This window comes from uncultured Piscinibacter sp. (assembly GCF_937952055.1).
Lineage (GTDB): Bacteria > Pseudomonadota > Gammaproteobacteria > Burkholderiales > Burkholderiaceae_C > Piscinibacter.
This window is the reverse complement of the sequence record NZ_CALFYO010000010.1, coordinates 1-54,651: the sequence shown is the minus strand read 5'-3', so window position 1 is coordinate 54,651 and position 54,651 is coordinate 1. Positions and strand designations below refer to the sequence as shown.

Genomic DNA, 54,651 nt, shown 5'->3' with positions numbered 1-54,651 from the left:
TGACGCGGTAGAAGCCACCGACCACGTAGCGGTCGATCATGTAGACCACCGGCTCGGCCACGGCGTCGTTGACGCGCTCGTAGGTCGGCACGCCCTCCTGCAGGATCACTTCGCTGACCTCCTGGCCGTCCTTGATGACGCTCATCTTGTTGCGCGTCTTGCGGTTCAGCTCGGCCAGTTCCTTCGGGTCGCGCACGGTCATGATGCCCATGCCGTAGGTGCCTGCGTCGGCCTTGACGATGATGAACGGCTTCTCGTTGATGCCGTACTCCTTGTACTTTCGGCGGATCTTGCCGAGCAGCGCCTCGGCGTTGCTCATCAGGCAGTCGGCGCCGGAGCCGTCGCTGAAATTGACCTCGCCACAACGCGCGAACATCGGGTTGATCAGCCACGGGTCCATGCCCAGCAGCTTGGCGAACTTCTTCGCCACTTCCTCGTAGGCCTGGAAGTGGTTGGTCTTGCGCCGCACGGCCCAGCCGGCGTGCAGCGGGGGCAACAGGTACTGCTCGTGGAGGTTCTCCAGGACCTTGGGAATGCCGGACGAGAGATCGTTGTTGAGCAGGATCGTGCAGGGATCGAAATCCTTCAGACCGAGGCGGCCGCGCGTGCGCAGCAGCGGCTCGAGCTTCAGGCTGCTGCCGTCGGGCAGCGCGACCTCGGTGGGCGCGGTGATGGTTTCGTCGAGCGTCCCCAGCCGCACGTTCAGGCCGGCCTGGGTGAAGATCTGCATCAGCCGCTGCACGTTGGTCAGGTAGAACGTGTTGCGCGTGTGCTTCTCGGGGATCAGCAGCAGGTTCTTCGCCTCGGGGCAGATCTTCTCGATCGCCGCCATCGCCGCCTGCACCGCCAGAGGCAGCATCTCTTCGGTGAGGTTGTTGAAGCCGCCGGGGAAGAGGTTGGTGTCCACCGGCGCCAGCTTGAAGCCGGCGTTGCGCACGTCCACCGAGGTGTAGAAGGGTGGGGTGTGCTCCATCCACTCGAGGCGGAACCAGCGCTCGATGGCCGGCAGCGATTCGAGAATGCGCTGCTCCAGTTCGTTGATCGGGCCGGTCAGGGCAGTGATGAGGTGAGGAACCATGGCAGGGCCCGGGGGAGCGCTTCGGAAGCGGAATTCTAGGCATTTGAGGTCGAGGCCGTCGCGACGCAAGCCCGGCTCCGGCCACGAAAAAAGGGCCACCTCGCGGTGGCCCTTGCATGCTGCCGGAGGCAGCGGGAGAGGCGGCGGATCAGTTGTGATACGCGGTCTCGCCGTGCGAGGTGATGTCCAGACCCTCGCGCTCCTCGTCTTCCGGCACGCGCAGGCCGATCACCAGGTCGACGACCTTGTAGGCGATGAAGGCCACCACCGCCGACCAGACGATCGTGATGAGCACGCCCTCGGCCTGCACGAGCACCTGGCTGCCGATCGAGAAGTCCTCCTTGCCGGTGCCGCCCAGCGACGGCGCGGTGAACACGCCGGTGAGCAGCGCGCCGAGGATGCCGCCGACGCCGTGCACGCCGAACACGTCGAGCGAGTCGTCCGCGCCGAGCATGCGCTTGAGGCCGTTCACGCCCCACAGGCAGACCAGGCCGGCCAGGAAGCCGATGACGATGGCGCCCATCGGGCCGACCGAGCCGCAGGCCGGCGTGATCGCCACCAGACCGGCCACCGCGCCGGAGGCCGCACCCAGCATCGACGCCTTGCCCTTGCTCAGGCTCTCACCGATGCTCCACGCCAGCACGGCGGCCGCGGTGGCCACCAGCGTGTTGATGAAGGCGAGTGCCGCGCCGGCCGTGGCTTCGAGGTTGGAGCCGGCATTGAAGCCGAACCAGCCGACCCACAGCATCGAGGCACCGACCATGGTCAGCGTCAGCGAGTGCGGCGTCATCGACTCCTTGCCGTAGCCGATGCGCTTGCCGAGCATGTACGCACCCACCAGACCAGCAACACCGGCGTTGATGTGGACGACCGTGCCGCCGGCGAAGTCCAGCGCACCCTTGCCGAGCAGGTAGCCGCCGGAACCCCACACCATGTGCGCGATCGGCAGGTAGCAGAAGGTGAACCACAGCACCGAGAACAGCAGCACGGCGCTGAACTTGATGCGCTCCGCGAACGAGCCCACGATCAGCGCGCAGGTGATGCCCGCGAAAGTGGCCTGGAAGGCGATGAACACGTACTCCGGCAGCTTGACGTCGGCGCTGAAGGTGTCCGCCAGCGATTCGAGCGTCACGCCCTTGAGGAACAGCTTGTCCAGGCCGGCGATGATCGATCCCTCGCCGCCGAACGCCAGGCTGTAGCCGTAAACCGCCCACAGCACCGCGATCAGCGAGAAGACGACCAGCACCTGCATCAGCACGGACAGCATGTTCTTGCTGCGCACCAGGCCGCCGTAGAACAGCGCGAGGCCTGGCACCGCCATGAAGATGACCAGCAGCGTCGAGGTCATCATCCAGGCCACGTCACCCTTGTGCACGGCCGCCACCGGCGCGGAGGCGGCTTCGGCCGCCGAAGCCGCCTCGGCCACCGCGGCGACGGACGCCGCCGCCTCGGGCGCCGACGCCGCCTGGGCCCATACGGCCCCGGAGAAGCCCAGGACCGCGAGGCCCAAGGCGAGAGTCGCAAAGAATTTCTTCATGGTTGTCTCTTGGAGTGGGGCATCAGTCAGAGGGCGTCCTTGCCGGTCTCGCCCGTGCGGATGCGGACGACCTGCTCAAGCGACGAGACGAACACCTTGCCGTCGCCGATCTTGCCGGTGCGCGCGGCGCCTTCGATCGCCTCGATGACTCGATCGACGATGGCATCGTCCACGGCCGCCTCGATCTTCACCTTCGGCAGGAAGTCGACGACGTACTCCGCACCGCGGTACAACTCGGTGTGGCCCTTCTGGCGGCCGAAGCCCTTCACCTCGGTCACCGTGATGCCCTGCACGCCGATGGCGCTCAGGGCCTCACGCACTTCGTCCAGCTTGAACGGCTTGACGATCGCGGTCACCATCTTCATGGAATTCCCCTCTTCTCTGAATTGAGTGCGGCGCCGCGTCCCGGCGCCGCGACGATCACATGGCCTTGGACAGGGCCACGACGACACGGCCCTTGTTCAGGTCGCCCCAGACATCCTTCTTGTTCGCGCCGACGTAGGCGCCCGAGACCGACAGGCCATCGCCGAGGTCGTAGGTGGCACCAACCTTGTAGTCGGTGTAGTTCACCAGCCCGCCATCCTTCAGTTCGCTGGCCAGCTTGGTGAAGCCCACGTGGCCGTTCAGCGTCAGGCCCTTGGCGACCTCATAGTTCAGCGACAGGTCGAGGTAGCCGGTGCCGCGGCCCTTCACGCCGCCGAGCAAGTCGCCATAGCCGAAATAGTCCTTCGAGACCACGTGCGAGTACTTCAGCGTGGCGATGCTGTAGCTCACCGCACCGTAGATCTCGGTGGTGTTGGCCACGTCGGCGCCAGTGCCGGGGTAGTAGTAGGTCAGCAGGCCGACGTCGTAGCCGACGCCGCCGGCTTCGCCCTTGTAGCCGCCGTAGAAGTCCATCTCCGTGCCGCCGCCGAAGCCGATGGACGAGTTCCAGTTGCCCAGGTAGAGGCCGCCCATCGTGTAGTCGAAGCCGCCCTGGATGGCGGGCACGACGTCTTTCAGCGGATCGCTCTGATCCTGGCCGCGGTACTTGTACTTGCTGACCACGCTGACATTGGCCGACAGGCCATCGGCGGCGGCAGCGCCGGCAAAGACGGCGAGCGCGGCAAACGCAAGGATCGATTTCTTCATGCTCATGGCTCCGGGTTGGTGAGGTGAATGGGTCTCACCCCTAGGTCTGCAGCTTCTGTGCCAAGACCGCAGCCCCCTCGCATGCCCCATAAGCGCGCTGCGCGCGCACGAAAGGATCCCGAAGCGCACGGATTCAGTGCGCCACCCCACTTGGCCCTACTTTGGTGCGCCGTCACGCCTCCCGGCGTGGCGCGGGTTCAGCGCAACGGCTGGTTGTCGAGCAGCAGCAGGCCAGCCGCCGTGTTCGAGATCGGGATGTGGTAGTTCGAGTGCAGCCTGCTGACCCGGCCGGTCAGCGCGGCGCGGGTGACCAGCCACATCAGCAGTTCGATGCCCTGCGTCCCGGCCTTCTCGACCAGCTCGTGGTTGGTGTAGCGCGTCGCCCACTGCGGGTCACGCACCAGGCTGTCCATGAAGCGCTGGTCGAACTCCTTGTTGATGAAGCCGGCGCGCTCGCCGTCGAGTTGGTGCGACAGGCCGCCGGTACCGATGACCACGACGCGTGCGTCGCTCGCCCACCCCTCCACCGCGCGGCCGATCGCCTCGCCGAGCTTCCAGCAACGCGCCGCGCTGGGCAGCGGAAACTGCACCGTGTTCACGCACACCGGCACGGTGCGAACCGGCCAGGCGCCGAGGCCAGGCCACAACAGCGCCATCGGCAGGGTGAAGGCATGGTCGACGAACATCTCCTGGCAGGTGGTCACGTCGAACTCGTCGCGCACCAGCGATTCGATCAGGTGCCACGACAGGTCGAGGTCACCCTGAAACGGTGGCACCACCGGAATGCCCCAGCCTTCGTCCGCATTGCGGTACTCCGGCGCGGCGCCCACCGCGAAGGTGGGCATCTTGTCGAGGAAGAAGTTCAGCCCGTGGTCGTTGTAGACCACCACCGCCACGTCGGGCTTGACCTCCGCCAGCCACTGGTGCACCGGCGGGAAACCGGCGAACCACGGCTGCCAGTAGGGATCCTGCTGCAGGTTGCGGGCGATGGCGCGGCCGATGGCCGGCACGTGCGAACTCATGATGCCGCCGACGATCCTGGCCATGTCAGCTCCTTCCCGCCTCGACCAGCTTCGCCTTGAAGGCATCCTTGGTCATGCCGGTCTGCTGTGCGCCGAGGTCCTGCACGTCCAGCCCGAAGATGCCGGCGAGCTTGGCCAGGTAGTAGACGTTGCCGCCGGCGGCGATCATCGCCAGCACGTTGCGCGCCCTCACCGCCTCGCGCTGCTCGGGGTTGAGCCGGTAGCGCGCGCAGTAGCCTTCCTCGTCGCGCAGGAAGGCCTCGCGGTTGGCCGCGTCGTTGAACGAGAAGCACATCTTGTTCAGCGCATAGCCCTTGCGGGCCTGGACGCTGTCGAACAGCGTGGTGCCGGGAATGGGGGTGGGCATGGCGGGCTCCTCACCGGGCGTGAGCCGCGATTGAGCCGCTCTTCGCGCCGTGAGGGCTTGACCTGTCTCAATCCTTGACGGAGGGCGCGCGCGGTTCGCCCGGCGCCGCCAGCCAGTCGGCGAGCGCCGCCGTCACCGCCGCAGGTTGCTCCATCGTGCTCATGTGGCCGCATTGCTCGAGGATCACCAGCCGCGACCCGGCAATGCGCTGGTGCATGAACTCGTGGCGCGACGGCGGGCTCCAGCCGTCCTCGCGGCCGCACAGCAGCAGCGTGGGCAGGTCGAGGTGCGCGAGCAACCCGGTGGCGTCGCGCCGCCCGAGCAGGGCCTCGATCTGCGCGGCCAACGCGGCCGGCGAGCCGCGCTCGAACATGTCGAGCACGGCCTCGAACACCGGCGAGGCCCGCCGGCTCGGATGCACCATGTCCTTCGCCCATGCGCGCGCCATCGCGCGCATGCCCTGCGCGCGTGCGATCGCCAGCAGCGCGTGGCGGCCGGCGCGCTCCCGCTCGCCCTCCTCGCCCGGCGGCAACGGGTGGCAGGAGGTGTCGAGCAGTGCGAGGCGTTCGATGCGCTGCGGTGCCTGCATCACCATCTCGAAGGCGACGCGTCCGCCCATCGAATGGCCGGCCACCGCCAGCGGGCCCGGTGGCGCCTCGCTCAGCACCTTCGCCGCCATGGCCGCGAGCGAGTCCAGTTCGCCGTAGTGCGGCACGACGCAATCGAAAGCCGGAGACAGCGCCTCGATCTGTTCGGACCACACGGCGCGGTCGCACATCAGGCCGGGCAGCAGCAGCAGGGTCGGTCGCGTCATTGCAGCAGGCGGCTCAGAACTCCTCGGTGTCCACACCAGCCTGCGCGGCAGCGTCGTAGCGCGCACCGACGACGTTGCGGCGATTGATCAACGCCTCCAGCCGCGCCATCGTCGAGGCGGACAGGCCGATGTCCGCCGCACCGACGTTGTCGCGCAGATGCGCCATCTTCGTCGTGCCGGGAATGGCGACCACGTGCTCGCCGCGCGCCAGCACCCAGGCCAGCGCAAGCTGCGCACTGGTGCAGCCGAGCTCTGCGGCGACCGCCTCGAAGCCGTCGAGCAGCTTCAGGTTCTCCGCATAGGCGGACGGTTCGAAGCGGGGCATGCTGCGGCGCAAGTCCTTGGCGTCGAGCGTGGCCACGTCGCGCAGCGCGCCGCCGAGGTAGCCGCGCGCCAGCGGGCTGAAGGCGACGAAGGCGGCGCCGATCTCCCGGCAGGCGTCGAGCACCGCGATCTCGGGGTTGCGCGTCCACAGCGAGTACTCGGTCTGCAGCGCGGCGATCGGGTGCACGGCGTGCGCGCGCTTGAGCGTCGCGGCCGACACCTCGGACAGGCCGATGGCGCGCACCTTGCCCTCGCGCACCAGGTCGGCCAGCGCGCCGACGCTGTCCTCGATCGGCACCTGCTTGTCCCAGCGGTGCAGGTAGAACAGGTCGATGTGGTCGGTGCGCAGCCGCTTCAGGCTCTGCTCGCAGCTCCACTTCAGCGTCTCGGGCCGGCCGTCGACGACGCGCTTGAAGCCGTTGCCGTCCTTCACACCATGCAGTCCGCACTTGCTCGCCAGCACGAACTTCGCGCGATCCTGCACCAGCGTGCGGCCGACCAATTCCTCGTTGGCGCCGAAGCCGTAGAGCGCGGCAGTGTCGAAGAAGGTCACGCCGAGATCGAGCGCTTCGCGCAGCAGGGCCTGCGCGGCGTCTTCCGGCGGCGGTGCGCCATAGGCATGGCTGAGGTTCATGCAGCCCAGCCCGATGGCCGAGACCTCGAAGGGGCCGATCCGCCGCGTCTTCATGGCTGCCTCGCTCAGCCCTGCGCCAGTTGGCGCTCCAGGTCGTGCAGCACCTCGTAGCAGGGCAGCACCTGGGCCGCGCTCGCGTTCGGCTCGCGGCCTTCCCGGATGGCAGCGAAGAACTCGCGGTCCTGCAACTCGATGCCGTTCATCGACACGTCCACCTTCGACACGTCGATCTTCTCGTCCTTGCCGGTGACCAGGTCGTCGTAGCGCGCGATGTAGGTGCCGCTGTCGCCGATGTAGCGGAAGAAGGTGCCCAGCGGCCCGTCGTTGTTGAACGACAGGCTGAGCGTGCAGATCGCGCCATTCGCGGCCTTGAGCTGGATGGACATGTCCATCGCAATGCCCAGGGTCGGATGGATCGGCCCCTGGATGGCGTTGGCCTTCACGATCGGGCTGCGCGCCTGGTAGGCGAACAGGTCCACCGTGTGCGCGGCGTGGTGCCACAGCAGGTGGTCGGTCCAGCTGCGCGCCTGGCCGAGCGCGTTCATGTTCGTGCGCCGGAAGAAGTAGGTCTGCACGTCCATCTGCTGGATGTTGAACTCGCCGGCGAGGATCCTCTTGCGCACCCACTGGTGGCTGGGGTTGAAGCGCCGCGTGTGGCCGCACATCGCCACCAGAGCGGTCTGCTCCTGCATCCCGACCACCGCATACGCGTCGCGCAGCGAATCCGCCAGCGGGATCTCCGCCTGCACGTGCTTGCCCGCCTTCATGCAGGCGATGGCCTGCGAGGCGTGCATCTGCGTGGGCGTGCACAGGATCACCGCGTCCACGTCCGGCCTCGCCAGGCTCTCGCCAAGGTCGGTGGTGCAGTGGCCGATGCCGTACTTCGCGGCCACCTCCTTCGTCTTGTCGAGGTCGCGGCTGACCAGCGAGGTGACCTGCACGCCGTCGATCAGCTTGATCGCATCGAGGTGCTTGATGCCGAAGGCGCCGGCGCCGGCCAGCGCCACCCGAATCGTCTTGCTCATGAGTTCTCCAGGATGAGATGGCCGACGGCCGTGTTGGAGGCCGGCACATGGAAGAAGCGGTGCGCCACGCGCGGCGGTTTGCCGCTGCCGGCGACGTCGCTCATCGCGCCGCGGGCGATCAACCACATCACCAGCTCGATCCCCTCGCTGCCGGCCTCGGTCACGTACTCGAGATGCGGCACCTTGGCGAGTTCGGCCGGCTCGGCGATCAGACGGTCGAGAAAGCGGTTGTCCCACTCGCGGTTGATCAGCCCGGCGCGCGGCCCCTGGAGCTGGTGGCTCATGCCGCCGGTGCCCCAGATCTGCACCTTGAGCGGCTCGTCGTAGCTCTCCACCGCCCGACGGATCGCCTGGCCGAGCTGGAAGCATCGCTTGCCCGAGGGCACCGGGTACTGCACCACGTTGACCGCGAACGGGATCACCGGGCAGGGCCAGGCCTGCGGCTGGCCGCACATCAATGACAGCGGCACGGTCAGGCCGTGGTCCACGTCCATCTTGTTGACGATGGTGAGGTCGAAGTCGTCCTGGATCACGCTGTGCGCGATGTGCGAAGCCAGCTCCGGATGGCCAATGACCTTGGGCACCGGCCGCGCACCATATCCCTCGTCGGCCGGCTGAAACTCGGCGGCGCAGCCGATCGCGAAGGTGGGAATCAGCTCCAGGCTGAAGGCCGTGGCGTGGTCGTTGTAGACGAGGAAGATCACGTCGGGCGTGTTGTCCTTCATCCATTGCTTGGAGAACTCGTAGCCCTTGAAGAGGGGCTGCCAGTAAGGCTCGCCCGTCTTGCCCTGGTCGATGGCCACGCCGATGGCCGGCACGTGGCTGGTATAGACGGAAGCGGTGATCTTGGCCATCTCAGTTCCTGCCCCAACGCGGATCGCGGCCGCCGTTGATCATCATGTTGCGATATTCCTCTTCGCTCATGCCGGTCATGCTGCCGGCCATCTGCTGAAAGCTCTTGCCGTCCGTGGCGCCGATCTTGGCGAGGAAGTAGATGTTGCCGCCCAGCGCGATGCAGCGGTTCAGGTCGCGTGCCAGCACGGCCTGCTTCTGTTCTTCGGTCATCGGCCACTCGTCGAGGTAGGCACGTTCGTTGGCCTTGAAGCGCGCCCGGTTCTCGGCCTTCATCAGCGACATGCAGAACTGGTTCAGGTGGTAGCCCTTGCGCGACTGCTCGGCGTCGAAGATGGTCGTGCCGGGCACGTTCTTGTACGGTTTGTCGAGTGCCATGTCATGCCTCCCGCAGGGCCGCCCCAAGGCAGGCATGCGCCCCCTTGGCGGGCAGCGAACGAATATGAGCTTGGGGTTTCACGTCAGACCTCCTCGGGCCAGTACAGGCGCATCGGGTTGTCGACCAGCAGCTTGCGCTGCAGTTCGGGGGTGGTCGCGATGTGCGGGATGAAGTCGACCAGCAGTCCGTCGTCGGGCATGTGGTTCTTCAGGTTGGGGTGCGGCCAGTCGGTGCCCCACAGCACGCGGTCGGGAAAGGTCTCGATGATGCGCCGCGCGAACGGGACCACGTCGCGGTAGGCGTGACGCTCGCCGTTCAGCGCCGACGGGCCGGACACCGACAGCCGCTCCGGGCAGCTCACCTTGCTCCAGACGTTCGGGTAGTCACGCATGAACTTCACGAACAGCTCGAACTGCGGCCCGTCCACCGGCAAGGTCACGTCGGGCCGGCCCATGTGGTCGACGACGACCGTGGTCGGCAGGCTGGTGAAGAAGTCCCACAGCTCGGGCAGGTCGACCGCCTCGAAGTAGATCACCACGTGCCAGCCGAGCTTCTCGATGCGTCCGGCGATCTCCATGAGCTCGTCCTTGGGCGTGAAGTCGACCAGCCGCTTGACGAAGTTGAAGCGCACGCCGCGCACGCCGGCCGCATGCAGCTGCTGCAGTTCGGTGTCGCTCACGCTGCGCTTGACGGTGGCCACACCGCGCGCCTTGCCGTTCGACGCAAGGCAGGCGTCGACCATCGCGCGGTTGTCGGCACCGTGGCAAGTGGCTTGCACGATCACGTTGCGAGCGAAGCCGAGGTGGTCGCGCAGTGCGAAGAGTTGCTGCTTCGAGGCGTCGCAAGGCGTGTACTTGCGCTCCGGCGCGTAGGGAAACTCCGCACCCGGGCCGAACACGTGGCAATGCGCGTCGACGCTGCCGGGCGGCAGGCGGAACTGCGGTTGGCTCGGGCCGGCGTACCAGTCCAGCCAGCCGGGGGTCTTGGTGAATTCCATCAGGGTTTCTTCTTGACGTGATCGAGGATGCGGTCGGCTTCGATGCGCCAGTCGGCGCTGCGGGCAAATGCCTCCGTGCCGCGGGCACCGAACAGGCCCGCGTCGGCAAGATCGGCCACCCAGGCCTGGCGCTCGGCGGTGCCGGCGGCGCTCCAGGGTTCGAGACCGGCCTCGCGCACGGTTTCGGCCACCTCGCGCACTTCCTCGCTGCGGCGCCGGCCATGTTCGATGACGCGCTGGAAGAAGTAGGCCGCCTGCTTCTCCCAGTCGATGGCGGGGAGTGTCTCCTTCAACGAGGCGATCACCGCGTCCTCGACGCCGTAGTGGCGCGCCGCGGTGAAGCTCTCGATGACCATGGCCTCCAGGCCCTTGATCATCACGCTGCGGCACATCTTGGTGGCGCTGGCCACACCGAGCGTCTCGCTGGCCACCTTGGCGGCGAAGCCGAGATGGTCGAGCAGCGGCTCGAGCGCCGCCGCGTCTGGCCCGCCGAGCAGCAGCGGTACCTTGATGCGATAGGGTGGCACCGAGGTCATCACCGCCCCCTCGACGTACCGGCCTCCGGCGCCGTTGACCACGGACGCCGCTCGGATCTTCGCCCCTGGCGAGGCCGAGTTGAAATCGAGGAAGAACGCGCCGGACTTCAGCCCCCCCGCACAGGCCTGCGACACCACCACGGCCTGGCTGGCGGTGACGGCGGAGACGACCAGATCGGCGCCGCGCACCGCGTCGGCGTGTGAGGTCGCCAGCGAGATGCCGTGCGTCGACGCGTGCTCGCGCAGCGCGCCTCCCGCCTCGCCGGCGAGCTTCAGGTCGTAGGCGACGACGGCCTCGCCGCGCGCACGCAGGTCCTCGGCGAGGATGCGCCCCACCTCCCCGTAGCCGATGAGCGCAATGGTCGTGGCCATCAGTCGATGTACCTGAGTCCCGCCTTCTCGAGCGGCTCGCGCATCTTGTACATGTCCAGGCCGAGCACGCCCGAGGCCAGCCTGGCGCGCTTCTCGCCCTCGTTGGCCTCGCGGGCCGCGGCGGCCTCGCGTGTCCTGGCCGCCATCGCCCGCGGCACGCACACCACGCCGTCGTCGTCGGCGACGATCACGTCGCCCGGTGTCACGTACGCACCCGCGCACACCACCGGGATGTTCACCGAGCCGAGCGTCGCCTTGATCGTGCCCTTGCTGCTGATGGCCTTGCTCCACACCGGAAAGCCCATCTCGGCCAGCGCCTTCACGTCGCGAACGCCGGCGTCGATGATCAGCGCCCGCGCGCCGCGCGCCTGGAAGCTGGTGGCGAGCAGGTCGCCGAAGTAGCCGTCGGTGCACTCGGCGGTGATGGCCGCGACGACGATGTCGCCGGGGCGGATCTGTTCAGCGACGACGTGCATCATCCAGTTGTCGCCCGGATGCAGCAGCACGGTGACCGCCGTGCCCGAGACCTGCGCGCCGGCGTAGATCGGGCGCATGTACGGCTTCATCAGGCCGACGCGGCCCATCGCCTCATGCACCGTGGCGCTGCCGAACTTCGCCAGGCCGTCGGCGATGGTGGCATCGGTGCGCTGGATGTTGCGGTAGACGACTCCGAGTTCGTACATCTCACTTCCCCTTCTTCTTGAGCGCGGCATCGAGGCGCGGGTAGACGCGCCGCGCATTGCCCTCGTAGATCATGTGCTTCTGCTCGGGCGTCAACTGGGTGCTCGCCTCGATGTAGCGCTTCGTGTCGTCGTAGTGGAAGCCGGTCTCGGGGTCGATGCCGCGCACCGCGCCGATCATCTCGCTGGCGAACAGGATGTTGGCCACCGGGATCACGGTGGTCAGCAAATCGATGCCCGGCTGGTGGTACACGCAGGTATCGAAGAACACGTTGTTCAGCAGGTGGTCTTTCAGCAGCGGCTTCTTCAACTCCTGCGCCAGGCCGCGGTAGCGGCCCCAGTGGTAGGGTGCGGCGCCACCGCCGTGCGGCACGATGAACTTCAGCGTCGGGAAGTCCTTGAACAGGTCGCCCTGGATCAACTGCATCACCGCCGTGGTGTCGGCGTTGATGTAGTGCGCGCCGGTGGTGTGGAAGCAGGCGTTGCAGCTCGTGCTGACATGGATCATCGCCGGGATGTCGTACTCGACCATCTTCTCGTAGATGGGGTACCAGTGGCGGTCGGTCAGCGGCGGCTCCTTCCAGTGCCCCCCCGACGGGTCGGGGTTCAGGTTGATGGCCACGTTGCCGTACTGCTCGACGCACTTCACCAGCTCCGGCACACAGGTCTTCGGGTCGACGCCCGGCGACTGCGGCAGCATCGCGGCAGGGACGAAATGGTCCGGGAACAGCTGCGACACGCGGAAGCAGAGCTCGTTGCAGATCGCTGCCCAGGTGCTCGACACCTCGAAGTCGCCGATGTGGTGGGCCATGAAGCTGGCGCGCGGGCTGAAGATCGTCAGGTCGCTGCCGCGCTCACGCATCTTGGCCAGCTGATTGAGCTCGATCGACTCGCGCAGCGCGTCGTCGGAGATCTTCAGGTCGGCCACCTTGGGCTTCGCCGCCGGGTCCTTGATGCCGGCGATCTGCTGGTTGCGCCAGTCTTCCAGCGCCTTCGGCGCGGTGGTGTAGTGGCCGTGGATGTCGATGATCATCGGAACGCTCCTGGGGAATCAGGCCGGGTCCATGCCCTGCCGGCGTTTGGCGTCGGCCGTCTCGGCCGAGCTCATGAAGGCGAGCAGCAAGCGTGCGGCCTCGGGCTGGCGCGAGGCCGTGCACACCGCGGCGCAGAAGACGGTGTCGATCTGGATCGCCGGCGGCAGCGGGCCGACGATGCTGATGCCGTCGAGGTGGATCAGTTCGGAGTGCTGCTGGAAGCCGATCTCGACCTCGCCGGCGGCAACCAGCGAGCCGACCGGCACACCGGCGCGCGCCTGCACGAGACGGCCTTCGAGCTGGGGCAGCAGGCCCCAGCGTTCGAACAGCCTGACGAGCGCCGTCCCGCTCGGGCCGGTCGAGTAGCCGATGCGCCGCGCCGCGAGCACCGCACGCTGCACCGCCGCTTCGCTGCCGATGTCCGGCCGCGGCGCGCCGGCACGCACCGCCACCGCCACGCCGGAGTGCACCAGGTCGACCTTGCTGGCGGCGAGCACGCGGCCGGCCGCGGCCAGTTTGTCGATCGCGTCCGAGGCGAGCACCACCACGTCGAAGGCCTCGCCGTCCTGCACGCGTCTCGCCGCGTCGACGCCGCCGACCGACTCGATGGCCACCGACACGCCCGCGCGCTGCTCGTAGGTGTGCGCCAGCTCGGCGAGCAGCGCGCGGGTCGCCATCGACGAGATGCCGGTGATGCGGGGGGTCATGGTCTCGCGCAGGGGCCTGCCCGGAGGAAGTGGAGACTCATTCTGCGGCGGGGCGAACACCGCGCCAATCGAATGGCACCGCTAGCTGCTATCGCATCCTGTTATGGGCCCGCGGCCTGTCGACGCTGGCCACCACCAGTTCGCGCAGCAGGCGCATCGCCTGCTTGACCAGCGGCGTCGCCGGCTTGTGCGCCGACAGCGCCAGGCACAGCGTGCTCGTCAGCACACCCTCGGCCAGCGGCCGCATGCGGAAGGCCGCGGCCTGGCCCGAGGCGGCGATGGCGCTCGGTGCCAGCACCGCATGGCCATGGCCGCTGCGCACCAGCTCCAGGATCGAGCTGACGCTGGACACCTCGTAGGCGATGTTCAGCTTCAGCCCGGCCAGCGCCGCCTGCGTCTCGAGCAGCTTGCGGATGGCGTGGCTGTGCTCGGGCACCACCAGCGGCAGCGTGACGAGTTCGGCGAAGTGCAGCGGCGGCGGCCTGCGCGCCGGCCCCTTGGCCGCGCTGACCAGGCACAGCGGCTCGTCGAGCACGTGGATCGTCTCGATCGCCGGGTTGGCATCGGGGTTGTGCACCAGGCCGAGGTCGACGCGGCCGGTGGAGATCCACTCGACGATGTGCGCCGACAATCCCTCGACGATGGCCAGCCGTGCCTTGGGAAGGTGCTGCTTGAAGGCATCGACCAACGGCAGCGTGAGCATGCGACCCATGCTCGGCGGCAGGCCGACGACGATGCGGCCGGTGGCCTCGTCGCGACTGGCGCTGAGGTCCTCGCGCGCATGGGCGACGAGCTGCAGGATGCTCACGGCATGCTCGTAGAGCCGCTTGCCCGCATCGGTCAGCAGCACGCCGCGGCCGGTGCGCTGCAGCAGCGTCACGCGCAGGTCGGTCTCGAGCAGGCGCACCTGGCGGCTCAGCGCCGGCTGCGCGACGTCCAGCTCGATGGCGGCCTTGCTGAAGCTGCCCATCTCGGCAACGCGGACGAAGTAGCGCAGCTGTGTGAGGTTCATGCGGGTACGGGGCTGTCGGCGACTGTAGCGCACCCCACTTGGGGGAAATTCGGGGGCCCTCCCGCGCCGCCCGCGCGGGGGAAGGACAGGCGCCCACCGCCGGCGAAGAATGGCGGCATGTCGCTCGCCGTCGTCCACAGCCGCGCCCTCGATGCCCTGCGCTCCCCGCCCGTCACGGTGGAAGTGCATCTCGCCAACGGCCTGCCGAGCTTCACGCTGGTGGGCCTCGCCGACACCGAGGTCAAGGAGGCGCGCGAGCGGGTGCGCGCCGCGCTGCAGACCAGCGGGCTCGAGTTTCCGACCAACAAGCGCATCACCGTGAACCTGGCGCCCGCAGACCTGCCCAAGGAGTCCGGCCGCTTCGACCTGCCGATCGCGATCGGCATCCTCGCGGCGAGCGGACAGATCGAGGCGGCCCGGCTCGCGGCTTTCGAGTTCGCGGGGGAGCTCTCGCTCGCCGGCGAACTGCGTCCGGTGCGCGGTGCGCTGGCAATGGCGCTCGCCGCGGCGCACGAGGCCACCGAGCCGCCGCGTGCGATGGTGTTGCCCGCCGACAGCGCGGCGCAGGCGGCGCACGTGCACGGCGTGTGCATCCATGCGGCGAGCCACCTGCTCGACGTGGTGCGCGCGCTGCTGCCGGGCCCGGCGGCCACGCCGCTGCCGTGGGCCGAGCCGCTGGCCCTGCCCCTCGCACCGCCGGTCGCAGACCTGCGCGACGTGAAGGGTCAGGCGGCCGCCAAGCGTGCGCTGGAGATCGCCGCGGCGGGCGGGCACAGCGTGCTGCTGGTCGGCCCGCCGGGCAGCGGCAAGTCGATGCTCGCGCAACGCTTTCCCGGCCTGTTGCCGCCGCTCACCCACGACGAGGCGATCGAGTCGGCGGCGCTGCTCAGCCTGACCACCGCTGGCGGATCGCACCGATGGGGCGAGCGTGTGCTGCGCGCGCCGCACCACAGCGCCTCGTCGGCCGCACTGGTGGGCGGCGGCTCACCGCCGCGGCCCGGCGAGATTTCGCTTGCCCACCATGGCGTGCTCTTCCTCGACGAGCTGCCGGAGTACCCGCGGCAGGCCCTCGAAGCCCTGCGCGAACCTCTGGAGACCGGCCGCGTGACGATCTCGCGCGCCGCCCGGCAGTGCGACTACCCGGCACGCTTCCAGCTGCTGGCGGCGATGAATCCCTGCCCCTGCGGCCATCACGGCAGCCCCTTGCACGACTGCCGCTGCACGCCGGACGAAGTGACACGCTATCAGTCGCGGCTGAGTGGGCCGCTGCTCGACCGCATCGACCTGCAGGTCGAGGTGCCGGCCGTCGCACCGCAGGCTCTCTCGGCCGCGGCCGACGGCGAGCCGAGTGCCCGCATCGCCGAGCGCGTTGCCGCGGCCCGCGGGCGTGCGCTGGAACGGCAGGGTGTGCTGAACCACGGCCTGGCCGGCGAGGCGCTGGAGCGCCATGGCGCGCTCGACGCCGCGACAGACGCCTTCCTGCAGCACGCAACGCTGAGGCTGGGCTGGTCGGCGCGCGGCTTCCACCGCGTGCTGCGCGTGGCGCGCAGCATCGCCGACCTGGCGGGCAGCGAACGCATTGCGCTGCCGCATGTCGCGGAGGCGGTCCAGTACCGCCGCGTGATGGCGGCGCGCTGAGCCGGCGTCAGCCGCGTGCCGGCAGCGGCCTGAGCTTGTTGCCCTCGACCTGCACCCGCTCACCGGTCTGCGGCGCCGTCGCCTGCTCGATGGTGCGCACGGAGCCGTCGTCCATGCGCACGGTGACCTGGTGCACGGTGGTGCTCTTGGCTCGCTTCTCGATCTCGTGACCGGCTACGCCGCCGCCGACGGCGCCGATCACGGTCATCGCCTTGCGACCATTGCCCCCACCGACCTGGTTGCCCAGCGCCGCGCCGAGCACACCGCCGGCCACCGCGCCGACGCCGCTGGCCTCGCCCTTCTTCGTGATCGCCCGCACCGACTCGACCACGCCGCAGTCGCGACAGACGGGGGCCGCCGCGACCTTGGGCGCGGCGGGCGCCGCCTTGGGCGCCGCGGCGAGCTTCTGCACCGGCTTGACGTCCGGCTTGGGATCGGGCGCTGCAGCCTCCTGCACCGGCACCGGTTGCGTGGCCGGCTCGGGCAGGCCCTTGCGCGCCATCATGCCGGCGCCGGCGGCCAGCGAAGCGGCGCCGAGCACCCCGGCGATCAGCCAGACGGTGCGCGACGGGGGCCTGGCCGCAGGCACTGCGCCGGGGGAAGTGTCGATGCTCATGTTTGTTCTCCAGGGAATCTCGGTGACAACGCCCATTCGACTGCAACGGCCGACCTCGATGCCTGCCGCGCAGGCATCAGTGGTAACAGAAGGTCAGTGCAACGGGCGCCTGGCGACCGCCGGTCACGTGTCGAGGCGCCCCCGCTACAGCAGCGAGGCCAACGAGCGGCGGACTTGCGCCGCATCGAGCGCGCTGCGTGCCCCCCAGTCGGTCAGCTGATCCTCGCCGACCTTGCCGACGTTGAAATACACGGCGTCCGGGTGTGCGAGGTAGAAGCCGCTCACGCTCGCCGCCGGCGTCATGGCCAGGCTCTCGGTGAGGCCCATGCCGATCTCCTCGCACTGCAGCACGCGGAACAGGTCGCGCTTGACGCCATGGTCCGGGCAGGCAGGGTAGCCGGGGGCGGGACGGATGCCGCGGTACTTCTCGGCGATCAGTTCGGCATTGCTCAACGACTCGTCGGGCGCATAGCCCCAGAATTCGGTGCGCACGCGCTGGTGCAAGCGCTCGGCGAAGGCCTCGGCCAGGCGGTCGGCCAGCGCCTTGAGCATGATCGCGCTGTAGTCGTCGTGGTCGTCGAGGAACTGCTTCTCCTTCTTGTCCACGCCCAGTCCGGCGGTGACGGCAAACAGGCCCACGTGGTCGGCCAGGCCGCTGGACTTCGGCGCCACGAAGTCGGCCAGGCAGCGGTTCGGCCGCCTCACGCCGTCGACCACCGGCCGCTCGGTCTGCACGCGCAGGCCGCGCCAGGTCATCAGCACCTTCTGGCGTGACTCGTCGGCGTAGATCTCGATGTCGTCGTCGTTGACGGTGTTGGCCGGGTACAGGCCGACCACGCCATTGGCCGTGAGCCAGCGGCCCTCGATCAGCCGCTTGAGCATGCGCTGGCCGTCGGAGAGCACGCGCCGCGCCGACTCGCCGACGACCGCGTCGGTGAGGATGGCCGGGTACGGCCCCGCCAGGTCCCAGGTCTGGAAGAAAGGGCCCCAGTCGATGCAGCCGGCGATCTCGGCGAGGTCCTGGTTGCGAAAGATGCGCCGGCCGATGAACTTCGGCTTCGGCGGCACGTAGGAGGTCCAGTCGATCGGCGTTTTGTTCGCCCGCGCGGCGGCAAGCGTCACCAGCGGCGTGCTCTTCTTGTTCGCATGCTGCACGCGCACGCGCTCGTAGTCGGCCTTCAGTTCGTCGATGAAGGCGGCGGCGCGGCCGTCGGAGAGCAGGTCGGAGCACACGCCCACCGAGCGGCTGGCGTCGGGAACGTAGACCACCGGTCCCTCGTAGTGCGGCGAGATCTTCACCGCGGTGTGCACGCGACTGGTCGTCGCCCCGCCGATGAGCAGCGGGATCTTCTTCATGCGGAAGAAGTCGTCGCGCTGCATCTCCGCCGCGACATGCTGCATTTCTTCCAGGCTGGGTGTGATCAGGCCGGACAGGCCGATGATGTCGGCGCCCTCGACCTTGGCGCGCGCCAGGATGTCCTGGCACGGCACCATCACGCCCATGTTCACGACCTCGAAGTTGTTGCACTGAAGCACGACGGTGACGATGTTCTTGCCGATGTCGTGCACGTCGCCCTTCACGGTGGCGATGACGATCTTGCCCTTGGCCTTCGCCTCACCGCCGGCCTCGACCATCGCGAGCTTCTCGGCCTCGATGTAGGGCAGCAGGTGGGCGACCGCCTGCTTCATCACACGCGCGCTCTTCACCACCTGCGGCAGGAACATCTTGCCCTGGCCGAACAGGTCTCCGACGATGTTCATGCCGGCCATCAGCGGGCCCTCGATGACGTGCAGCGGACGTCCGCCGCCGGCCTTGACTGCCTGCCAGGCGGCCTCGGTGTCCTCGACGATGAATTCCGTGATGCCGTGCACCAGCGCGTGGCTGAGCCGCTCGTCGACCGTGCCGGCGCGCCAGACAAGGCGCGCCGAGTCGTCCTTGGCCGCGCCCTTGGCGCGCTCGGCGATCTCGACCAAGCGCTCGCCGGCGTCCGTGCGGCGGTTCAGCACCACGTCCTCGACACGTTCGCGCAGTTCGGCGTCGAGATCGTCGTAGACGCCGATCATCCCGGCGTTGACGATGCCCATGTCCATGCCCGCCTGGATGGCGTGGTAGAGAAACACGGTGTGGATGGCCTCGCGCACCGGGTCGTTGCCGCGGAAGCTGAAGCTGACGTTGCTGACGCCGCCCGACACCTTCGCGCCGGGCAGGTTCTGCTTGATCCAGCGCGTCGCCTCGATGAAGTCGACGGCGTAGTTGTCGTGCTCCTCGATGCCGGTGGCGATGGCAAAGATGTTCGGGTCGAAGATGACGTCCTCGGGCGGGAAGCCGACCTCGTCGACGAGGACGCGGTAGGCGCGCGCGCAGATCTCGATCTTGCGCTGGTAGGTGTCGGCCTGGCCGGTCTCGTCGAAGGCCATCACCACCGCCGCGGCGCCGTAGCGCCGGACCAGCTTGGCCTGCTGGCGGAAGACCGCTTCGCCCTCCTTCAGCGAGATCGAGTTGACGATGCCCTTGCCCTGCATGCACTTCAGGCCGGCCTCGATCACCTCCCACTTGGAGCTGTCGACCATGATCGGCACCCGCGCGATCTCCGGTTCGCCGGCGATCAGGTTGAGGAAGCGCACCATCGCGGCCTTGCTGTCGAGCATGGCCTCGTCCATGTTGATGTCGATGACCTGGGCGCCGTTCTCGACCTGCTGGCGCGCCACCGACAGCGCCTCCTCGAACTGCCCGTTGAGGATCAGGCGCGCGAAGGCCTTGGAGCCCGTCACGTTGGTGCGCTCGCCGATGTTGACGAACAACGAGCCAGGCCCGATCTCCACCGGCTCCAGGCCGGACAGCTTCATCGGTGGCACGGGGCGGGCAGTGGCGGTCATCGCGGCGCTTCCATCGGGGCCGCGGGCTCACCGCGACCAAGGTCGGGTGAGCGCCGTTGAACGCGGGCCGTTTGGTCCGCTCCGCCCGAGCCTGGCGACCGCAAAGGACCTGAGGCGGTCCCGGTCGTCGCAACGCTCCTCGGGCGAACGCCCATTGTACGGTTACGGATGCTCGCAAGCCCGGTCTTGCCCGCGGCCCGGCCATGGGCTGCAATCGACGGCATGTTCCCGTGCGAACGCGTCACAAGCCGAACCACGACGGCCGTCGCGGCAGCGGCACTGGCGCTCGGCGGCTGCGCGCTGCCGCAAGTCCAGACGCCCGCGGTGCCGCCGCCGGTTGCTGCCGCGCCGCTGCCGGTCGCTCCGTCCGGTGCCTGGGCCTGGACGCCGCGCCTGGAATCGGCCGGCGCGCAGCTGCGCGCTTCGCTGTTCGGCTCGGGCGCGGACGTCTCGCAGACCAGCGACCAGCGACTGTGGATCAGCCTGCCCGCCGACGACAGCTTCGCGGCCGGGCGCCCTGCGTTGACACCCACCGCCGGCGCTTGGCTCGACAAGGTGGCCGCTTCGCTGCGCACGCTGCCGCGCGCCGAGGTGCAGATTGTCGGGCCGGTCGACCGGCGCGGCGGCGCCGCGCTGGCACTGGACCGCGCTGCCAGCGCACGCGACTGGATGGTGATGCGCGGCGTGCCGGCGCGCCGCATGGTGGTGTCGGGTCAGTCGCCGCGCGGCCGCAACGCGGCCGACGGCCGGCTCGAGATCCTCGTCGGCGAGCGCGCCGAGCGCTGAACGAACGCCGTGCGCGGCAGCCCGGCTCGGCACGCCGCGGCTTGCGCCAGATCCTGCACAAGCCGCTGCCGTGGTCCCGATCAGGCCGCCTGCAGGCTGCCGAACAGGCTGGCCCCGCAGCAGCGGGGCCGATAGCGGCCGACGCGCTGCGCAATCTGCGCGATGTGCTCGGGCGTGGTGCCGCAGCAGCCGCCGGCGATGTTGAGGAAGCCGGCCTTGGCGAACTCCTCGAGCAGGCCGCCGGTGATCTCCGGCGTCTCGTCGAAGCCGGTCTCGCTCATCGGATTGGGCAGGCCGGCGTTCGGGTAGCAGCTGATGAAGGTGTCGTCCGCCACGCGCGCCAGTTCCTCGAGATAGGGGCGCATCAGCGCCGCGCCGAGCGCGCAGTTCAGGCCCACGGCAAGCGGCCTGGCGTGGCGCACGCTGTGCCAGAAGGCGGTCACCGTCTGCCCGGAGAGGATGCGCCCGGAGGCGTCGGTCACGGTCCCGGAGAGGATCACCGGCAGGCGCTCGCCGGTCTCTTCCATCAGTTCGTCGAGCGCGAAGATCGCCGCCTTGGCATTGAGCGTGTCGAAGATGGTCTCGACGAGGAACAGGTCGGCGCCGCCCTCGAGCAGGCCGTCGGCCTGCTCGCGGTAGGCGTCGCGCAACTCGTCGAAGCTGACGTTGCGCGCCGCAGGGTCGTTGACGTCGGGGCTGATGCTCGCGGTGCGCGGCGTCGGGCCGAGCGCGCCGGCCACGAAGCGCGGCTTGTCGGGCGTGCTGAACTTGTCGCAGGCGGCGCGCGCGAGCTTCGCGGCGGCCACGTTCATCTCGCGCGCCAGCGGCGCGAGGCCGTAGTCCTCCTGCGCCACACGCGTCGCGCCGAAGGTGTTGGTCTCGACGATGTCGGCGCCGGCGGCGAGGTACTGCTCGTGGATCTGCGAGATCACGTCGGGCCGCGTGAACTGCAGCAGCTCGTTGTTGCCCTTCAGGTCCTTCGGGTGGCGCTCGAAGCGCTCTCCGCGATAGTCCGCCTCGCCGAGCTTGTGGCGCTGGATCATCGTGCCCATCGCGCCGTCGAGCACGACGATGCGCTTGGCGAGGATCTCGGGCAGGTCGGCGGCGCGAGTGTAGGCGGGCATCTTCATCCCGGCATTCTAGGAGCGGGCCCCACGCCCCGTTCAGTGCAGGGACGTCGGCTGCGTGTTCTGGAACAGCGAGGCGCTGAAGTCGAGCGTCCTCGGGCCGACCTCGGTCATCGCCCACTGCGCCAGCGCCTTGGCCGACATCGGCTTGGCGTAAAGGTAGCCCTGCAGCACGTCGCAGCCGAGCGCGCGCAGCACCTGCGCCTGACCCTCCGACTCCACGCCCTCGGCGACCACCCTGCGGCCCAGCGCCTGGGCGAGCTTGACCACGGCATCGACGACTGCGCGCGCGTCGGCACTGCTCTCCAGGTCGAGCACGAAGCTGCGGTCGATCTTCAGCTCCTCGGCCGGCAGTTTGCGCAGCATCGCGAAGTTGCAGTAGCCGGTGCCGAAGTCGTCGACCGACAGGTGCACGCCCACCGCGGCGAGCCTCTCGAAGATCGCGTGCGTGCCCTCGGCGTCCTCCATCGCCGCGGACTCGGTGATCTCGCAGGTCAGCCGCTGCGGGTGCACCTGGTGGCGCTGCAGGGCCGCGGCGATGCGCTCGGCGAGGTCGGGCTGGCGCAGCTGATGCACCGACAGGTTGATCGCCACACGCATGCGCAGGCCCTGGTCTCGCCAGGCGCGCGTCTGCCGGCAGGCCTCTTCGATGACCCACTGGCCAAGCGTGCCGATCAGGCCGTGGCGCTCGGCCAGAGGCACGAACTGCGCCGGGCTGACCATGCCGCGCTGCGGGTGGTGCCAGCGCAGCAATGCCCCGGCGCCGGTGATCTCGCCGGTCGGCGCATGCACTTTGGGCTGGTAGTACAACTCGAGCTGCTGGCGCGACACGGCCTGGCGCAGGTCGCGCAGCAGCTCGATCTGCTCGCGGGCGTCGCCGAGCATGCGCGTCTCGAAGAAGGCGAAGGTCGCGCCGCCGTTGCGCTTGGCCTCGCGCGACGCCGCTTCGGCGTGGGCCATGGCCGTCGACAGCGCGCCGTCGCGCGGGTGGAGCACGATGCCGATCGAGGCGCTCACCGGCATCGACCGGCCTTCGATCTCGCAGGGCTCGGCGAGCGCGTCGAGCAGTCACTGCGCCGCCTCGGCGGCTTCGCCGCGGCCGGTGCCCGGCCCGAGCATCAGCACGAATTCGACGCCGCCCACCCGCGCCAGCATGCCTCGCGAGCCGGCCGCGGCACGCAGCCGCTGCGCCGTGGCCTGCAGCAGCAGGTCGCCGACGCGACGGCCGAAGGAGTCATTGACCGGCTTGAACTTTTCCAGCGCGATGAAGAGCACCGCCATCGGCATCGGCGCCTGTGCGGCACGGCGCGCGCCGGCATCCAGACGCGCCTCCAAGGACAGCCGGTTGGGCAATTGCGTCAGCGCATCGGTACGCGCCGCGGCCTCGACGCGTTCGATCGCGGCACGCAGCGCCAGCCGCATGCGCGACTCCATCACCGACAGCGCGAGCAGCGTCGCGCCCAGGGCGAACGTGGCGACGGCCGCCAGCAGCGCCAGCGTGGAGTCGGCGAGCCAGGCCGTCTGGTTCAGCGACACCGCGTCCTGCGGCACTGCCGCCGCCAGCGCGACGAGGCGGTGGGCACCGAGCAGGCCGAGCGCAGCCAGCGCCGCGGCCGAGACGCGCCAGCGCAGCTCGACGCCGCGCGGCACGCCGGCCAGCCAGACGGCGGCGGCGAGCAGCGCGGCCAGCGCCGGCACGGCCAGTCCAGGCCCCAACGCCCGCCAGTGCGGCGCCGGCGTCAGGCGCATGTCGGTGACCTGGCCGATGCCGGTGGCCACCGCCACCCCGGCGAACAGCAGCGCGGCACCCAGCACGCGGACCGGTCGCAGCGGGCCGGCCAGGCCGAGGCGAAGCGCCGCCGCGCTCGCGGCCACGTCCGCCAGCCAGATGGCCGCGGTCGCTGCGCCGCCGTAGCCGACCGCGATGTGCAGCGGCCGCCCCGCCAGCGTGACGAAGTGCATGCTCCACAGCCCGGTGCCGAGCGAGACCGCGGCGCCGGCCAGCCACCACACCGCAGCGCGACCGCTCGTGCCACCGAGGCGGCGCGCCAGGTCCTGGGCGACGTAGAAGGCCAGGGCGGCCAGCGCCCAGGCAGCGAAGTCGAGTGCCGGACTGAACTGCCAGGTGATGAGGGCGTCGGAGGGCAAGGCGCGCGTGCAGGGGAATCCAATCCGGCCTTATCGGCGCCATCCGCGCCGTCTGCAGGGTCCGCACGCTCGCGGCGTGCGGTGTGTCACGCACCCGCCCGGATCACTGCACGAAGCCGATGCCGCGCCGCTGGCGCACCTCCGGCTTGACCCGGTGCTCCGCCTCGAGCTGCGAGAGGAACTCGTCGGGCTCGAAGCGCTCGCCGAGCACGTCCACCTGCCGCTTCACGGCGGCGAAATCGCCCGGCGCAAGCAGGTCCATCACGCGCAGCCGCTTGCGCTGCTCGCCGGTGAGCCGTGTTTCGTCGCCGTCCAGCGCCTCGGCGACGAACATGCGCTCGCGCTGCTCCGGCGTCAGCGACTTGAACTGGATCTTGAAGGTGAAGCGCCGCAGCGCCGCTTCGTCGAGGTCCTGGAACAGGTTGGTCGTGCAGATGAACACGCCGGCGTAGCGCTCCATGCCCTGCAGCATCTCGTTGACCTCGCTGACCTCGTAGTTGCGCTCGGCCAGACGCCGGCTGCGCAGGAAGCTGTCGGCCTCGTCGAGCAGCAGCACCGCCTGCTCGGACTCGGCCTCGGCAAACATCTTCGCCATGTTCTGTTCGGTCTCTCCGACGAACTTGCTGACCAGGTCGCTGGCCTGCCGAACCATCAGCGGGCGCCGCAATTCGGCGGCGAGGTGCTCGGCCAGTGCCGTCTTGCCGGTGCCAGGCGGACCGTAGAAGCACAGCGTTCCGAAGCCCTTGCGGCGCAGCGCCTCGACGATCTTCGGCACTTCGAAACGGGACTCGGTGTTCAGCAGCGAGAGGTCGTAGCGCGTCACCACACGCCGGGCGGCGCGCTCGGCGCCGGCATTGCCCAGCGCCTTGTCGGCATTGCCGAGCTGCCGCTCGATCAGCGCCTCGGTGCCGAGCGCGCCGCCCTCGCCGGCCAAGCGCGCGAACTTCACTGCGGTGCGGATCTGCGCCGGCGTGAGCCCGCGGCGCTCGGACAGCCGGGCGGCGAAGGTCTCGCCCACGTCCACGCCGGCCAGCGCGCGCGCCACCAGCGCCTCGCGCGCGCCCGGCGGCGGGCTCTTCAGCTCGAGGTGGTACTGGAAGCGGCGGCGGAAGGCGAGGTCGATCTGCTCGATGCGGTTGGTGACCCAGATCACCGGCACCGGGTTGGTCTCGAGGATCTGGTTCACCCAGGCCTTGCCGCTGACGCTGCCGGTGGGCGCGGCGTCGCCGCTGTCCAGTCTCGCCATCAGCTGCGCGGCGTCGGTGGAGATCGGCGGAAACACGTCCTCCACCTCGTCGAACAGCAGCGCCACGTTGGCGCTGCCCTTGAGGAACACCTGGCTGATCTGCAGCGAGCGGTAGCGGTCGCGGCCGGACAGCGAGTTGCCGTCGCGGTCGGCGTACTCCACCTCGTAGAGCTCCAGGCCCGCGGCTTGCGCCGCCACTTTGGCCAACTCGGTCTTGCCGGTGCCGGGAGGCCCATAGAGCAGGATGTTGACGCCGGGCTCCTTGCGCGCCACCGCAGAGCGCAGCAGCGCAGTCATCATGCGGCAGTCGTCGCCGACGTAGTGGAAGTCGGTTTCGCCCAGCTCGCTGCGGGCGGCCGGCCGGGTGAACACCGCCATCAGGTCGGACGGGCCCTCGTAGTGGCGCATGAGCACCGGCGGCAACTGCTCGCTGACCTTCATCAGGTCGGCGAGGTCGGTGATGTTGTGCTCCGAAATGAGGTTCTCGACCATGCCGATGCGTTCGAGCCGCGAACCTGCGCGCAGCGCCTCGGCCACGTCGGACTCGTTGACGCCGGCCACGCGGGCGATCGCTGCGTAGGCCTCCTGCGCATTGCTGACCTTGAACTCGACGAGCAGGCCGCGCAGGTCGCGCTGGTAGCGGGCCAGCGTGCCGTACAGCAGCAGCGCACGCTCGGCGGGGTTGAGCTGAAGCAGGCCGGCGAGGGCGTCGATGTTCTTCTCGACCAGCGTCGATTCCTTCTTCAGGCTGCGCTCCAGCCAGTCGGCGGTGGCACCGAGCACGGCAAGCAGGTCCTTCGGCGCGTCCTTGACGTACTCGTCGAGGTAGAAGAACAGCGTGCCCTCCTCGTAGGGGCCGCGCCAGGCGCCGTGGCGCTCGACGAAGGCGGCGTCGGACAAGACCTCGTGACCGCGCCACTGCTCGTTGACGCGGCAGCGGCCGTTGAGGAAACCGCGCAGCCGCTGCAGCACCGAGGCGGGCCAGACGAGGTGCTTGCCGGTCAGCGAGAGCAGGCTGTTCCAGTCGCGCCGCGGGTTGAAGCGCGCGACGTTGCGCATCGTCAGCGAGAGCACGAAGTGCGAGCACATGCGGTCCAGCACCGGCGCGTCGTGCAGGCCGGGCGAGAGGATCGGCCGGCCCTCACCGGCGCTCCGGCTGTGCTTCACCATCGGTCACCTCCTGGGCACAACCATCTTGGCGCACGGGGCGCCAAGCGGCAAGCCCCCGGCCAACGCAGGGGCCTGGCGACCATAACGCAGGAGGCGGCGCCGCGTCGACCGCTTTCGCACCTCGGTCGGGGCGTCACTCACGCGCCCGGCCACGGGCGCGACGGCGTCAGTGCAGCACCAGCGGCTGCTGCGACAGCATGGCGTAGCGCTCGATGTACGCGTCCATCTCTTCTTCCGAAGGATCGGTCTCGATCAGCGCCTGCACGCCCTGCTTGAAGCTTTCGGCCAGCGCGCCCTGGATGAAGATCTCCTTGCGCGCGAACTTGTCGACGATCTCGTAACCGCCACGGGACGCGGTGCTGTCTTCCGTGGCCACGGGAACGTCGAACGAGACGACCGCAAAGCTGTCCGAGTTGTAGAGCATCTGCATGAGGGGACTCTCCTGCAGTCGAGTTGAGTCCATCGGCGCGAATATCAAGCCCTGCAAGGACCGGCGGCGATCACGGCAGCAGTTCGCGCAGGCGCAGTTCCAGCCGGTCCTCGTCACTGTTGCCCATGGTGGCACGCACCGGCAGGTGATGGCGCGCCGGGTCCAGCCACACCTCCACGCGCGTGTCGTGGTCCGAGCGCGGCTCGCGCAACAGGCGCATCGTCGCGACAGGTTCGGAGAACAGCGTCAGTGTTTCGGGGCCCAGGCTGCGGAAGGACCACAGCGAGGCGTCGCCACGCGCGCCGATCACCTGCAGGACGATGTGCTCGCCGGCGGCCAGGCGCCGTGGTTCGGCCGCCGCCACCGCGGCAAGCTGGATCATCCAGCTCAGGCGGTCCTGCACGCCCGGCTGCCAGGGCAGTTCGGTCTTCGGCCCGGAGAAGCGGATGCGACCGGCCTCGCGCTCGAAATTGGCCGCCACGGCGGCGCGGCGCGCGCGCTGGTCGGTGAAACGCAGCGGCGCGAGGCCGGTCTCGTCGAGCGCGCCCTCGCTGACCTGGGTGAGCACGTTCAGGCCGAGCACCGAGCCTTCCAGTCGCAGCTGGTAGCGGCCGGCGTCGGTGCGCCAGAGCAATTCGCCACCGCCCGTCAGGCGGCCGCGACGCAGTTCGTAGCGCAGCGTGGCCGGCGGCGGCAGGCGGGTGGCGTACAGCGGCAGCCTCGCGCCTTCGGAGGCTGCCGGCTCGACCGCTGCCGGGGCCGAAGCCAATGCCGCGGCCGGTGCCGCAGCCGAAGCCGCAGCCGCAGACGAGGCCGCGGGGGCGGTTGCGCCTGCGGCCGGCTGCTCGACTTCCGAGGGCAGCGGCATCGAACTCGGGTTCGTGCTCTGCAGCGGCTCAGGGTTCAGCACCGGTTCGGTGGCCTGCTGTGGCGCATCGACGGCGACGGCCACCGGCGGCACCGGCTCGGCGGCCGCCGGTGCGCGGCGACGTGGGCGGGGCGCGGCGGCCGGCGCGGGTGGCGGCGCCTCGGGCTCGGGCGCCTCGGCCACCACCGCCGACAGCGTGCGCACCTGCAGCGCCGCCGACACCGGGCTGGCCGGGCGCGTGGGCTGGCCGAGGTCCAGGCCGCCGAGCAACAGCGCATGAAGCCCCAACGCCAGCAAGGTCAGCGCGGCGAAGGCACGGCGCCGTCGCGGATCACCCCCGGCCGACAGCATCGACAATTGCCCCTTTCGCCAACCGTTTCCCCGCCACTCGCATGAAACTCGCCACCTACAAGGACGGATCGCGCGACGGCCAGCTGGTCGTCGTCTCGCGCGATCTCTCGACCGCTCACTATGCCAGCGGCATCGCGACGCGGCTGCAGCAGGTGCTGGACGACTGGAACTTCCTGTCGCCGCAGCTCGAGGAGCTGTACCTCACGCTCAATCACGGCAAGGCGCGGCACGCCTTCGCCTTCGAACCCGAGAAGTGCATGGCGCCGCTGCCGCGCGCCTGCCAGTGGGCCGACGGTTCGGCCTTCATCAACCACGTCGAGCTGGTGCGCAAGGCGCGCGGCGCCGAGGTGCCCGAAAGCTTCTACACCGACCCGCTGATGTACCAGGGCGGCAGCGACGACTTCCTCGGACCCACCGACGACATCGTCGTGCCCAGCGAGGACTTCGGCATCGACTTCGAGGCCGAGGTCGCGGTCGTCACCGGCGACGTGCCCATGGGCAGCAGCCCCGATGCGGCACTGGAAGGCATCCGGCTGCTGATGCTGGTCAACGACGTGTCCCTGCGCAACCTCATCCCCGCCGAGCTGGCCAAGGGATTCGGCTTCCTGCAGAGCAAGCCGGCCACCGCCTTCGGCCCGGTGGCGGTGACGCCCGACGAGCTCGGCGCCGCCTGGAAGGGCGGACGCGTGCACCTCAACCTGGAGTCGGTGTGGAACGGCAAGCGCGTCGGCCTGTGCGATGCCGGGCCGGAGATGACCTTCCACTTCGGCCAGCTGATCGCCCACCTGTGCAAGACGCGCAACGTGCGCGCGGGCAGCATCGTCGGCAGCGGCACGGTGAGCAACAAGGACTGGTCGCGCGGCTACAGCTGCATCGCCGAGAAGCGCGCCATCGAGACCATCGAAACGGGCGCGCCGAAGACCGGGTTCATGCGCTACGGCGACACCATCCGCCTCGAGATGAAGGGCAGCGACGGCAGCACCGTGTTCGGAGCCATCGCGCAGAAGGTCGCGCCGCCGGATCAGGCGTCGTAGATCGTCTGCAGCGACTCGAACCCCTTCACCTCGATCGGGTTGCCCGACGGATCGCGGAAGAACATCGTCCACTGCTCGCCGGGCTGGCCCGCGAAGCGCAGTTGCGGCTCGAGCACGAACTCGGTGCCAGCCGCGCGCAGGCGCGCGGCCAGTGCCTCCCAGTCGGCACGCTGCAGCATCAGGCCGAGGTGCGGCATGGGCACCAGCTTGTCGCCGACGCGTCCGCTGTTCGTGGTCGCAAACGGCTCGCCGAGGTGCAGCGAGATCTGGTGGCCGAAGAAGTCGAAGTCGACCCAGGTGTCGGTGCTGCGGCCTTCGCGGCAGCCGAGTACGCCGCCGTAGAAGCGCCGCGCGGCATCCAGGTCGGTGACGTGGTAGGCGAGGTGGAAGAGGGCTTTCATCACGGGGAGGTTTTCGGATTCATGGCATCGTAAGCGCATGAACGGAGAACTGCCACGCACCTTCAAGGTGGTCACCGTCTGGCTGCTGGTCGGGCTGGCGCTGTTCCTCGGCGTGCAGTGGTGGCAACACCAGGCGCTGGCGGCGCGCTTCTCGAGCGACGGCGACATCATCGAGATCCGCCGCGGGCCCGACGGCCACTACCACTGGCCGGGCTTCATCGAAGGGCGCGCAGTCGACTTCCTCGTCGACACCGGCGCCACCGGCACCGCCATTCCAGGCGCGCTGGCGCGCGAACTGGGCCTGCGGCCGATCGACACGGTGCGCTCGAGCACCGCCGGCGGCACGGTCACCGGCGAGGTGATGCGCGCCGACATCGAGCTGCGCGGCGGCATGCGCGCCGAGCGGTTGCGCGTGGTCGCCCTGCAGGGCCTGGCCGAGCGGCCGCTGCTCGGCATGGACGTGCTCGGCCGGCTGCACTGGCAGCAGGTCGACGGCGTACTGCGCATCGACCTGCGTTCGGCGGCGGGCCGCTAAGCTCGTGCCCATGCGCCTGCTGCGCCCGCTCCGCCGCGCCTTGGGCATCGTGGCGCTGGCATGGCCGCTGGCCGCCACGGCACAGGCGGACTGCCCCCCGCCGCCCGCCCCGCCCGGTGCCGAACAGCTCGCCGCGGCGCAGCACGACGCGCGCGACCGCGGCTTCCTCTGGCGGCTGGAGAAGAACGGGCACAGCTCCTGGCTGTACGGCACGGTGCACCTCGCGCGGCTCGACTGGGCGTTTCCCGGCCCGAAGGTGCGCGAGGCGTTCGCCAACAGCCAGACCCTCGCGCTCGAACTCGACCTGCTCGACGCCGAGACGCAGCGCCGCATGACCGCCGGCAGTGCCGCGCGGCGGGGCGATGCACTGCCGCCGGCGCTGCAGCAGCGCCTCGAGCGCCGCGCGCGGGCCGAGTGCGCCGAGCCCGAGCAGCTTGCCCGTCTGAAGCCGGAGCTGCAGATCGCCACGCTGTCCATGCTTGCCGGCCGCCGCCTCGGCCTCGAACCCGGCTACGGCATCGACATGGTGCTGGCCGGCCTGGCGCGGCGCGACGACAAGCCGGTGGTGGCGCTGGAAACGGTGGACGAGCAGCTGCGCTCGCTGACCGGCAGCCCGCGCGCCGAGGTGCTCGCGCTGGTGGCCGGCACGCTCGACGAGCTGGACAGCGGCCGCGCGCAGAAGATGCTCGGCCACATCGCACAGGTGTGGGCGAGCGGCGACCACGCCCGGCTGGCGCGTTACACCGACTGGTGCGACTGCCAGCGCACGCCGGCCGAGGCGGCGGCGATGCGCCGCCTGCTCGAAGGCCGCAACCCGGCGATGGCGGCGCGCATCGATGCGTTGCACCTCGGCGGCCAGCGCATCTTCGCCGCCGTCGGCAGCCTGCACATGATCGGCGCGCGCGGCCTGCCGGCGCTGATGGCGCAGCGCGGCTACCGCGTCGAACGCATTGCCCTGGAGGCGCCCATGCCCGACATCCTGGCCCTGTGGGACTTCGACGATCCCGCCGCGAGCGAGGCGCGCATGCGCGCCGCACTGGACGGGGCGACGCACGACGCCGCGCTGTCGCTGCGCGCGCAGATCGCCCGCACGCTGAGCCTGCGCCGGCAGTTCGGCGCGGCGCACCGGTTGCTCGACGAGGTCGACGCCGAGCTGGGCGGCGCCGGCGCCGAGCCGCGCGTGCGCTCGATGCTGGAACGCGGGCGCACCTGGCGCTCGTCGGGCGAGCCGGCCAAGGCCAGGCCGCTGTTCCTGCAGGCCGAGCAGCTCGCCCGCACCTCGGGGCTGGAATACCTGCACGTCGACGCACTGCACATGGTCGCGCTGGTGCAGGCCGACCCCGAGGCGCAGCTGGAATGGACGCAGCGCGCGCTGGCCACCGCACGCGCCGCGCGCGACCCGCAGACGCGCCGCTGGGAGGCCTCGCTGGCGAACAACATCGGCTGGAGTCTGCACGAGGCCGGCCGCCACGAAGAGGCCCTGGGAAGCTTCCGCGCTGCGCTCGCCGCACGCGAACGCGACGGCGCCGCGCCGCAGCGTCTGCGCGAGGCGCAGTGGATGATCGCCCGGGAGCTGCGCGCGCTGCGTCGCCACGACGACGCGCTGGCGATCCTGTGGCGGCTCGAGCGCGAACTCGCCGCTGCCGGTGCCGGCGACGGCTTCGTGCCCGAGGAGATCGGCGAGAACCTGCTCGCCCTCGGTCGTCCCGCCGAGGCCAGGCCTTATTTCGCACAGGCGCATGCGCAGCTGTCGCAGATCAACACCGTCGAGCGGCCGGACGAGGCCCGGCTGGCGCGGCTGCAGGACCTGTCGCGCTGACCTGCCTCAGCCGCGGGAGCCGTGGCGCGCGCACAATCATGTGCACCCAGAACAACTCCCGAGGAGACGCCATGGCCGATGCTGCCGCCTTCACCAAACTCGTTCCCGGCTTCGACTTCCTGCAGGGGCTGGTCAAGAACGCCGGCTCGGCGCTGCCCAACATCGGGCAGTGGGTTGCGCCGACGCTGAACCCGGAGGAGCTGGAGAAGCGCATCGAGGAGCTGCGCACGGTGCAGTTCTGGCTGGAGCAGAACGCGCGCATGCTCGGCGCCACCATCCAGGCGCTGGAGGTGCAGCGCATGACGCTGTCGACGCTGAAGACGATGAACGTGCAGATGGACGACCTGCGCGAGTCGCTGACGCTGCGCATGCCCGAGGCAGCCCCGGCGGCGCCGGCGGCCGCACCGTCGACCAAGCGCGCCAAGCCGGCGGCGAAGAAGTCGGCGGCCAAGCCCGCCGAGGCACCGCAGGCGGTCGACCCGATGCAGTGGTGGGGGGCGCTGACCAAGCAGTTCACCGAGCTCGCCGCCACCGCGATGAAGGACAGCACCACCGACGCGGCGAAGAACCTTGCCGGCACGATGGTCAAGCAGAGTTTCGACGCCGCCGGCCAGACGCTGAAGAAGGCCGCCTCGGTGCCCGGCGCGGTGGCGCGCGGCGCTGGCGCAGCCGCCCGCACGGCGACGCGCAAGTCGGTCTCGAAGAAGAAGGGCGCGCCCTGATCCGCCCCCCAGCCCGCGCCCGATGAAGACCTTCCTGCAGGCTCATGCCGCGCACCCCGACTGGCGCTTCGCGCTGGCGATGGTGCAGCCGCAGCTCGAAGCGCAACAGCGCGCGCGAGCGCCCTGCGAACCGACGCTCGGCTGGGTCTACCTCACCGACCACTACGCCGGCGAGGCCGAGGCGCTGCTCGCCGAGCTGCAGCGCCACTGGCCCGGTGTGTCCTGGGTCGGCGCGGTGGGCATCGGCGTGTCGGCCAGCGGGGTGGAGTACTTCGACGAGCCGGCGCTGACGGTGATGCTCGCCGAGCTGCCGCAGGGCGACTTCCGCGTCTTCTCTGGCGCCCGGCCGCTGGGCACCTTCCCCGCGCACACCGCACAGGTGCACGCCGACCCGAACACGCCGGACCTGGCCGAGCTGGTCGCCGACATGAGCGACCGCACCACCACCGGCTACCTGTTCGGCGGCCTCGCCTCGGCGCGCAATCGCACCCTGCACGTCGCCGACGGTGTGCTGCACGGCGGCCTGTCGGGTGTCGCCTTCGCCAGCGGCGTGGGGCTGGTCTCGCGCGTCACGCAGGGCTGCCAGCCGGTGGGACGCACACGCACCATCACCGAATCGAGCCAGAACGTCATCACGAGACTCGACGGCGAGCCTGCGCTCGACGTGCTGCTGGCCGACCTGAACGTCGCCGGCCGCGAGCCGCGCGAGGCCTTGCCGCAGATCCGCCAGACGCTGGTCGGCCTGTCGGACCCCAACGACCCGGCGCGGCGCAGCGACGACAGTCCCGCGGTGCGCCGCGGCGCCTTCGGCCCCGACACCCGCGTGCGCCACCTGATCGGGCTGGATCCGGCGCGGCGCGGCATCGCCATCGGCGACATCGCGCCGGAGGGCCTGCAGCTCGCCTTCTGCCAGCGCAACACCGAGGCGGCCCGACGCGACCTGGTGCGCATTTGCGCCGAGATCCGCGAGGAGCTGGCGCCGCAGGAACTGACGGTCGCCGCCACGCTGCCGGCCGGCGTGGCGCCGGAGTCCGCCGCGATGAGCATCGCCGGCGCCGTCTACGTCAGCTGTTCGGGGCGCGGCGGACCTCACTTCGGCGGCCCCTCGGCGGAGCTGCAGATCGTTCGGCGTGCCCTCGGCGACGTGCCGCTGGTCGGCTTCTTCGCCGCCGGCGAGATCGCACGCCACCACCTCTACGGCTACACCGGCGTGCTGACGGTGTTCGCCGGGCACGTTTGAGCCATCTTCACCCAGGACGCAAAGAAGCTTCGACCCGGCATCATTCCCTGCGGGGTTACAGTGCGTCCCTACGGGTTTCACCGCCAACCCGACGGAGTCCGCACGTGAACGCCCCTTCCACGCTCGAGATGTCCACCGTGCCGGGCGATCCCGCCCGGGCCAATCCTGCCGAGCGGCGTGCCGAGGTGGTGGCCGAACTCTCCGCCGTGCTGCCCGCCCATGCGCTGCTGTGGCACACCGAGGACACCATTCCCTACGAATGCGACGGCCTGACCGCCTACCGCGAGCAGCCTCTGGCGGTGGCGCTGCCCGAGACCGAGGAGCAGGTGGCCGCCGTGCTGCGCACCTGCCACCGCCTCAACGTGCCGGTGGTGGCGCGCGGTGCGGGCACCGGGCTGTCCGGCGGCGCGCTGCCGCACAAGCTCGGCGTGACGCTGGGCCTGGCGAAGTTCAACCAGATCCTGGCCATCGACCCGCTGTCGCGCACGGCCCGCGTGCAATGCGGCGTGCGCAACCTGGCGATCAGCGATGCCGCCGCGCCCTACGGGCTGTACTACGCGCCCGACCCGTCCAGCCAGATCGCCTGCACGATCGGCGGCAACGTGGCCGAGAACTCCGGGGGCGTGCACTGCCTCAAGTACGGCCTGACGGTGCACAACGTGCTGCGCGTGCGCGGCTTCACCGTCGACGGCGAGGTGGTGGAGTTCGGCTCCGAGGCGCTCGACGCCGCCGGCCTGGACCTGATGGGCGTGCTGGTCGGCAGCGAAGGCATGCTCGCCGTCACCACCGAGGTCACCGTCAAGCTGGTGCCCAAGCCGCAGCTCGCGCGCTGCATCATGGCCAGCTTCGACGACATGAGGAAGGCCGGCGACGCGGTAGCCAGCGTGATCGCCGCGGGCATCATCCCGGCCGGTCTGGAGATGATGGACAAGCCGATGACCGCCGCGGTCGAGGACTTCGTGCACGCCGGCTACGACCTGAACGCCGAGGCCATCCTGCTGTGCGAGAGCGACGGCACGCCGGAGGAGGTGGACGAGGAGATCGGCCGCATGGTCGAGGTGCTGCAGCGCTGCGGTGCCACCGCGATCTCGGTGAGCGAGGACGAGGCCCAGCGGCTGAAGTTCTGGAGCGGCCGCAAGAACGCCTTCCCGGCCTCCGGCCGCATCAGCCCCGACTACATGTGCATGGACTCGACCATCCCGCGCAAGCGCCTGGCCGACATCCTGCTGGCCATCCAGGAGATGGAGAAGAAGTACGACCTGCGCTGCGCCAACGTCTTCCATGCCGGCGACGGCAATCTGCACCCGCTGATCCTGTTCGACGCCAACGACCCCGACCAGATGCACCGCTGCGAGCTGTTCGGCGCCGACATCCTGGAGACCAGCGTGCGCATGGGCGGCACGGTGACCGGCGAGCATGGGGTGGGCGTGGAAAAGCTCAGCTCGATGTGCGTGCAGTTCGCACCAGCCGAGCGCGAGCAGATGTTCGCGCTCAAGCGCGCCTTCGATCCGAAGGAACTGCTCAACCCGGGCAAGGTGATTCCCACCCTGCACCGCTGCGCCGAGTACGGGAAGATGCACGTCTCGCGCGGCCTCCTGCCCTTCGCCGACATCCCGCGCTTCTGACATGAGACCGATGACGAGCCCGGCGCCGGGCCGCCCCAGGGCGGGCGAGACCCCCACGGGGGGTCGGCCGCGGTACGCTGCGGCCGGGGGGCAGACATGACAAACGATCCGGCCCTCCAGATGCTGGTCGACCGCGTGCAGAGCGCGCAGTCGGCCGGCGCGCAGCTCTGCATCCAGGGCGGCGGCACCAAGAGCTTCTACGGCGAGGTGCCGCAGGGCGAGGTCCTCGACACCCGCGTGCTCGAGGGCATCTCCAGCTACGAGCCCACCGAGCTGGTGGTCACCGCGCGCTGCGGCACCGACCTTGCCGAGCTCGAGGCCACGCTCGCCGAGCAGGGCCAGTGCCTGCCCTTCGAGCCTCCGCACTTCGGTGCCGACGCCACCGTGGGCGGCATGGTCGCCGCCGGGTTGTCCGGGCCGTCGCGCGCGGCAGTCGGCGCGGTGCGCGACTACGTGCTCGGCGCCACGCTGCTCAACGGCCGCGGCGAGGTGCTGAGCTTCGGCGGCCAGGTGATGAAGAACGTGGCCGGCTACGACATCTCGCGCCTGCTCGCCGGCTCGATGGGCACGCTGGGCGTGATCCTCGAGGTCTCGTTGAAGGTGCTGCCGGTGGCGCCGGCCACCGCGACGCTGCGCTTCTCGATGGACGAGGCGCGGGCGATCACCCGTCTGAACGAGTGGGGCGGCCAGCCGCTGCCGCTCAATGCCAGCGCCTGGTGGGACGGCACGCTGGTGGTGCGCCTGCGCGGCGCGCTCGCCGCGGTGCAGGCGGCCACCGACCGGCTGGGCGGCGAGCTCATCGAACCTGCCCAGGCCACGCCGTTCTGGAACGGGCTGCGCCACCAGCACGACGAATTCTTCATCAAGGCCGCCGCCGCCGTCGAAGGCGGCGCTCGGCTGTGGCGCCTGTCGGTGCCGCCGACCACACCGCCGCTGGCCCTGCCTGGCGAACAGCTCGTCGAATGGGGCGGCGCGCAGCGCTGGGTGTGTTGTGCCGCGCCGGCCGCGCTGGTCCGCGATGCCGCCTCCAGGGCCGGCGGCCATGCCACGCTGTTCCGCGCCCGGGACAAATCCGCCGGGGCCTTCGCGCCGCTGAAATCGCCGCTGGACCGCATCCACCGCGAACTGAAGAAGGCCTTCGACCCGAGCGGCGTGTTCAATCCCGGCCGCATGTACCCCGGCCTCTGAGGCCGCGCCTGCCCGGCATGGACGCACTCAAGGGCCTCGCCTGGCTGCTGCTGGCCCAGTCCGCCGGCGAAGCGCTGGTGCGGCTGGCGGCAGTACCGCTGCCCGGGCCGGTGATGGGCTTGCTGATCCTGCTCGTCGCGCTGCGCTGGGAGCCGGTGCGCCGCCCGGTGGGCGCCGCCGCCGAGGTGCTGCTCGCGCACCTGTCGCTGCTGTTCGTTCCGGTCGGCGTGGGCGTGATGACGCATCTCGGCCTGATCGCGGAGTACGGCGCGCGCATGCTGCTGGTGGTCGTGCTGTCCACCTGGACCGGCATGGCCGTCGGCGCGCTGGTGCTGCGCGCGCTGCTGCGCTCGAAGGGCTGAACGCCGATGCACAGCTTCGTCGAACTCTGGGTCTACCTGTCGGCCACGCCGCTGTTCGGCCTCACCGCCACGCTGGTGACCTACGTGCTGGCGCAGGCCGTGTACCAGCGCGTCGGCCACGCGCCCTGGGCCAACCCGGTGCTGTGGTCGGTGCTGGCGCTGGCCGCGCTGCTGACCGCCAGCGGCACGCCCTACCCGACCTACTTCTCCGGAGCGCAGTTCATCCACTTCCTGCTCGGGCCGGCCGTGGTGGCGCTGGCCTGGCCGCTGTGGCAGCGCCGCGCCGAACTGCGCTCGCGCGCGGTCGCGGTGCTGGCCGCGGCGTTGGCCGGCGGCGCGGCGGCGGCGGCGGCAGCGGTCGGGCTGGGCTGGCTGCTCGGTCTCCCCGAGCCGGTGCTGCGCTCGCTCGCACCGAAGTCGGTGACGGCGCCGGTGGCGATGGGCATCGCCGAGCAGCTCGGCGGCATCCCGGCGCTGGCCGCCGCGTTCGCGGTGCTGACGGGGCTGGTCGGCGCGGTGAGCGCGAAGTACCTGTTCGACGCGCTGCGCATCGCCGAGCCCGAGGTGCGCGGCTTTGCGCTGGGCACCGCGGCGCATGGCATCGGCGCGGCCCGCGCGCTGCAGGTGCACCCCGACGCCGGCGCCTATGCCGGGCTCGCACTGGGCCTGCAGGTGGTGCTGGCCGCCCTGCTCATGCCGCTGCTGGCGCGGCTGTTCTGATCGCCACGATTCACCGAGACGCTTCATGCAGACGACACTCGCATCCGAGTTCCAGGGCACCCGCGAGGGCACCGAGGCCGAGGCCATCCTGCGCAAGTGCGTGCACTGCGGCTTCTGCACTGCCACCTGCCCGACCTACCAGTTGCTCGGCGACGAGCTCGACGGCCCGCGCGGCCGCATCTACCTGATCAAGCAGGTCCTGGAAGGCAAGCCGGTGACGCGCGCCACGCAGCAGCACCTGGACCGCTGCCTGACCTGCCGCAACTGCGAGAGCACCTGCCCTTCCGGCGTGCAGTACGGCCATCTCGTGGAGATCGGCCGCAAGGTGGTGGAGGAGCGTGTCGAGCGTCCCGCCGGCGAGAAGGCCGTGCGCTGGCTGCTCAAGGAAGGGCTCACCTCGCCGTTGTTCGCCCCGGCGATGAAGGTCGGCCAGTGGATGAGGCCGCTGCTGCCGGGATCGTTGCAGCACAAGGTTCCGGCGAGTGCGCCGACGCAGGCCCACCGCTGGCCGACGCGCGAGCACGAGCGCAAGGTGCTGATGCTGATGGGCTGCGTGCAACCGGCGATGATGCCCAACATCAACAGTGCCACCGCGCGCGTGCTCGACGCCGCCGGCATCCAGACCCTGGTCGCCGACGGCGCCGGCTGCTGCGGCGCGATCCGCACGCACCTGAACGACATCGACGGCGGCCTGGCCGACATGCGGCGCAACGTCGACGCCTGGTGGCCGCTGGTCTCCACCGGAAAGGTGGAAGCGATCGTCATGAACGCCTCCGGCTGCGGCGCGACGGTGAAGGACTACGGGCATGCACTGGCGCACGACCCGGCCTACGCTCAACGGGCGATGCGCATCGTCGAGTTGACCCGCGACCTGAGCGAGTTGCTGCCCGAGCTGGTGCCGAAGCTGAAGACGAAGCTGCGCGCCACGGGACCGAAGAAGCTCGCCTACCATCCGCCCTGCACGCTGCAGCACGGCCAGCAGCTGCGTGGCGGTGTCGAGACGCATCTGGCGGCACTCGGCTTCGACATCCGTGTGGCCCCGGTCGAGTCGCACCTGTGCTGTGGCTCGGCGGGCACCTACTCGGTGCTGCAGCCCGAGCTCGCCTACCAGTTGCGCGACCGCAAGCTGGGCCACCTCGCGCCGCTGCAGCCGGAGGTGATCGTGTCGGCCAACATCGGCTGCATCCAGCACCTCGGCAGCGGCACCGCCACGCCGGTGCGCCACTGGGTCGAGGTGCTCGACGAAGCGCTCGCCTGACGCATTTGTTCACGATCGGGCCCGCCGGCTTAAGGCGGCGCTAACCAGGGTTTCCGAGCATCCACCCATCGCTGAAGGTGCCCCACCGGGCATCGCGAGGAGTGTGAATGCCACTTGCCCTGTCGTGCGCCGGAAGCACGCGTGATGCCCACGCTTCGCTGCGCCTTCACGGCGAAGGCGACGAGGAGCGCGCCGACGTCGAGCACTTCATCCGCGCCGTCTACGCCGAGCGCTTCGGAGCCAGGTTGCGCCACTTCGCCCCCTGCCTCGTCAGCCTGCGCGATGCCGACGGCCGCATCGTCGCGGCAGCCGGGTACCGCTTCGCGGGCGTGCAGTCGCTGTTCCTCGAGCGCTACCTGGACGAACCGGTCGAGGCTACGCTCGGCCGCCAGTGCGGAGAGACGACACCCCGCGAGCGCATCGTCGAGGTCGGCCACCTCGCCGCGATGCGCGCAGGGGAAGGCCGCCGGCTGATCCTGCTGCTCGGCCCGCACCTCGCGGCGCAGGGCGCGCGCTGGGTGGTGAGCACGCTCACCGAGGAACTGCGTCACCTGTTCGTGCGCATTGGCGTGACGCCGCTGGCGCTCGGCGCGGCCGATCCGGCGGTGCTGGGCGACGAGGCGGCCGACTGGGGCCGCTACTACGAACACCGGCCGGTGGTGCTCGCCGGTCACCTGCCGCTGGCGCTGCGCATCCTGGCGCGCCGCCAGCAGGGACACGGCGGATGAGCGGCGAGCTGCTCGACGCCTGGCGCCGCCACGGCGGCGTGGCCGTCGAATGCGGCGCGCAGCTCTGGGACTTCGATACCTTGCGCCGCGAAGTCGACGCGCTTGCCGGCGAGCTGCGCCGGCAGCAGGTGCGCGTGCTCGCCACGCTGTTGGACAACGGCGCGGCCTGGATCGTCGCCGACCTGGCCGCCCTCGCCGCCGGCGTGGTGCACTTGCCGCTGCCCGGATTCTTCACACCGGCACAGATCCGCCACGCGCTGCGGGCGGCCGGCGCGGACGGCCTGCTCGCCGTGCCCGATGCCGTCGCAGCCTTTGCCCCCTTGCCAACCGCCGAACAGCGCATTGCCGGGCAGGCGCTGGCCTGGCTGCGCCTGCCCGGGCGGCCGGTCGCGATGCCCGAAGGCACCGTCAAGCTCACCTTCACCTCGGGCACCACCGGCACGCCCAAGGGCGTCTGCCTCGGCCGCGCGTCGATCGGTCGCGTCGCCGCCGGACTGAGCGAGGCGCTCGCACCGCTGGCGATCACGCGCCACCTCAGCGCGTTGCCCTTCCCGGTGCTGCTCGAGAACCTCGCCGGGGTTCTGGCGCCGCTGTCGCAGGGCGCTACCTGCATCGCGCCGCCTCTGGCGGACGTCGGGCTCATCGGCTCGTCGGGCTTCGACCCGGCCAGGCTGCACGCTGCGGTGCTTGCCGCGCAGCCGCACAGCCTGATCCTGCTGCCGCAGATGCTGCGTGGCTGGGTCGCCTGGCTGCAGGCCAGCGGCGCGCGCGCGCCGGCGTCGCTGAAGATCGTCGCGGTGGGCGGCGCCGCCGTCGGCACGCGGCTCATCGAGGCCGCGCAATCGCTCGGTCTGCCGGCCTGCGAGGGCTACGGCCTGTCGGAGGCGTGTTCGGTGCAGACCCTCAACCTTCCCGGGGCGCAGCGCCCCGGTTCGGCCGGTCGCGTGCTGCCGCATGCGCGCTTGCGCGTCGGCGCCAGCGGCGAGATCGAGGTCGCCGGCAGCCTGTTCCTGGGCTACCTCGGCGACCCGAGTCCCGCACCCGAGTGGTGGCGCAGCGGCGACCTCGGCGAGATCGACGCCGACGGCTACCTCCACGTGCGCGGCCGCAGGAAGCAGGTGCTGATCACCGCCTTCGGCCGCAACGTCAGCCCGGAGTGGGTGGAGACGGCGTTGCGCGGCGAGCCGGCCATCGCACAGGCCGTGGTGTTCGGCGAGGCACAGCCGGCGCTGTCGGCGGTGCTCTGGCCGACCCGCGCCGATCTGCCCGACGCCGCCCTGCAGGCCGCCATGGACCGCGCCAACGCCACGCTGCCCGACTACGCCCGCGTGGTGCGCTGGTGCCGCGCCGGCGCGGCCTTCAGCGCCGAAACCGGCCTGGCCACGCCGAATGGCCGCCCCCAACGCCAGGCCATCGAAGCACGGCACGCCCAGGCCCTCGGCCTCGTGCCGACCGCCCTGGAGACTCCATGAACGATTCCTTCTTCCAGCAACTCGTGCGCGACACCGCCGACGCACGTCTGGGCCTCGTCGCCGCGCCGATCATCCAGGGCTGCCTGCAGGGGCGCGTCTCCCTGCCCAGCTACGTGGCCTTCCTGACCGAGGCCTACCACCACGTGCGCCACACCGTGCCGCTGCTGCGGGCCTGCAAGGCCGCGCTGCCGCCGCAGCACGCGCAGTGGCTGGATGCGGCGCTGGACGAATACGTCGAGGAGGAGGCGGGCCACGACGAGTGGATCCTCGACGACATCGCCGCCTGCGGCTTCGATGCCGACGCGGTGCGCCACGGCCGGCCCGGCCATGCCACCGAGGTGATGGTCGCCTACGCCTACGACCAGATCGCGCGACGCAACCCGCTCGGCTTCTTCGGCATGGTGCACGTGCTCGAAGGCACCAGCGTGGCGCTGGCGCTGCAGGCTGCCGACCAGATTCAGGCGCACCTCAAGCTGCCCGACCGCGCCTTCAGCTACCTGCGCTCGCACGGCACGCTCGACCAGCAGCACACCGCGCATTTCGCGCAGCTGATGGACCGCATCGACGACAGCGCCGACCGCGCCGCCATCGTGCATGCGGCGCGGGCCTTCTACCGCCTCTACGGCGACGTGTTCCGCGGCCTTCCGCTGCCCGCGCCCGAGGCCGAGGAGGCGCTGGCATGAAGGCCGCCCACGCCCGCGTGCTGCTGACCGGCGCCAGCGGCGGCATCGGCCAGGCCATCGCCAAGGAGCTGCTCGCGCGCGGGGCGTCGGTGATGCTCAGCGGCCGCTCGCCGGCCCGGCTGGCCACGCTGGCGCGCCAGCTCGGCGGCCAGGCGGACGCCGCATCGCGCATCTACTGGCACGCCGCCGACCTCGACGACGCGGCCGCCCTGCCCGCGCTGTGCGAGGCGGCAGCGCGCTGGGGGATCAACGTGCTGGTCAACAACGCCGGCACGCCGAGCTTCGGCCGATTCGAGTCACTGGGCGCGGAGCACCTCGAGCAGGTGCTGCGCACCAACCTGCTCGCGCCGATGCGCCTCACGCAGGCGCTGCTGCCCGTGCTGAGGCGGCGGCCGAAGGCGCAGGTGATCCAGATCGGCTCGGCGCTCGGCCGCCTCGGGCTGCCCGGCTACAGCGTCTACAGCGCCAGCAAGTTCGGCCTGCGCGGCTTTTCCGAAGCGCTGCGCCGCGAGCTGCGCGGTAGCGCCGTGCACGTGCAGTACCTCGGCCCGCGCAGCACGCGCACCGGCTTCAACGACCAGCGCGTCGAGGCCTACAACCGCGCCACCGGTACGGCGGTCGATGCGCCCGAAACAGTGGCGCGCGCCCTCGTCGCGCTGCTCGAAAGCGAAGCCGCAGAACGCTTCCTCGGCCTGCCGGAGAAGTTCGCCGTGCGCCTGAACGGAGCCGTGCCGCAGTGGCTGGACGGCGCCTTCGACAAGCACCGCGCCAGCCTGACCCACCTTCCCATGGAGACACCGACATGAGCAAGACCCCGTTCGCCCTCTTCGCCACCTTCTGCGCCGCCCTCGCCCTGTCGCCGCTGGCCCGGGCCGGCAACGTCGAGGACGAGGTCGTGCAGTTGCAGCACGACTGGGAGGTGATCCGCTACCAGACGCCTGCGGCCGAGCGCGAGAAGCGCTTCGAGATGCTGGCCGCCAAGGCGCACCAGGTCGCGCAGGCGCAGCCTGCGCGCGCCGAGCCGCTGGTGTGGGAAGGCATCATCGTCAGCTCCTGGGCCGGCGAGAAGGGCGGACTGGGCGCGCTGAGCCTGGTCAAGCGCGCCAAGCTCATGTACGAGACGGCCATCCAGATCGATGGCAAGGTGCTGGACGGCTCGGCCTACAACAGCCTGGGCGTGCTGTACTACAAGGTGCCTGGCTGGCCGATCGGCTTCGGCGACAAGGAGCGCGCCAAGGAACTGCTGCAGCAGGCGCTGGCGCTCAACCCCAAGGGCATCGACCCGAACTTCTTCTACGGCGAGTACCTGCTGGAAACCGGCAATGCCGCCGAGGCGGTGAGCTACCTCGAACGTGCGCTGCAGGCGCCGCCGCGGCCCGGCCGTCAGGTGGCCGACACCGGCCGGCGCGAGGAAGCGCGTGCGCTGATCGAGAAGGCGCGCGCCGCCGCCCACTAGGGCCTGCTCCCGCGGCGCGAACGGACGCTAGCCCAGGAAGCCGACGGCGACGCGCATGCCGCGCCCGTCGGCGCGGTGCCCGAGGCGCATCGTCATGCCATGCAGCGACGCAATGCGCTGCACGATCGACAGGCCCAGGCCGCTGCCGATCTCGTCCTGTCCGTCGGGGCGGTAGAAGCGCTCGCCCAGCCGGGCGAGCTGCGCTTCGGGCAGCGGCTTGCCGTCGTTCTCCACCTCCAGCATCGATTCACTGAATCGCAGCAGCACGGCGCTGCGCTCGGGCGCGTAGCGCACCGCGTTGTCGAGCAGGTTGCGCAGCAGCACGGTGAGCAGCGCAGCGTCGCCCAGCAACGGCAACGGCGCCCGCCCCTCGGGCTGCGCCCAGTCGCAGGCCAGCTCGATGTGGCGCCGTTCGGCGGTCGGCAGGCAGTCGCTCATCGCCTGCTCGACGATGGCGGCCCAGTCCACTTCCTGCCGTTCCATCGCAGTGCTGCCGTCCTCCAGGCGCGACAGCGCGAGCATCTGCGTGACGAGTCGGTCCAGCCGCTGCAGCCCGAGGGAGAGCTTGGCCTCGGCCTGTTCACGTGCCGCGCCGGGCTCGGCGTGGCACACCACGTCCCACTGCGCACGCAGCACCGCCAGCGGCGTGCGCAACTCGTGGGCCGCGTCGGCGGTGAAGCGGCGCTCGCGTGCCAGCGCGGACTCGATGCGGCCGAACAGGCCGTTCATCGCCTCGACCAGCGGCTTCAGCTCGGCCGGCGAGTGCGCCAGCGGCACGGGCTGGAGATCGTCGGCCCCTCGCGCGCGCAGTTCGTCGCTGAGCTGCTCCACCGGCGCCAGTGCGTGACGCACGGCCCAGGCCATCGCGGCGAGCAGCACCGGCAGCATGGCCAGCCAGGGCAGCAGTTGCCCGAGCGTGAGGTCGAAGGCCAGCTCCTCGCGCTCGTACGCCTTCTGCCCCGCCGCCACCAGCCATTCGCCGTCGAAGGACTGCAGGTAGTACACGCGCCATGCATCGTCGCCGATCGGCAGGTCAGCGAAGCCGGCGGCATCCGCACGGTAGGGCAGGTTCACGCCCTCGCGGTCGGACAGCAACAGCCGGCCGTCGCGCGCCCACACGGCGATCGCCAGGTCGCCGAGGTCGGCTTCGCCGCTGGTGTCGCTGGCGGCGGCGTCGGGCATCAGCGCGGCATTGCCGTCCAGCGGCACCGCGAGCGTCACCTGCACCTGGCGGGCGAGGCGGATCAGCTCGGTGTCGAACAGCTCGTCGACCTCGTCCTTCGCGAAGCGCATCGACATGAAGCCGGCGAGCAGCCAGACCAGCGGCGCGCTGACCAGCAGGTAGACCAGCAGGCGCCGCCGCAGACTCACGAGAACTCGCCCTCGGCCGGCCCGAGCGCGTAGCCCACGCCGCGCACCGTGCGGATGACATCGCGGCCGAGCTTGCGGCGCAGGTGGTGCACGTGCACTTCGAGCGTGTTGCTCTCCAGCGACTCGCCCCAGTCGTAGAGCTTTTCCTGCAGCTGCGCCTTGGACAGGATGCGGTTCGGGTGCGCCATCAGCGCCTCGAGCAGCATCAGTTCGCGTGCGGTCAGCTCCACCGACGTGCCGTTCCACTGCACGCTGCGGCCGGCCGGGTCGTAGGCCAATGCGCCGTGCCGCCAGACGCTTTGCGCGCGGCCGGTGCTGCGCCGCGTCATGGCGCGAAGCCGAGCGGCAAGTTCGTCCAGCGTGATCGGCTTGACGAGGTAGTCGTCGGCGCCGGCGTCGAGCCCGGCGACGCGGTCGGCCACGCCGTCGCGCGCGGTGAGGATCAGCACCGGCAGGTCACGGCCCTCGGCGCGCCACTGCCGCAGCCAGCGCATGCCGTCGCCGCCGGGCAGGCCGAGGTCGAGCACCACCGCGTCGTACGGTACGCCGGCGAGCGCGGCGTTCGCCTGCGTGCCGTCGCGGAACCAGTCGACCACGTGCTGGCGCTGGCGCAGCCCGGTGGCCAGCGCGTCGCCGAGCTGGGCATCGTCCTCGACGACCAGGATGCGCATCAGGCCTCCGCCGCGATCTGGCGCAGTGCCCGCTCGAACACCTCGGGCGGCTGGCCGCCCTGGATGAGATGCCGGTCGTCGACGATCACCGCCGGCACGGAGTGGATGCCCGCCGACTGGTAGAAGCGCTGTCGCTCGCGCACCGCGTCGGCGTACTGCGTCGAGTCGACCACCGCAGCGGCAGGCGCGGCATCCAGCCCTGCGCGTTCGGCGCAGCGCAGCAACACCTCGCGCGCGGACGGGTTCTCGCCGTCGGTGAAGTAGGCCGACAGCAGCGCGTGCTTGAGCGCACGCTGCTGCGCCGCGCCCTGCTCGCCCGCCCAGTGCAGCAGGCGGTGCGCGTCGAAGGTGTTGTAGGTGCGGCTGCGCCGGTCCATGCGGAATTCGAAGCCGACCGCCGCGCCGCGCTCGGCGATGCCCTGCTGGTTGAGCGCCACCTGCTCGGCACTCATGCCGTACTTCCTGGACAGGTACGGCACCACCTCGGCGCCCTCGGGGCCCATGTCGGGATTGAGCTGGAAGGGCTGGAAATGCAGCTCGGCGGCCAGCACGCCCTCCAGCCGGGCCAGCGCGATCTCCAGCGCGCTCAGCCCGATGGCGCACCAGGGGCAGACCACGTCGGAGACGAAGTCGATCTTCAGCGTGGGAACGGCGGCGGTGTTCATCGCGCGAGTCTATCGACTCGGCCGCCGGGATTCAGATGCAGCGTCCGCCATCCACCTCCATCGCCACCCCGGTGATCATCGACGCCTCGTCGCTGCACAGGAAGCAGGCGGCGTTGCCCAGGTCCTCGGGCGTGGAGAAGCGGCCGATCGGGATGGTGGCAAGGAACTTCTCGCGCGTCTGCGGCGTGTCGCCGCCCATGAAGGTGGCCAGCAGCGGCGTCTCGCCGGCCACCGGGTTGAGGGCGACCACGCGGATGCCGAACGGTGCCAGTTCCACCGCCATCGAGCGCGTGGCGGTGATCACCCAGCCCTTGCTGGCGTTGTACCAGGTCAACCGCGGCCGGGGACTCACGCCGGCGGTGCTGGCCATGTTGAGGATGACGCCGCGGCCCTGCGCCTTCATGCGAGGCACCGCCTCGCGCGCGGCGAGGTAGATGGCCTTCATGTTGACGGCGACGATGCGGTCGAAGTCGTCCTCGGGCAGCCCTTCCAGCGGCTGCGGCAGGTGGCCGATGCCGGCGTTGTTGACGAGGATGTCGAGTGCGCCGAAGCGTTCGAACGCGGCGTCGACCATGCGCTTGGCGTCGTCGGCGCGCGAGACGTCGACGCGAAGCGCCAGCGCGCCGGTGGCTTCGGCGACGCGGCTGGCGCTGCCCTCGTCGCGGTCGGCGACCAGTACCCGGGCGCCCTCCGCGGCGAACTTCCTCACGATGCCTTCGCCGAAACCCGAACCGCCGCCGGTGACGATGGCCGCCTTGCCCTGCAGTCGCATGGCCGTCTCCTTGCTCGTTGTCGTGCGGCGATTATGTCGGCCGGCCCGCAAAAAGCAGACGGGCCATGCCTGCGGCATGGCCCGTCTGGGTGCGGCGAGGAAGGGTTACTTCTTCGCTTCTTCCTTCTTCACCGCCTTCTTCTCTTCCTTCTTGGCCGCAGCGCTGGCCTTGGCGGCCGGCTCGCTGGCCTTCATCGGGGCGCCGCCGGCGTGCGAGGCCGCCTGGGCATTGAACGCGACGACGGCGAACAGGGCAGTGATCAGCGAAGCGAGAGACTTGCTCATGGGCGTTCTTTCGAGGGTTGCTTGGGGTGGGATTTCCCGGGGTCCGTATCGCCCCCGGCCTTCCCGAAACGCGGCCGCCGCCAGTCGGTTGACCGGCGGCCGGCGCGCACTGTGTCCGAACGTGCACGTGGCAGAAGGACTTCCGCCGATACTGTGGCGCCTCCATCTCGTCGTCACCGGTGCATCGAACCGTCCTTGTTGCTGCCCTCGCCGCCGCGGCCGCTTCGCCCGGCTCCTGGGCCGCCCCCTTCGTTCCGGCTTCCGACCAGCAGGTGCTGGAGCGGCTGCCGGCGCGCGCCGCCGACCCGCGCCAGCGTGAGTTGCGGCATCTGCGCGCGCAATGGCGTGCCCAGCCGAACGACGCCGCGGCCGCCGTGCGCCTGGCGCGGCGCTACGTCGAGGAGGCAGGCGCCGAAGGCGACCCGCGCTACATCGGCTACGCCCAGGCGACGCTCGGCTCCTGGTGGACAGATCCCGATCCGCCCACCGACGTGCGCGTGCTGCGCGCCGTGCTGCGCCAGTTCGGCCACGAGTTCGATGCGGCGCTGGCCGACCTGGCCGCAGCCACGCGGGCCGAGCCGTCGCACGGCGAGGCCTGGGCCTGGCAGGTGGCCGTCCACCTGGTGCAGGCGAACTACCCGGGCGCTCGCGAGGCCTGCGAGAGGCTCGCCGCCCTGGCCGAACCGCTGATCGGCGCCGCCTGTCGCGCGCAGGTCGATGCGCTGACCGGCCGCGCCGGACCGGCCGCCGAGTCGCTGCACGCGGCGCTGCGCCGCGACCGCAAGGCCAGCCCGGCTCAGCGCCTGTGGTCGCTGACGCGCCTGGCCGAGATCGAAGAGCGGCGCGGCCGCTTCGCCGCGGCGGAAGCGGCCTTCCGCGAAGCGCTCGCGCTCGGCCTGCCCGACGTCTACCTGCAGGCGGCCTACGCGGACTTCCTGCTCGACCGCGGCCGGCCCGCCGAGGTGATCGCCCTGCTGCAGGGCAAGGAGCGTTCCGACCTGCTGCTGCTGCGACTGGCCATCGCCGCGAAGGCGAGCGGCGACGCGAAGGCGGCCGAGTGGCGTCAGGCGCTGGTGGCCCGCTTCGACGCCGCGCGGCTGCGCGGGGATGCATTGCACCAGAAGGAGGAGGCGCGCTTCGCGCTGGCCGTGCTCGGCGAGGCCCGACGTGCGCTCGAACTGGCCCGCACCAACTACATGCTGCAGCGCGAGCCGGCCGACGCCCGCGTGCTGCTGGAGGCCGCCATCGCCGCCCGCGAGCCTGCCGCTGCCGAGCCGGCGCTGCGCTGGCTGGTGACGAACGGCGTGGAAAGCACCGTGCTGCGCAGCTTGGCCGCGCGCCTGAACGGCGCCTCATGAGCTGCCTGCTGCGTTGCTTCGCCGCCGCCGCGCTGGCGCTCGGCCTGGCCTCGACCGCGCTGGCGCACAAGCCCTCCGACAGCTATCTCACGTTGACACAGGAGGGGACGGCGCTGCACGGCCAGTGGGACATCGCGCTGCGCGACCTCGACGTCGCCATCGGCCTGGACGCCGACGGCAACGGCGAGATCACCTGGGGCGAGCTGCGCGTGCGTCACGCCGAGGTCGCCGCCTACGCGCTGGCTCGGCTGGCCATCGAGGGCGACGGACAGCCCTGCGTGGCGCGTGCCGGCGAGCAGCTCGTCGACCACCACACCGACGGCGCCTACACCGTGCTGCGCTTCGAGGTCGGCTGCCCGGCGCTGCCGAAGCAGCTCAGGCTCGAGTACCGACTCTTTGCCGACATCGACCCGCAGCACCGCGGCCTGCTGCGCCTGGAGGCCGGCGGCGCCACGCGCACCGCGGTGCTCGGCCCCGACGCGAGCAGCAGGGTGTACGAGCTGGCGAACCCGAGCCGCGCGGAGCAGTTCGCCGACTACCTGCGCGAAGGCGTGTGGCACATCTGGATCGGCTTCGACCACATCCTCTTCCTGCTCGCGCTGCTGCTTCCGGCGGTGCTTGCCTGGCGACCCGCGGGCTGGCAGCCGGCGGAGAGCTTCCGCGACGCCTTCGTCGAGGTGGTGAAGATCGTCAGCGCCTTCACCGTGGCGCATTCGGTGACGCTGACGCTGGCCACGCTGGGCCTGCTGACGCTGCCGTCGCGGCCGGTCGAGGCGACCATCGCCGCCTCGGTGGTGCTCGCCGCGCTGAACAACCTGCGCCCGCTCTTCGAGCGACGGCGCTGGGCCATGGCCTTCGGCTTCGGACTGGTGCACGGCTTCGGCTTCGCCAGCGTGCTGGCCGACCTCGGCTTGCCGCAGGACGCGCTGGCGCTGGCGCTGCTCGGCTTCAACGTCGGCGTGGAGGTCGGCCAGCTCGCCATCGTCGCGGCCTTCCTGCCGCTGGCCTTCGCGCTGAGCGACACGCGCTTCTACCAGCGCGTGGTGCTCGCCGGAGGCTCGCTGGCGATCGCGCTTCTCGCGGCGCTGTGGTTCGTCGAGCGCGCCTTCGACCTCTCGTTCATGCCGCTCTGAGCTTCGCCGGCGGCCCGCACGCATCAGTGATGCAGGATCGCCACCGTCTTCAGCGCCGAGAAGCCGTACAGCGCCTCGAAGCCCTTCTCGCGACCATGGCCCGAGGCGCCAACGCCGCCGAAGGGCAGCTCCACGCCGCCGCCGGCGCCGTAGTTGTTGATGAACACCTGGCCGCACCTGAGGCCGCGGGCCATGCGCAGCTGCCGGCCGCCGCCGCGCGTCCATACGCCGGCCACCAGGCCGTAGGGCGTGCCGTTGGCGATGCGCAGGGCCTCTTCCTCGCCCTCGAAGGCAATCACCACCTGCACCGGGCCGAAGATCTCCTCTTGCGCCAGCGCATGGTCGTCGGGCACGGCGGCCACCAGCGTGGGCCTCACGTACCAGCCGCCGGCAGGCGCGTCGGCGACGACCTCGCCCTGTGCCACCAGGTTCAGGCCGCTGTCGCGGGCCAGCGCGAGGTAGCGCGAGACGATGTCGTGCTGGCGCATCGAGATCAGCGGGCCGAGGTCGAGGTCGGCCAGCGCCGGGCCGACGCGCAGCGCGCGGTAGCGCTGCGACAGCCGCTGCACCACCTCGTCGAAGACGCCGCGCTCGACGAGCAGCCGCGACGCCGCCGAGCAGGTCTGCCCGGCGTTCTGGATGCCGGCGCTGACGAGGAAGGGCAGTGCCGCGTCCAGGTCGGCGTCGGCGAAGACGATCTGCGGGCTCTTGCCGCCGAGCTCCAGCGTGACCGGCACGGTGTTGCGCGCCGCCGCTGCCTGCACCAGCCGGCCGGTGGCCACCGAACCGGTGAAGGACAGGTGGCGCACGCCGGGGTGCGCGGTGAGCGCGGCGCCGGCCTCCTCGCCGAGGCCGGGCACGATGCTCAGCGCGCCGGCGGGCAGCCCGCACTCGGCGAACAGGTGCCCGATCGCCAGCGCGCTGAGGCAGGCCTCCTCGGCCGGCTTGAGCACGCAGGCGTTGCCCATGGCCAGCGCCGCGCCGACGCTGCGACCGATGATCTGCATCGGGTAGTTCCAGGGCACCACGTGACCCGTCACGCCGTGCGGTTCGCGCCAGGTCAGCGCCGTGTAGCCGTTCAGGTAGGGGATCGTCTCGCCCATCACCTTGTCGGCGGCGCCACCGTAGAACTCCAGGTAGCGCGCCAGCGCGATGGCGTCGGCGCGGCCCTGCTTCAACGGCTTGCCCACGTCCAGCGCCTCCAGCCGCGCCAGTTCGTCGACGCGCTCGAGCACCTTGCGCCCCGCCGCGGCGAGCAGCCGGCCGCGTTCGGTGGCGCTCAGACGGCCCCAGTCGCCTTCGAGCGCCGACTGCGCGGAACGCACCGCTGCATCCACATCCTCGGCGCCGCCGCGCGCGATCTCGGTGAGCACGCTGCCGTCCGACGGATTGGCCAGCGGCAGCGTCTGCCCACTGGCCGCGGCGCGCCAGCGGCCGCCGATGAACACCTCGTGCGTGGCGAAGGGCAGGGTCTCGCGCATGGCTGTCTCCATCGTGTTTTCGGCCATCATAGGAGCCCCCGTCTGCGAGGACACGCCATCGCCCCGTTCCTGCTTCGCCGCGTCGCGACCTTCGTGCTCACGCTGGCCGTGGCCTCGCTGGTGGTGTTCGCGGTGCTCGACCTGCTGCCCGGCAACGCCGCTGAGGTGATGCTCGGGGAGAGCGCCACACACGAGGCGGTGGCGGCGCTGGAGCGCCAGCTCGGCCTGGACCGCCCCGCGCCCGCGCGCTATGCCAGCTGGCTGCACGGCCTGCTGACCCTCGAGCTGGGCAACAGCCATGCCTACGACACGCCGATCGCCGCGCTCATCGCCGAGCGGCTCGCGGTCACCGTGCCGCTCGCGCTGCTGTCCATGGCGCTGACGACGGTGCTGGCGCTGGTCGCCGGCGTCTATGCAGCGTCGCGCCACAACCGCGCCGGCGACTTCGGCGTGATGGCCGCCAGCCAGCTCGGCATCGCCGTGCCGAGCTTCTGGTTCGGCATCCTGCTGGTCATGCTGTTCGCGGTGAAGCTGCCCTGGTTCCCGGCCGGCGGCTTCCCCGGCTGGACGGAGGACGAGGGCGGCGGACTGTGGGACGGGCTTCGTGCGCTGGTGCTGCCGGCCGTCGCGCTGGCCGTGGTGCAGGCGGCCATCCTCGCGCGCTTCACCCGCTCGGCGGTGCTCGACGTGCTGCGCGAGGACTTCGTGCGCACCGCGCGCGCCAAGGGCCTGTCGCGTCGCGCCGTGCTGTGGGGTCATGTGCTGCGCAACGCGATGGTGCCGGTGCTCACCGTCATGGGCCTGCAGTTCGCCAACCTGGTCACCGGCACCATCGTGGTGGAGAACGTGTTCTCGCTGCCCGGCCTGGGCCGGCTGGTCTTCCAGGCGATCAGCAACCGCGACATCGTGCTGGTGCAGAACATCGTCATGCTGCTGGCCGCCACGGTGATCGCGATCAACTTCGTGGTCGACCTGCTCTACGCGGTGATCGACCCGCGCCTCAGAGCGAGCGGCCGATGAAGTTCTGGCAGCGCGCCCTGCGGCACAAGAGTTTCCTCGCCGGCGGCCTGCTCGTCGCGCTGCTGGTCGCGCTGGCGCTGCTGTCCTTCGTCTGGACGCCGCATTCCGCCACCGAGATCGACGTGCCGAACAAGCTGCTTGCGCCCTCGGCGACGCACTGGCTGGGCACCGACAGCCTGGGGCGCGACATCGTCTCGCTGCTCATCGTCGGCGCGCGCGCCTCCATTGCCGTGGGCCTCATCGCCGTGGGCATCGGCATCACCGCGGGCGTGGCACTGGGTCTGCTCGCTGCCGCGCGACGCGGCTGGGTGGAGGAGGCAGTGATGCGCCTGGCCGACTTCAGCATCGCCTTCCCGGCGCTGCTCACGGCGATCATGCTCACCGCGATCTACGGTCCCGGGCTGGTGACCTCGATCGTCGCCATCGGCATCTTCAACATCCCGGAGTTCGCACGCATCACACGAGCCTCGGCAAACGCGGTGTGGACGCGCGAGTTCGTGCTCGCCGCGCGCGCCTGCGGCAAGGGCGCGTGGCGCATCACGGCCGAGCATGTGCTGCCGAACATCGCCTCGGTGCTGATCGTGCAGGCGACGATCCGCTTCGCCATCGCCATCCTCGCGGAGGCAGCGCTGAGCTACCTCGGTCTCGGCACCCAGCCGCCCACGCCGAGCTGGGGGCGCATGCTGAACGAGGGCCAGAGCATGATGTACCAGGCGCCGCTGCTGGCCGTGTGGCCGGGGCTGGCGATCGTGCTCTCCGTGCTCGGCCTGAACCTGATGGGCGACGGGCTGCGCGACCTGCTCGACCCGAAGCTGGCGCGACAGCGCTGAGACGGCATGAACGGCACGCCCCCGCCCTTGCTCGACGTGCGCGGCCTGCGTGTCGTGCTGCCGACCGCTCGCGGGCCGGCCGCGGCGCTGCGCGGCGTGTCGTTCACGCTGGCGCGCGGCGGGAAGCTCGGCCTGATCGGCGAGAGCGGCTGCGGCAAGTCGCTGACCGCGCTGGCGCTGATGGGTCTGCTGCCCGATGGCGCCCGGGTGGAAGGGAGCATCCGCCTGCTGGGACGGGAGCTGGTGGGCCTGGGTGACGAGGCGATGGCGGCACTGCGCGGCGACCGCCTGGCGATGGTCTTCCAGGAGCCGATGACCGCGCTCAACCCGCTGCACAGCATCGGCGCGCAGGTGGCCGAACCGCTGCGCCTGCACCGCGGCCTGGGCCGCGCCGCCGCGCGCGCCGAAGCCTTGCGGCTGCTCGACCGCGTGAGGCTGCCGGATGCTGCGCAGCGCCTCGACGCCTATCCGCACCAGCTCAGCGGCGGCCAGCGCCAGCGCGTGATGATTGCCATGGCGCTGGCCTGCGGGCCCGACCTGCTGATCGCCGACGAGCCGACCACCGCGCTGGACGTGAGCCTGCAGCACGAGGTGCTGATGCTCATCGACGAACTGGTGCAGGGCAGCGGCATGGCACTGCTGCTCATCAGCCATGACCTCGGCGTGATGGCACGCCATGTGCAGCGCGTGATGGTGATGTACGGCGGCACGGTGGTGGAGGACGGCCCGGTGGACGCGGTGTTCGCCACGCGCGCCCATCCGTACACGCGCGGTCTGTATGCCGCGCGGCCGCGGCTGGGCGCGACGCGCGGCACGAAACTGCCGACCATCCCGGGCCGCGTGCCCGAGCTGGCCGACCTGCCGGCGGGCTGCCCCTTCGCCGACCGCTGCGATCGTGCCGTCGACGACTGCCGCCAGGCCGCACCGCCGGTCATCGAGATCGGTGTCGGCCACGCGGCACGCTGCATCCGCATGGACGTGATGACGCCATGAGCCCCGCCGACTTCGCGGCCCGGCGCGCCGCCATGGTCGCCACGCAGATCGAGGCGCGCGGCGTGTGCGACCCGCGCGTGCTCGACGCCATGCGCCAGGTGCCGCGCGAGGACTTCGTGCTGCCCGGCTGGCGCGAGGATGCCTGCGACGACAGCCCGCTGCCGATCGAGGCCGACCAGACCATCTCGCAGCCCTACATCGTCGCCTTCATGTGCGAGGCGCTGAGGCTCACCGGCGAGGAGCGCGTGCTCGAGGTCGGCACCGGCTCGGGCTACGCGGCGGCGGTGCTCGGCCGGCTGGCCAGGGAGGTGCACACGGTCGAGCGCATCGGGCGGCTCGCCGACGACGCCGCGGCCAGGCTCGCCGGACATGGCTGCGCGAACGTGCACGTGCACACCGGCGACGGCACGCTGGGCTGGCCCGAGGCGGCGCCCTACGATGCGATCGTCGTCACCGCCGCGGGGCCCGACGTGCCGGCGGCCCTGATCGCGCAGCCGGCGGTCGGCGGCCGGCTCGTCATGCCGGTGGGCACACAGTTCGGCCACCAGGAACTGCTGCGCCTGACGCGCGACGGCGAGCACGGGCAGAGGCGCGAGATGCTGATGGGCGTTCGCTTCGTGCCCCTGACCGGCGCGCAGGGCTGGCCGGGCTGAACGCCCGGCCACTGCCTGCGCTACTTCACCACGCTGGCGATGTAGCTCGTGATGTCGAGCTTCTGCTGCGTGGTCAGGCTGCTCAGCCAACCCATGCTGCCGACCTGGGCGATGGCGGAATCGAGTGCGGGCACCGTGGTCGCGCCGGCGACTTTCAGCTGGTTGTTGGCAGGGTTGGCGCCGTGGCAGCCGGCGCAATACGTTCCGTAGGCCGTCAGGCCGGCCGCCGGATCACCCACAGGAGCCGGAGCCGGAGCCGGAGCCGGAGCCGGAGCCGGAGCCGGGGCCGGAGCCGGGGCCGGGGCCGGGGCCGGGGCCGGAGCCGGAGCCGGGGCCGGGGCCGGGGCCGGGGCCGGGGCGGGTGCGGGTGCGGGTGCGGGTGCGGGTGCGGGTGCGGGTGCGGGTGCGGGTGCGGGTG

General features: G+C 70.8%; 56 protein-coding genes and 1 riboswitch (1 of these 57 only partly in view). Of the genes, 23 read left to right on the top strand and 33 right to left on the bottom strand.

What is annotated here, in order from left to right; all coding sequences use genetic code 11:
* The 17 genes from gshA to Q0599_RS02995 form a co-directional block, all read right to left on the bottom strand.
* Positions 1-1,078, bottom strand: the 5' portion of a protein-coding gene (gshA, locus tag Q0599_RS03075; protein ID WP_298825493.1) for a glutamate--cysteine ligase. It extends 218 nt beyond the left edge of the window; only the first 1,078 of its 1,296 coding nucleotides appear in the window; its start codon is at positions 1,076-1,078; its stop codon lies beyond the left edge, outside the window.
* 148 nt (positions 1,079-1,226) lie between these two features.
* Entirely contained in the window at positions 1,227-2,615 is a 1,389-nt protein-coding gene (locus Q0599_RS03070) for an ammonium transporter (protein WP_298825491.1), read from the bottom strand.
* Positions 2,616-2,641: 26 nt separating this feature from the next.
* Positions 2,642-2,980 (bottom strand): P-II family nitrogen regulator, encoded by a 339-nt coding sequence (locus Q0599_RS03065; RefSeq protein WP_127997874.1) that lies wholly within the window; start codon positions 2,978-2,980, stop codon positions 2,642-2,644.
* Between the two features lie 55 nt (positions 2,981-3,035).
* Entirely contained in the window at positions 3,036-3,746 is a 711-nt protein-coding gene (locus Q0599_RS03060; RefSeq protein ID WP_298825489.1) for a TorF family putative porin, read from the bottom strand.
* Between the two features lie 197 nt (positions 3,747-3,943).
* Positions 3,944-4,792, bottom strand: coding sequence for a class III extradiol dioxygenase family protein (locus Q0599_RS03055; RefSeq protein WP_298825486.1), 849 nt, complete (start codon positions 4,790-4,792; stop codon positions 3,944-3,946).
* Position 4,793: 1 nt separating this feature from the next.
* Complete coding sequence (locus Q0599_RS03050; protein WP_298825483.1) at positions 4,794-5,135, bottom strand: protocatechuate 4,5-dioxygenase subunit alpha; 342 nt, start codon at positions 5,133-5,135, stop codon at positions 4,794-4,796.
* A 67-nt stretch (positions 5,136-5,202) separates the two neighbouring features.
* On the bottom strand, positions 5,203-5,949 hold the full coding sequence (locus Q0599_RS03045) for an alpha/beta hydrolase (protein ID WP_298825480.1): 747 nt from the start codon (positions 5,947-5,949) through the stop codon (positions 5,203-5,205).
* Positions 5,950-5,962: 13 nt separating this feature from the next.
* Positions 5,963-6,961, bottom strand: coding sequence for an aldo/keto reductase (locus Q0599_RS03040; RefSeq protein WP_298825477.1), 999 nt, complete (start codon positions 6,959-6,961; stop codon positions 5,963-5,965).
* 11 nt (positions 6,962-6,972) lie between these two features.
* The gene (locus tag Q0599_RS03035) at positions 6,973-7,932 is read right to left on the bottom strand and encodes a Gfo/Idh/MocA family oxidoreductase (RefSeq protein ID WP_298825474.1); all 960 of its coding nucleotides are present in this window, start codon (positions 7,930-7,932) and stop codon (positions 6,973-6,975) included.
* On the bottom strand, positions 7,929-8,786 hold the full coding sequence (locus Q0599_RS03030; protein ID WP_298825471.1) for a class III extradiol dioxygenase subunit beta: 858 nt from the start codon (positions 8,784-8,786) through the stop codon (positions 7,929-7,931). The genes Q0599_RS03035 and Q0599_RS03030 overlap by 4 nt, the downstream gene beginning before the upstream one ends.
* Position 8,787: 1 nt before the next feature.
* Entirely contained in the window at positions 8,788-9,162 is a 375-nt protein-coding gene (gene ligA, locus Q0599_RS03025; protein WP_298825468.1) for a protocatechuate 4,5-dioxygenase subunit alpha, read from the bottom strand.
* Between the two features lie 83 nt (positions 9,163-9,245).
* Positions 9,246-10,163 (bottom strand): amidohydrolase family protein, encoded by a 918-nt coding sequence (locus Q0599_RS03020; protein WP_298825954.1) that lies wholly within the window; start codon positions 10,161-10,163, stop codon positions 9,246-9,248.
* The gene (locus Q0599_RS03015; RefSeq protein WP_298825465.1) at positions 10,160-11,068 is read right to left on the bottom strand and encodes an NAD(P)-dependent oxidoreductase; all 909 of its coding nucleotides are present in this window, start codon (positions 11,066-11,068) and stop codon (positions 10,160-10,162) included. Before Q0599_RS03015 ends, Q0599_RS03020 begins: the two co-directional genes overlap by 4 nt.
* The gene (ligK, locus tag Q0599_RS03010) at positions 11,068-11,751 is read right to left on the bottom strand and encodes a 4-carboxy-4-hydroxy-2-oxoadipate aldolase/oxaloacetate decarboxylase (RefSeq protein WP_298825462.1); all 684 of its coding nucleotides are present in this window, start codon (positions 11,749-11,751) and stop codon (positions 11,068-11,070) included. Before ligK ends, Q0599_RS03015 begins: the two co-directional genes overlap by 1 nt.
* Before the next feature lies 1 nt (position 11,752).
* Positions 11,753-12,781 (bottom strand): amidohydrolase family protein, encoded by a 1,029-nt coding sequence (locus Q0599_RS03005; RefSeq protein ID WP_298825459.1) that lies wholly within the window; start codon positions 12,779-12,781, stop codon positions 11,753-11,755.
* Between the two features lie 18 nt (positions 12,782-12,799).
* The gene (locus Q0599_RS03000; RefSeq protein ID WP_298825457.1) at positions 12,800-13,489 is read right to left on the bottom strand and encodes a substrate-binding domain-containing protein; all 690 of its coding nucleotides are present in this window, start codon (positions 13,487-13,489) and stop codon (positions 12,800-12,802) included.
* An 88-nt stretch (positions 13,490-13,577) separates the two neighbouring features.
* Positions 13,578-14,501 (bottom strand): LysR substrate-binding domain-containing protein, encoded by a 924-nt coding sequence (locus tag Q0599_RS02995; RefSeq protein ID WP_298825454.1) that lies wholly within the window; start codon positions 14,499-14,501, stop codon positions 13,578-13,580.
* Between the two features lie 117 nt (positions 14,502-14,618).
* Between Q0599_RS02995 and Q0599_RS02990 the strand changes: the two genes are divergently transcribed.
* Positions 14,619-16,139, top strand: coding sequence for a YifB family Mg chelatase-like AAA ATPase (locus tag Q0599_RS02990; RefSeq protein ID WP_298825451.1), 1,521 nt, complete (start codon positions 14,619-14,621; stop codon positions 16,137-16,139).
* 7 nt (positions 16,140-16,146) lie between these two features.
* Here Q0599_RS02990 and Q0599_RS02985 read toward each other — a convergent pair whose 3' ends face one another.
* Entirely contained in the window at positions 16,147-16,755 is a 609-nt protein-coding gene (locus Q0599_RS02985) for a glycine zipper 2TM domain-containing protein (RefSeq protein ID WP_298825448.1), read from the bottom strand.
* A 144-nt stretch (positions 16,756-16,899) separates the two neighbouring features.
* Positions 16,900-19,632 (bottom strand): methionine synthase, encoded by a 2,733-nt coding sequence (metH, locus tag Q0599_RS02980; RefSeq protein ID WP_298825445.1) that lies wholly within the window; start codon positions 19,630-19,632, stop codon positions 16,900-16,902.
* 41 nt (positions 19,633-19,673) lie between these two features.
* Positions 19,674-19,779, bottom strand: a riboswitch (S-adenosyl-L-homocysteine riboswitch).
* A 75-nt stretch (positions 19,780-19,854) separates the two neighbouring features.
* On the opposite strand from metH, the gene Q0599_RS02975 reads away from it, so the two are divergent.
* Entirely contained in the window at positions 19,855-20,418 is a 564-nt protein-coding gene (locus Q0599_RS02975; RefSeq protein ID WP_298825442.1) for an OmpA family protein, read from the top strand.
* A gap of 80 nt (positions 20,419-20,498) precedes the next feature.
* Here the strand turns inward: Q0599_RS02975 and Q0599_RS02970 are convergent, their stop codons facing one another.
* From Q0599_RS02970 to Q0599_RS02945, 6 genes are all read right to left on the bottom strand, one after another.
* Complete coding sequence (locus tag Q0599_RS02970) at positions 20,499-21,548, bottom strand: homocysteine S-methyltransferase family protein (protein ID WP_298825423.1); 1,050 nt, start codon at positions 21,546-21,548, stop codon at positions 20,499-20,501.
* 33 nt (positions 21,549-21,581) lie between these two features.
* Positions 21,582-22,562, bottom strand: a complete 981-nt coding sequence (locus Q0599_RS02965; RefSeq protein ID WP_298825421.1) for a bifunctional diguanylate cyclase/phosphodiesterase — start codon at positions 22,560-22,562, stop codon at positions 21,582-21,584.
* Positions 22,563-22,613: 51 nt separating this feature from the next.
* The gene (locus Q0599_RS02960) at positions 22,614-23,693 is read right to left on the bottom strand and encodes a diguanylate cyclase (protein WP_298825418.1); all 1,080 of its coding nucleotides are present in this window, start codon (positions 23,691-23,693) and stop codon (positions 22,614-22,616) included.
* 103 nt (positions 23,694-23,796) lie between these two features.
* On the bottom strand, positions 23,797-26,109 hold the full coding sequence (locus tag Q0599_RS02955) for an ATP-binding protein (RefSeq protein WP_298825412.1): 2,313 nt from the start codon (positions 26,107-26,109) through the stop codon (positions 23,797-23,799).
* A gap of 166 nt (positions 26,110-26,275) precedes the next feature.
* On the bottom strand, positions 26,276-26,539 hold the full coding sequence (locus Q0599_RS02950) for a DUF3567 domain-containing protein (RefSeq protein WP_298825410.1): 264 nt from the start codon (positions 26,537-26,539) through the stop codon (positions 26,276-26,278).
* A gap of 70 nt (positions 26,540-26,609) precedes the next feature.
* A complete protein-coding gene (locus Q0599_RS02945; RefSeq protein WP_298825951.1) occupies positions 26,610-27,758 on the bottom strand; it encodes a DUF3108 domain-containing protein in 1,149 nt (382 codons plus the stop codon).
* Positions 27,759-27,799: 41 nt separating this feature from the next.
* Here Q0599_RS02945 and Q0599_RS02940 point away from each other — a divergent pair, with 41 nt between their 5' ends.
* Positions 27,800-28,792 (top strand): fumarylacetoacetate hydrolase family protein, encoded by a 993-nt coding sequence (locus Q0599_RS02940; RefSeq protein WP_298825408.1) that lies wholly within the window; start codon positions 27,800-27,802, stop codon positions 28,790-28,792.
* On the opposite strand, the gene Q0599_RS02935 is transcribed toward Q0599_RS02940, so the two are convergent.
* Positions 28,780-29,193, bottom strand: a complete 414-nt coding sequence (locus tag Q0599_RS02935; RefSeq protein WP_298825406.1) for a VOC family protein — start codon at positions 29,191-29,193, stop codon at positions 28,780-28,782. The two genes, Q0599_RS02940 and Q0599_RS02935, sit on opposite strands and share 13 nt — an antisense overlap.
* A gap of 37 nt (positions 29,194-29,230) precedes the next feature.
* Here Q0599_RS02935 and Q0599_RS02930 point away from each other — a divergent pair, with 37 nt between their 5' ends.
* From Q0599_RS02930 to Q0599_RS02865, 14 genes are all read left to right on the top strand, one after another.
* Positions 29,231-29,728: a retropepsin-like aspartic protease gene (locus Q0599_RS02930; protein ID WP_298825404.1), complete on the top strand. Its 498-nt coding sequence runs from the start codon at positions 29,231-29,233 to the stop codon at positions 29,726-29,728.
* Between the two features lie 10 nt (positions 29,729-29,738).
* On the top strand, positions 29,739-31,547 hold the full coding sequence (locus Q0599_RS02925; protein WP_298825402.1) for a TraB/GumN family protein: 1,809 nt from the start codon (positions 29,739-29,741) through the stop codon (positions 31,545-31,547).
* A 71-nt stretch (positions 31,548-31,618) separates the two neighbouring features.
* The gene (locus Q0599_RS02920; RefSeq protein ID WP_298825399.1) at positions 31,619-32,269 is read left to right on the top strand and encodes a PhaM family polyhydroxyalkanoate granule multifunctional regulatory protein; all 651 of its coding nucleotides are present in this window, start codon (positions 31,619-31,621) and stop codon (positions 32,267-32,269) included.
* Positions 32,270-32,291: 22 nt separating this feature from the next.
* Positions 32,292-33,509 carry an FIST N-terminal domain-containing protein gene (locus Q0599_RS02915; RefSeq protein WP_298825396.1) on the top strand — a complete coding sequence of 406 codons (1,218 nt, stop codon included), beginning with the start codon at positions 32,292-32,294 and terminating at the stop codon, positions 33,507-33,509.
* Positions 33,510-33,637: 128 nt separating this feature from the next.
* Positions 33,638-35,134 carry an FAD-linked oxidase C-terminal domain-containing protein gene (locus tag Q0599_RS02910; protein ID WP_298825948.1) on the top strand — a complete coding sequence of 499 codons (1,497 nt, stop codon included), beginning with the start codon at positions 33,638-33,640 and terminating at the stop codon, positions 35,132-35,134.
* 96 nt (positions 35,135-35,230) lie between these two features.
* Positions 35,231-36,322 (top strand): glycolate oxidase subunit GlcE, encoded by a 1,092-nt coding sequence (gene glcE / locus Q0599_RS02905; protein ID WP_298825391.1) that lies wholly within the window; start codon positions 35,231-35,233, stop codon positions 36,320-36,322.
* 17 nt (positions 36,323-36,339) lie between these two features.
* A complete protein-coding gene (locus Q0599_RS02900; protein ID WP_298825388.1) occupies positions 36,340-36,684 on the top strand; it encodes a CidA/LrgA family protein in 345 nt (114 codons plus the stop codon).
* 6 nt (positions 36,685-36,690) lie between these two features.
* Positions 36,691-37,404 (top strand): LrgB family protein, encoded by a 714-nt coding sequence (locus Q0599_RS02895; RefSeq protein ID WP_298825385.1) that lies wholly within the window; start codon positions 36,691-36,693, stop codon positions 37,402-37,404.
* 25 nt (positions 37,405-37,429) lie between these two features.
* On the top strand, positions 37,430-38,662 hold the full coding sequence (gene glcF, locus Q0599_RS02890; RefSeq protein WP_298825382.1) for a glycolate oxidase subunit GlcF: 1,233 nt from the start codon (positions 37,430-37,432) through the stop codon (positions 38,660-38,662).
* A 107-nt stretch (positions 38,663-38,769) separates the two neighbouring features.
* On the top strand, positions 38,770-39,390 hold the full coding sequence (locus tag Q0599_RS02885) for a thermostable hemolysin (protein WP_298825379.1): 621 nt from the start codon (positions 38,770-38,772) through the stop codon (positions 39,388-39,390).
* Positions 39,387-40,862, top strand: a complete 1,476-nt coding sequence (locus tag Q0599_RS02880) for an AMP-binding protein (protein ID WP_298825376.1) — start codon at positions 39,387-39,389, stop codon at positions 40,860-40,862. Before Q0599_RS02885 ends, Q0599_RS02880 begins: the two co-directional genes overlap by 4 nt.
* Positions 40,859-41,545, top strand: coding sequence for an iron-containing redox enzyme family protein (locus tag Q0599_RS02875; protein WP_298825373.1), 687 nt, complete (start codon positions 40,859-40,861; stop codon positions 41,543-41,545). The genes Q0599_RS02880 and Q0599_RS02875 overlap by 4 nt, the downstream gene beginning before the upstream one ends.
* On the top strand, positions 41,542-42,351 hold the full coding sequence (locus Q0599_RS02870; RefSeq protein ID WP_298825370.1) for an SDR family oxidoreductase: 810 nt from the start codon (positions 41,542-41,544) through the stop codon (positions 42,349-42,351). The genes Q0599_RS02875 and Q0599_RS02870 overlap by 4 nt, the downstream gene beginning before the upstream one ends.
* Positions 42,348-43,001, top strand: a complete 654-nt coding sequence (locus Q0599_RS02865; RefSeq protein ID WP_298825368.1) for a TRAP transporter TatT component family protein — start codon at positions 42,348-42,350, stop codon at positions 42,999-43,001. The genes Q0599_RS02870 and Q0599_RS02865 overlap by 4 nt, the downstream gene beginning before the upstream one ends.
* Positions 43,002-43,028: 27 nt before the next feature.
* Here the strand turns inward: Q0599_RS02865 and Q0599_RS02860 are convergent, their stop codons facing one another.
* The 5 genes from Q0599_RS02860 to Q0599_RS02840 all read right to left on the bottom strand — a co-directional run bounded on the left by Q0599_RS02860 (position 43,029) and on the right by Q0599_RS02840 (position 46,765).
* Positions 43,029-44,372: an ATP-binding protein gene (locus Q0599_RS02860; protein ID WP_298825365.1), complete on the bottom strand. Its 1,344-nt coding sequence runs from the start codon at positions 44,370-44,372 to the stop codon at positions 43,029-43,031.
* Positions 44,369-45,043: a response regulator gene (locus Q0599_RS02855; protein WP_298825360.1), complete on the bottom strand. Its 675-nt coding sequence runs from the start codon at positions 45,041-45,043 to the stop codon at positions 44,369-44,371. The genes Q0599_RS02860 and Q0599_RS02855 overlap by 4 nt, the downstream gene beginning before the upstream one ends.
* On the bottom strand, positions 45,043-45,708 hold the full coding sequence (locus Q0599_RS02850) for a DsbA family oxidoreductase (RefSeq protein ID WP_298825357.1): 666 nt from the start codon (positions 45,706-45,708) through the stop codon (positions 45,043-45,045). Before Q0599_RS02850 ends, Q0599_RS02855 begins: the two co-directional genes overlap by 1 nt.
* Positions 45,709-45,739: 31 nt before the next feature.
* Positions 45,740-46,480 carry a glucose 1-dehydrogenase gene (locus tag Q0599_RS02845; RefSeq protein ID WP_298825354.1) on the bottom strand — a complete coding sequence of 247 codons (741 nt, stop codon included), beginning with the start codon at positions 46,478-46,480 and terminating at the stop codon, positions 45,740-45,742.
* Between the two features lie 105 nt (positions 46,481-46,585).
* The gene (locus Q0599_RS02840) at positions 46,586-46,765 is read right to left on the bottom strand and encodes a hypothetical protein (RefSeq protein WP_298825351.1); all 180 of its coding nucleotides are present in this window, start codon (positions 46,763-46,765) and stop codon (positions 46,586-46,588) included.
* 179 nt (positions 46,766-46,944) lie between these two features.
* Between Q0599_RS02840 and Q0599_RS02835 the strand changes: the two genes are divergently transcribed.
* Positions 46,945-48,123, top strand: a complete 1,179-nt coding sequence (locus Q0599_RS02835) for a hypothetical protein (protein ID WP_298825349.1) — start codon at positions 46,945-46,947, stop codon at positions 48,121-48,123.
* A complete protein-coding gene (locus tag Q0599_RS02830) occupies positions 48,120-49,256 on the top strand; it encodes a HupE/UreJ family protein (RefSeq protein WP_298825343.1) in 1,137 nt (378 codons plus the stop codon). The genes Q0599_RS02835 and Q0599_RS02830 overlap by 4 nt, the downstream gene beginning before the upstream one ends.
* Before the next feature lie 23 nt (positions 49,257-49,279).
* Here Q0599_RS02830 and Q0599_RS02825 read toward each other — a convergent pair whose 3' ends face one another.
* Positions 49,280-50,737, bottom strand: coding sequence for an aldehyde dehydrogenase family protein (locus Q0599_RS02825; RefSeq protein WP_298825340.1), 1,458 nt, complete (start codon positions 50,735-50,737; stop codon positions 49,280-49,282).
* 57 nt (positions 50,738-50,794) lie between these two features.
* Between Q0599_RS02825 and Q0599_RS02820 the strand changes: the two genes are divergently transcribed.
* Genes Q0599_RS02820 through Q0599_RS02805 form a run of 4 tightly spaced genes read left to right on the top strand, consistent with a single transcriptional unit; the run spans position 50,795 to position 54,233 of the window.
* Positions 50,795-51,757: an ABC transporter permease gene (locus Q0599_RS02820; protein WP_298825945.1), complete on the top strand. Its 963-nt coding sequence runs from the start codon at positions 50,795-50,797 to the stop codon at positions 51,755-51,757.
* A complete protein-coding gene (locus tag Q0599_RS02815) occupies positions 51,754-52,587 on the top strand; it encodes an ABC transporter permease (RefSeq protein WP_298825337.1) in 834 nt (277 codons plus the stop codon). The genes Q0599_RS02820 and Q0599_RS02815 overlap by 4 nt, the downstream gene beginning before the upstream one ends.
* 6 nt (positions 52,588-52,593) lie before the next feature.
* The gene (locus tag Q0599_RS02810; RefSeq protein ID WP_298825334.1) at positions 52,594-53,580 is read left to right on the top strand and encodes an ABC transporter ATP-binding protein; all 987 of its coding nucleotides are present in this window, start codon (positions 52,594-52,596) and stop codon (positions 53,578-53,580) included.
* A complete protein-coding gene (locus Q0599_RS02805) occupies positions 53,577-54,233 on the top strand; it encodes a protein-L-isoaspartate(D-aspartate) O-methyltransferase (protein WP_298825331.1) in 657 nt (218 codons plus the stop codon). Before Q0599_RS02810 ends, Q0599_RS02805 begins: the two co-directional genes overlap by 4 nt.
* A 20-nt stretch (positions 54,234-54,253) precedes the next feature.
* On the opposite strand, the gene Q0599_RS02800 is transcribed toward Q0599_RS02805, so the two are convergent.
* On the bottom strand, positions 54,254-54,472 hold the full coding sequence (locus Q0599_RS02800) for a hypothetical protein (protein WP_298825328.1): 219 nt from the start codon (positions 54,470-54,472) through the stop codon (positions 54,254-54,256).
* Positions 54,473-54,651: the final 179 nt, after the last annotated feature.

Coding starts and splice junctions, on each gene's coding strand:
- Q0599_RS03070 (WP_298825491.1), bottom strand. CDS start 2,615: ATGAAGAAATTCTTTGCGACTCTCGCCTTGGGCCTCGCGGTCCTGGGC.
- Q0599_RS03065 (WP_127997874.1), bottom strand. CDS start 2,980: ATGAAGATGGTGACCGCGATCGTCAAGCCGTTCAAGCTGGACGAAGTG.
- Q0599_RS03060 (WP_298825489.1), bottom strand. CDS start 3,746: ATGAAGAAATCGATCCTTGCGTTTGCCGCGCTCGCCGTCTTTGCCGGC.
- Q0599_RS03055 (WP_298825486.1), bottom strand. CDS start 4,792: ATGGCCAGGATCGTCGGCGGCATCATGAGTTCGCACGTGCCGGCCATC.
- Q0599_RS03050 (WP_298825483.1), bottom strand. CDS start 5,135: ATGCCCACCCCCATTCCCGGCACCACGCTGTTCGACAGCGTCCAGGCC.
- Q0599_RS03045 (WP_298825480.1), bottom strand. CDS start 5,949: ATGACGCGACCGACCCTGCTGCTGCTGCCCGGCCTGATGTGCGACCGC.
- Q0599_RS03040 (WP_298825477.1), bottom strand. CDS start 6,961: ATGAAGACGCGGCGGATCGGCCCCTTCGAGGTCTCGGCCATCGGGCTG.
- Q0599_RS03035 (WP_298825474.1), bottom strand. CDS start 7,932: ATGAGCAAGACGATTCGGGTGGCGCTGGCCGGCGCCGGCGCCTTCGGC.
- Q0599_RS03030 (WP_298825471.1), bottom strand. CDS start 8,786: ATGGCCAAGATCACCGCTTCCGTCTATACCAGCCACGTGCCGGCCATC.
- ligA (WP_298825468.1), bottom strand. CDS start 9,162: ATGGCACTCGACAAACCGTACAAGAACGTGCCCGGCACGACCATCTTC.
- Q0599_RS03015 (WP_298825465.1), bottom strand. CDS start 11,068: ATGGCCACGACCATTGCGCTCATCGGCTACGGGGAGGTGGGGCGCATC.
- ligK (WP_298825462.1), bottom strand. CDS start 11,751: ATGTACGAACTCGGAGTCGTCTACCGCAACATCCAGCGCACCGATGCC.
- Q0599_RS03005 (WP_298825459.1), bottom strand. CDS start 12,781: ATGATCATCGACATCCACGGCCACTACACCACCGCGCCGAAGGCGCTG.
- Q0599_RS03000 (WP_298825457.1), bottom strand. CDS start 13,489: ATGACCCCCCGCATCACCGGCATCTCGTCGATGGCGACCCGCGCGCTG.
- Q0599_RS02995 (WP_298825454.1), bottom strand. CDS start 14,501: ATGAACCTCACACAGCTGCGCTACTTCGTCCGCGTTGCCGAGATGGGC.
- Q0599_RS02990 (WP_298825451.1), top strand. CDS start 14,619: ATGTCGCTCGCCGTCGTCCACAGCCGCGCCCTCGATGCCCTGCGCTCC.
- Q0599_RS02985 (WP_298825448.1), bottom strand. CDS start 16,755: ATGAGCATCGACACTTCCCCCGGCGCAGTGCCTGCGGCCAGGCCCCCG.
- metH (WP_298825445.1), bottom strand. CDS start 19,632: ATGACCGCCACTGCCCGCCCCGTGCCACCGATGAAGCTGTCCGGCCTG.
- Q0599_RS02975 (WP_298825442.1), top strand. CDS start 19,855: ATGTTCCCGTGCGAACGCGTCACAAGCCGAACCACGACGGCCGTCGCG.
- Q0599_RS02970 (WP_298825423.1), bottom strand. CDS start 21,548: ATGAAGATGCCCGCCTACACTCGCGCCGCCGACCTGCCCGAGATCCTC.
- Q0599_RS02955 (WP_298825412.1), bottom strand. CDS start 26,109: ATGGTGAAGCACAGCCGGAGCGCCGGTGAGGGCCGGCCGATCCTCTCG.
- Q0599_RS02950 (WP_298825410.1), bottom strand. CDS start 26,539: ATGCAGATGCTCTACAACTCGGACAGCTTTGCGGTCGTCTCGTTCGAC.
- Q0599_RS02945 (WP_298825951.1), bottom strand. CDS start 27,758: ATGCTGTCGGCCGGGGGTGATCCGCGACGGCGCCGTGCCTTCGCCGCG.
- Q0599_RS02940 (WP_298825408.1), top strand. CDS start 27,800: ATGAAACTCGCCACCTACAAGGACGGATCGCGCGACGGCCAGCTGGTC.
- Q0599_RS02935 (WP_298825406.1), bottom strand. CDS start 29,193: ATGAAAGCCCTCTTCCACCTCGCCTACCACGTCACCGACCTGGATGCC.
- Q0599_RS02930 (WP_298825404.1), top strand. CDS start 29,231: ATGAACGGAGAACTGCCACGCACCTTCAAGGTGGTCACCGTCTGGCTG.
- Q0599_RS02925 (WP_298825402.1), top strand. CDS start 29,739: ATGCGCCTGCTGCGCCCGCTCCGCCGCGCCTTGGGCATCGTGGCGCTG.
- Q0599_RS02920 (WP_298825399.1), top strand. CDS start 31,619: ATGGCCGATGCTGCCGCCTTCACCAAACTCGTTCCCGGCTTCGACTTC.
- Q0599_RS02915 (WP_298825396.1), top strand. CDS start 32,292: ATGAAGACCTTCCTGCAGGCTCATGCCGCGCACCCCGACTGGCGCTTC.
- Q0599_RS02910 (WP_298825948.1), top strand. CDS start 33,638: ATGTCCACCGTGCCGGGCGATCCCGCCCGGGCCAATCCTGCCGAGCGG.
- glcE (WP_298825391.1), top strand. CDS start 35,231: ATGACAAACGATCCGGCCCTCCAGATGCTGGTCGACCGCGTGCAGAGC.
- Q0599_RS02900 (WP_298825388.1), top strand. CDS start 36,340: ATGGACGCACTCAAGGGCCTCGCCTGGCTGCTGCTGGCCCAGTCCGCC.
- Q0599_RS02895 (WP_298825385.1), top strand. CDS start 36,691: ATGCACAGCTTCGTCGAACTCTGGGTCTACCTGTCGGCCACGCCGCTG.
- glcF (WP_298825382.1), top strand. CDS start 37,430: ATGCAGACGACACTCGCATCCGAGTTCCAGGGCACCCGCGAGGGCACC.
- Q0599_RS02885 (WP_298825379.1), top strand. CDS start 38,770: ATGCCACTTGCCCTGTCGTGCGCCGGAAGCACGCGTGATGCCCACGCT.
- Q0599_RS02880 (WP_298825376.1), top strand. CDS start 39,387: ATGAGCGGCGAGCTGCTCGACGCCTGGCGCCGCCACGGCGGCGTGGCC.
- Q0599_RS02875 (WP_298825373.1), top strand. CDS start 40,859: ATGAACGATTCCTTCTTCCAGCAACTCGTGCGCGACACCGCCGACGCA.
- Q0599_RS02870 (WP_298825370.1), top strand. CDS start 41,542: ATGAAGGCCGCCCACGCCCGCGTGCTGCTGACCGGCGCCAGCGGCGGC.
- Q0599_RS02865 (WP_298825368.1), top strand. CDS start 42,348: ATGAGCAAGACCCCGTTCGCCCTCTTCGCCACCTTCTGCGCCGCCCTC.
- Q0599_RS02855 (WP_298825360.1), bottom strand. CDS start 45,043: ATGCGCATCCTGGTCGTCGAGGACGATGCCCAGCTCGGCGACGCGCTG.
- Q0599_RS02850 (WP_298825357.1), bottom strand. CDS start 45,708: ATGAACACCGCCGCCGTTCCCACGCTGAAGATCGACTTCGTCTCCGAC.
- Q0599_RS02845 (WP_298825354.1), bottom strand. CDS start 46,480: ATGCGACTGCAGGGCAAGGCGGCCATCGTCACCGGCGGCGGTTCGGGT.
- Q0599_RS02840 (WP_298825351.1), bottom strand. CDS start 46,765: ATGAGCAAGTCTCTCGCTTCGCTGATCACTGCCCTGTTCGCCGTCGTC.
- Q0599_RS02830 (WP_298825343.1), top strand. CDS start 48,120: ATGAGCTGCCTGCTGCGTTGCTTCGCCGCCGCCGCGCTGGCGCTCGGC.
- Q0599_RS02825 (WP_298825340.1), bottom strand. CDS start 50,737: ATGCGCGAGACCCTGCCCTTCGCCACGCACGAGGTGTTCATCGGCGGC.
- Q0599_RS02815 (WP_298825337.1), top strand. CDS start 51,754: ATGAAGTTCTGGCAGCGCGCCCTGCGGCACAAGAGTTTCCTCGCCGGC.
- Q0599_RS02810 (WP_298825334.1), top strand. CDS start 52,594: ATGAACGGCACGCCCCCGCCCTTGCTCGACGTGCGCGGCCTGCGTGTC.
- Q0599_RS02805 (WP_298825331.1), top strand. CDS start 53,577: ATGAGCCCCGCCGACTTCGCGGCCCGGCGCGCCGCCATGGTCGCCACG.